We start from the raw sequence: 57,032 nt of genomic DNA, 5'->3' as shown, positions 1-57,032 counted from the left end.
GTCAGAGCGTTAGCGATCGCTGCTGTCCCAGAGCTAGTAAACATCTTAATGTCCTCTAATCCATTCAAGTCAATTTGGCATTTTTTGACTTAGCCTATTCCAAAGCCTCTTTTCTCGAAATCGTGCGAGAGTTGAGACAGGGTTGAAGATTCATACCAATTTAGACGATTTTAGGGCAGATCAATAGATTGGTAGGGGCGGGTTTCGCCGTTAAATTAACATTGACGCAGCAAGATGACTTGCTAAACCCGCTCTACAGGCATCTACAGAATCACAATTTAACTTGGTATTATTTCTTCTTGCGGGAAGTTTTCTTGCCAGTCGTCTTTTTAGCTGAGCTTCTGCTTTGTCCTGCCATCCCTTTCGGTTTAGATTGGGGAGGCAAACTGGATGGTGGCATTGATCGCCCTCCCATCATATTTTCGATCGCCTGTGCCATTAGATCAGGAAGCCCGGATTGGAGATTGGCGTTATATTCTTCCTGAAAAGCCTGAATGTCCTTCGGAGTCGTCATATCAAATCCGGCTTGATGGCTCATCATAGCAAATGTCTCGGCAATCCCACCACGGCTGGAATCACACATCATGGCCAGCATCATGGCTGGGAACTTTGATTCCAGGATTGCCAGGTACTTCAGAATCGCGCTGGCACTGCGAAATTTGTACTCTCGCTGCAGGAAATGCCAGAAGGCCATCAGTTTGGGAATGGCATCCTCTGCTTCAGCCGGATCAAAAATAGTGAGCTTGCGGGACAGGGCGTATTCCATCAGGGTTTGTACATCCCCCCTGGTCATCTTAGGCGAAGTCAAACCGTTGTAGATGTAAACCAGTCCAATATTGTAGTTTCTCTCCCAGGAGGGGCTATCTCTTTAGTTTTGCTAATTTTGGCATTGTTCCAGCGATTAACTGTCTTTATCCCCTAACAAAACAAAAAGGCCGCGATCGCGGCCTTTTACTGGACTGTGAATAAACCCGTCAGAAAACTGAATTAGCAGTCGTAGTAGAGAGCGAATTCGTAGGGGTGAGGACGAATGCTTACGGGGATGACCTCGCGATCGAGCTTGTAGCTGATCCAGTTTTCAATGAAGTCTTCGGAGAATACGCCACCTGCCGTCAGGAAGTCGTGATCTTTCTCCAGGTTCTTCAAGGCATCCATCAAAGAGGCTGGGGTAGAAGGCACTTTGGCTAGTTCTTCAGGACTGAGCTCGTAGATGTCCACATCGAGTGGGCTACCCGGATCAATTTCATTTTTGATGCCATCAATCCCGGCACAAAGCATGGCTGCGAACGCGAGATAAGGATTGCAAGAGGGGTCAGGGCAGCGGAATTCCAGCCGCTTGGCCTTGGGATTGTCGCCCGTGATGGGAATCCGGATGGAGGCGGAGCGGTTGCCCTGGGAGTAAGCCAAGTTCACAGGAGCCTCAAAGCCAGGCACCAATCGTTTGTAAGAATTGGTGGTGGGGTTGGTGAAGGCCAGCAGGGCGGGAGCGTGCTTCAGCAGACCGCCGATGTAGTGAAGAGCGGTTTTGCTTAACTTGGCATAGCCGTCGCCAAAGAAGGTCGGTTGTCCGTCTTTCCAGATAGATTGGTGACAGTGCATCCCTGTACCGTTCTCACCAAACAGCGGCTTAGGCATGAAGGTGACGGTTTTGCCATACTTCTTGGCTACGTTCTTAATACAGTACTTATAGGTCATCAAGAAGTCAGCCGCCTGTACCAGGGGGGCAAATCGGAAGCCCAATTCACACTGCCCTCCGGTAGCTACTTCATGGTGGTGCTTTTCAATCGGCACACCACACTTCATCATGGTGAGCAGCATTTCCGTCCGGATATCCTGCAGGGTGTCTGTTGGCCCTACGGGGAAGTAGCCTTCTTTGTTGCGAGGCTTATAGCCCAGGTTGCCACCCGCCTCTTCGCGGCCAGAGTTCCACACTCCTTCAATGCTATCTACAGAGTAGTATCCAGAGTTTTGGGTTTGGTCGTAGCGGACATCATCAAAGATGAAAAACTCAGCTTCTGGACCAAAGAAGCACAGATCACCAATTCCGGTGGAGGTGAGATAGTCTAATGCCTTTTGAGCGATCGATCGCGGGTCCCGGCTGTAGGGTTGGCCAGTGCGCGGCTCAATAATGCTACAGATCATGCTCAGCGTGGGCTCTTCCATGAAGGGGTCGATCCAGGCTGTGTTTGGATCGGGCACCATCGCCATATCTGAATCGTTGATGGCTTTCCAACCCCGGATACTTGATCCGTCAAAGGCGACACCCTCTGTAAAGCTACTTTCATCGATCATGGTGTGGTACAGCGTCAGGTGCTGCCACGTCCCTGGTGTATCGATGAACTTCAGATCAATCATCTGAATGTTGTCACGCTTAATCCATTCCAGGATTTCCTGCGGGCTTGCCATGAAATACTCCTTATTCGTTCGGGCTGTTTCAAAGGTGGGAAACAGAAATTAAACCTGGCCAAGCTCAGAACCGTAGTTTCTTAATTAAGAGAATTCCAGTTTTCTATCTGAACCTGGTTTAGCAGTAGAGACATCAGTTATGCGAATGATCCACTCAGGACGAATTTGCAACGAAATGCGCCCCATTGCTCAAAGCTTTGAGAAGCATGAAGCAGATAATCACCTGTCTCAGCAAGCATTCCATACTCTTTGAGCATTACTGCATCTGAATCATCCTAAAGACACGCCCGTTCATGTTTTGTATAAAAGACTACATTTTTTTCTAAATTAGAGACTTAAGTTAGAGACTTAGGTATGAATTAAGAAATAGTGGGAAAAAATTAATCGCTTTCAATGCATAAACTGTTGCGATCGTAGCCCATTCTCAATATCTCTTCACACGCTAAAGCTCCTAAAATCAGGGGTTGCAGGTTGCTTGATCGTGGTAAATTGGTCTGGAGCGGTTGACTCTGTAAGCCAGAGTATGGATCTGTTGCAGAGTCGGTCAGGGATAACTAAACCAAGGTTAGCTAGAGAACGGTCGTTTCCCGATCAGGGAGACTACAGCTCTGGCCTTGGACAAGGTTTAAAATCTGTTTACTTCTAAAACTATTGAGGACGTTTGGGAGAAGACTTCAATGCGGGATGCAGTAACAAGCCTGATTAAGACTTACGACAATACAGGCCGATACCTGGATCGGGATGCAATGGATCGGCTGAAGTCCTATTTCGATACAGGCATGGCACGGGTACAGGCCGCTGCCATCATCAACTCTAATGCCGCTGCTATCGTGAAAGAGGCAGGTCTGCGCTTATTTGATGAACAGCCGGAATTGATTCGTCCCGGTGGTTATGCGTATACTACCCGTCGCTATGCAGCCTGCTTGCGAGATATGGACTACTACCTGCGTTATGCCAGCTATGCCCTGGTGGCTGGTGATACAGACGTTCTAGATGAGCGTGTTCTAGAAGGGTTACGGGAAACGTATAACTCACTCGGTGTTCCCATCGGGCCAACGGTGTATGGTATCCAAATTCTCAAAGATATCGTTAAGGCACGGGTGGAAGCGGCCGGAATTTCTGCCGGAGATGTGGTGGATCAACCTTTTGATTACATGACCCGTGAACTGAGCGAGAAAAACGTTTAGTTAGAGGGCTGATGACTGCTGGATGGCATCCCACCCAGCATGAATCCTGGCTTAAAAAGCATCTACTGTATTCTGAGAGTGAGATGGATGGGTGTGAGCGATCGCACCCTATTTATTTTGATCCGAGCTTTAAGAGCAGGATTGAGTTAACAATAGGTGACAATACTTTATATCTCTACATACTGTTTTACCCTATAGAGTCATGGCTCACCCTTACCATCTAATTGTTGAAGGCAATCCTGCCATTATTTATGCCAGTCGTGGCGGCAATCCCGAAAAAGTGCTACCCACCCTCAAGCCCTTTCTGGAAAAATTTTGGAAAGAACGGGAAACCTTTGGAGCCTACGCCGATACGCCAGAGTGCCTGGTGGCACAATTAACCGTACGATTTGGCTTTGAAACGGCTGAGGATGATTTCTCTAATATCCGTGTTGGGGTGAACTATGACCCCAATGCTGAATACCTTTACTGGATCGGTTTAAACAAAGATATTCAGATCTGGGTGCCGAAAGCAGCCTATCGAGAAAATCCTTCTCTGGGACTTCAGAGATGTCAGCGCTTGGATCAGACTTTGTAGCAGTCACATCAAAGCAGTAGTAACATCAAATCCGCTTATACGATTACTCTTTGTGCAGACCAATGACTGTTTGCCCCTACGTGGGATGCAATCATTCATCAAGCGGACTTGATATAACTCTTCACTTTCAATTTTTAGCTTTTTTACTGCAATTTCTGTCGAATAAAGGCCACCAATTGCGTCATTTGTTTCTTCAAACCATCAATTTCAGCCTGCATTTTAGCAATTTTTTCATTTAAGGCTTGAATCTCTGCACTGGAATCTGCCGTTCCTGCAGTGGCGGCTGGACTGGCAGCCGTAACAGCTGCCACTGGCCGACGTTTAGCCTTAGCCATTGCCGACTTAATGGCATCAATTAAGACCCGTTGGTTAAACGGTTTTTGGACAAATTCAAAGTACTCGAAAGGTTCTTGCAGCTTTTCCGTAACTTCTTCCTTACGCCCTGACATCAGCACTAGGGGAATGGCTTGCAGTTCCGGTTTGGTTTGGATGTGCTGGAAGACTTCCCACCCACTCATTTTGGGCAGTAGAAAGTCTAACATAATCAGGTTAGGACGCTCCTGCTGAATCAGGTTTAACCCCTGTACGCCATCTTTTGCTTCCAGAACTTCAAAGTTACCCTTGGGCAACATATCGCGAACCATATTGCGGATGACGTTACTGTCGTCGATAACCAGAATTTTGTGACCTGCCACGACTGAGCTCCTTAGTGGTGTCTGCGAACTGGTAGAAGGATAAATTATGCCATGAACTCAATCCAGTCCATTTAGAAAACTGGGGCTTCCCTGTCAGAGAAACTAAAAGTTCTGAACTTGGATCGAGTTTTAGTGTAGCCTCTGTCTGGTGAAATTCGCGATCGCAGGAGCGCAGCTCCTATGATCGTTATCATGGCGATTAAACCAAGTCCAGCGAGAGAACGGTCGTTTTCCGCTCAGAGAAACTACAGTTCTGGACTTGGACAAGGTTTAACTATCCCTTCTGTCCAGCCAATTGCTAGTATTCCCTCCTTTATGCTCATTGAAACTGACTCGACCGATCTCTCTTCTAATCAACGTCAGCGCTCAGATCTGGTGAATTTACCAGAGTGGTTGCGGCGACCCGTGGGTAAGGCCAGTGAGCTATCTACGGTGCAGCGCATTGTTAAGCAACGGCAGATTCACACGATTTGTGAGGAAGGGCGATGTCCCAATCGAGCCGAGTGCTATGCCCAGGGAACAGCCACGTTTTTGTTAATGGGGCCAACTTGTACCCGTGCCTGTGCCTTTTGCCAGGTGGATAAAGGCCATGCTCCTATGCCCCTGGATGCAGAAGAACCGCGAAAAGTGGCAGAAGCGGTGCAGTTACTGGGCCTGAAATACGTGGTGCTGACCTCGGTGGCGCGGGATGATCTACCAGATCAGGGAGCCTCCTGGTTTGTACAAACCATGACTGCAATTCGGCAGCTAAATTCTGCCATCCAAATTGAAGTGTTAACGCCGGACTTTTGGGGTGGACGGGATGGCAGGGAAGCCGGACTTGCCCCAGATGATTTGCAACAGCAACGGATTGCCACGGTAGTAGACGCAAAACCTGCCTGCTATAACCACAACATTGAAACGGTGTATAGACTGCAAGGAATGGTGCGCCGGGGAGCCAGGTATGAACGATCGCTGCGGGTTCTCAAGTTAGTTAAAGACCTGGATGCGACGATTCCCACCAAATCCGGCTTGATGCTGGGACACGGCGAAACATTAGAGGAAGTGGTGGAAACGCTGCGAGATCTACGAGCAGTGGGCTGCGATCGGGTCACCATCGGCCAATATATGCGTCCCTCCCTGGAGCATCTCCCTGTTCGGAAATATTGGACCCCAGAGGAGTTTGAGCATTTAGGCGCGATCGCTCGTGAAATCGGCTTTTCCCATGTTCGCTCCGGCCCCCTTGTTCGCAGTTCCTACCATGCAGGAGAAGGGACGTAGGTGGCGACGTTTTACCGAACATCTTCACTTAACTTCTCCTCTGTCTTACGGGACACATTAAGATTCCTCCACAGGAGATAACAATTGTGTCGCTTGTCTGCTATTTCTAGAAGAAGTTAACCATTTGAGGAGGTACCCTTCTGATGTCGCAGCCCCAAACTTTTGCCAAGACTAACAAACCCACCTATGTTTTTCGTGCTAGCTGGGCGTTATTGTTACTGGGAATCAACTTCCTGGTAGCTGCCTGGTATCACGGCATTTTGAAATAACCTTAAACATTTCCCTAAAAAGTCCTTACGGAGCCGAGATCAGGAAGAATTTTTCCAGCCTGATTTTGGCTTTTAATGATTTTTAAGAGCATTTTTCTAGCCGCTACCTTTTCCATCCTGTCATTCTGGCTGATTTGAATGGGCACGCCAAGCTTTGCCCATCCTACTGATGATGATTGAGTCTAATAGGCAAGAGTTCCAATATTTGAAGTCCCCTTTTCAGGGATTCAGGGAGATCTATTGATGACAAAGATTTTCCTAAACCGTTCCTTTAAATAAACCCTGGGGTTTCAAAAGCAGCACCAAGATCATAATTACCAGGGCAACCGCGAGTTTATACTCCGTTCGCAGCCAGTAGGTGCTGACTTCCTGGGCAATCCCAATCACAAAGGCTCCTGCGATCGCCCCATAGGGATTGCCAATGCCTCCAAGGATTACCGCTGCAAACATAGGCAAAATCAGGAACCAGCCCATATTCGGTCTAACGGCTTCGACCAAGCCCAACATACTACCTCCCAGGGCGGTCAAGCCAGCCGCAATGATCCACGTCCACAAAATCACCCGGTCTACCCTAATTCCCGTCACCCGTGCCAGATCCAGATCATCGGCAACGGCCCGCATCGCTTTACCAATTTTGGTATTTTGCAACAGGTAGTGCAGACCAAAGATAGTGACGATTGCCAACCCCACCACCACCAGGCTATAAAAGGGCAGGCGTACCGGGCCAAGTTGTAGGGCTTCTTCTACAGGCAATTTGTACCTCTGGTTATTGCCGCCCCAGAACAAGATAATGCCATTGCGGATGAACAGGGCGAGTCCGATGGAAATAATAATCAGGGTTGCGGAGGTGGCCCGTCGAGTACGCATGGGTGCCCAGATGATTTTCTCGCTGAATAAGGCGGCACCGATCGTGGCGATCGCGCCAATCACCATGGCAATCCAGATGTTAATCCCCAAGGTATTAGCCAGCAGGGTAATATATGCTCCCAATGTCATGAAATCACCGTGAGCAAAGTTGGAGAGTCGCAGAATACCGTAGGTGAGAGTCAGACCAACCGCTCCCAGGGCGATAATACTGCTGATGGCAATACCATTGACAAACAGTTGCAGAAGTTGGGGATCCATTCCGACATTCTTAGAAAAATTATTGCTCCTGATTGTCCAGGAATTTGCGCCGATTTGGAAGAGGGGGCGATTGCACTGTACTTTATAGCCTATACCCTGTCTCTGCTAACGTGCCTTCCATGACGGACTTCTTCTCCAACTACGGATTCCTGCTTGTCTCGATGGTGTTGGGAGCTATGTTGGGTTTGTCTTTATACTTGCCCCTGATGGCGGGACAATTATCCCTTGCCAGTCCGGGGTTTTATGCGTTGGGCGGCTACATTGCGGCGATTTTATCCACCAAGGTCTTTCCTCCCACTCAGGGCCTATTTCCGTTGCCGCTGTTAGGGCTGGAGATGTTGCTGGCCGCGATCGCCTGTGGAGTACTGGGCATTGCAGTTGGGATTCCGGCTTTGCGGTTGCGGGGAATTTATCTGGCGATCGCGACGATCGCCTTTGTCGAGATTCTGCGCATCCTCTGTCTGAACCTGGAAATTACGGGTGGAGCGGTGGGCATCTTTGGTATTCCGCAGCCTTTCTCAGAACCGCTTAGCTACCTCTGGGTGGCCCTGCCCCTGTTGCTGCTCAGTATGAGCTTTTTGTTTCGTCTGGAAAAAATTCGGGTGGGACGAGCCTTCATTGCCATTCGGGAAGATGAACTGGCAGCGGATGCGATAGGTATTAACCCCACCTACTTCAAGGTATTGGCCTTTACTCTAGGAGCAATTTTGGCAGGCATGGTAGGAGCTATCAGTGCTCACTTTCTCAACACCTGGAACACGCGCCAAGGCACTTTTGATGCCAGCATTATTTACCTCACCTATGTGTTAATTGGTGGCTCCAGAACGTTCTGGGGACCAGTCCTAGGAGGTATGGTGTTTACGGCGCTGCCAGAAATTCTGCGCGTCATGGCAGACATTCCAGGACTACCCAACTGGTTGGCTCAGTTTCTACGCGATGGTCGTCTGATCATTTTTGGTCTGTTGATTGTGATTGGTACGATCTTTTTCCCCCAGGGGTTAATTACTCCTGATACCTTCAAACGTCAGCGATCGAAACCCTGAGTATTGCGGCAGCTAATCGATGAACCTGCGATCCTTGTACAAAAGCAATTGGCAAGAGAACATCATTGAGCATTAATGGTACCCGCATAAGCCATCGTGACATGGACAACTATGTCCCTGTGTCCATCCTATGTTTTTTCCAATTTGCAAAAAGTCTAATCACTTAATCCAGACGGTCTTAATATTCACAAACTCATGGATGCCTTGAATTCCCAGTTCACGACCGAAGCCTGATCGCTTAATCCCACCAAAGGGCAGGCGGGGATCGGACTTAACCATACCGTTAATAAACACGGCTCCTGCTTCAATGCCGTTAATTAACAGTTCCTGTTCTTCGGGATCATTCGTCCAGGCACTGCCACCCAGTCCAAAGGGAATATTATTGGCAACCTGAATTGCTTCATGCACATCAGCAACCCGGAATAGCAGGGCGACTGGGCCAAAGAACTCTTCCTGCGCCATTTTGCTCGTGGCAGGAATATCGGTGACGATCGTTGGCAGGTAATAGTTTCCCGGCCCATCTAGAGCTTTACCACCGATGAGCACTCTTGCCCCTTCGTTGACAATTGCCTGCACTTGTTCATCTAGCTCTTTGACAATTGATCGAGTGGCTAAGGGGCCGATATCCGTGTCAGGTTGCATGGGATCCCCGACTTTTAATTCCTTGTATTTGGCGACCAGTTTTTCCTCAAACTCATCGGCAATAGAGTTAGCAATAATGAAGCGTTTGGCGGCAATGCAAGATTGGCCGTTATTGATCAAGCGGGCGGTGACAGCCGTATTCACAGCCGCTTCTAAATCCGCACTGGGCATGACCACAAAGGGATCACTGCCTCCCAGTTCCAAGACAACCTTCTTAATTTCTTGGCCAGCCGCCATGGCCAGACTGGCTCCTGCAGGTTCGCTACCCGTCAGTGTTCCGGCTTTGATGCGATCGTCAGCCATCAGTCCAGCCACTTTGTTAGCTCCAATCAGCAGAGTCTGGAATACACCAGAGGGAAAACCTGATTCCTGAAAGATTTGCTCAATCGCCAGGGCAGACTGCGGTACATTTGAGGCGTGTTTTAGCAGGCCCACATTGCCCGCCATCAGAGCCGGAGCCGCAAACCGGAAGACTTGCCAGAAGGGAAAATTCCAGGGCATGACGGCCAAGACAATTCCCAGGGGTTGGTAGCGCACAAAGCTACGACTGGCATCGGTTTCACCCGGCACATCCGCCAGAAAGTTGGCCGCATTTTCGGCATAGTAGCGACACACCCAGGCACATTTCTCAACCTCTGCGATCGCCGACTTCAAAGTTTTCCCCATCTCCAGGGTTATCATCTTGCCGAAGTGCTCTTTCTCAGCTTCCAGTAAATCAGCTGCCGCCATCATCCACTGCGATCGCTGCTCAAAGGTCGTCTGGCGATAGCTTTCAAACGCTTGTTGAGCCAGTGCTACCTTGTTTTCAATCTCCCAATCAGCTAGCGGCTCATAGGTCTTTACAATTTCTCCAGTCGCCGGGTTGATCGTCGCAATACCCATATCGACTCTCCTTGAATTTGTTCCCTTCTGTGCCCCATTCTAGACATGGCTTCCCCTTCCCGGACAAATCCAAGCTTTTTCTTAGGTTTGGGTTGCAAAATCTAGGAACTGGCCGAATTACTGGAAAAGCTTCTCTTATGATGACTGGTGCTGCTGTTGCTTGATATAGCTGGGATCCTCTATCTGTCGTGTTGTGGGTACACAGACTGACAGTGGTTAGCCGAAACGGGTGGCGTTGGAACTGGGGGCAATGGGTAAGACTAAACGGCTCATGTTACGGCCATCATCCAGCTTGTAAAGGTTGAATTGTCCACCGATTGCTTTCATCACCGACTGGCAAACCAGCAAATGCAATCCAGGAGGATGATCCAGGATGGAAGGAACCATCCAATCGGGCCGACCGGATTCCAGTTCTTGCAGCAGGTGCGGTTCAATGTGCCCGGTATCGGTAATGCACAACTCAAACCAGCGGGTATCAATTTGACGACACCAGAGATCGATTCTGCTTCCAGGAGCAGACCGTTGACAGGCAATGGTGAGCAGCTCATACAGCACCAGTTCAATTTTGAGGATATCGCCACTGATTAGCAGATTGGTTTCATCATGCACCTGCGACCACAACTGCCGTTCTTTAATGATGGGATCCACTCGTTCCAGTGCCCGTTTCAATAAGGTGATTAAAGACAGACTGGAGGGATAGAGGCGGATTTGCCACTGTTCTTCCTGAATGACTTGGTTCAGGGAGGCGATCGCGTCGTGCAGCGATCGTACAATCTGCTGATAGCGGGTAGAAAACAAAGGCTCTTTGGGGGATCTCAATTCATCTAACCGCGCTAATCCGGCCAGTACAGTGCGCTGGGTTTCCTCCAGGCAACGATGCTTGTACCAGGCCAGTTGCTCCAGTTTGAGGCGTTGGCTAATCAGTTGTTCGGTAAGAGCCAGGGATCGACGTGCCCAGGCAAACTGATTGACCAGCAAATTCAAGGCTTGCAAGTGCCATTCTGCCCAGTGCCGTCCCGCTTCATCCGCGACAATGACAATTCCAGTGGGTTCATGTTGGGGGGCTGTTCGCAATGCCACTACCAGCAGCTCACCAATACCAGAACCATACAGCCACTGGCGACTATTGCCTGGAATTTCTTTTGTAGTCAGGGAAAAAGTTCCCTCGCTCTCTAAGGCCCAGCGAATTAATAAATCCGTATGTCGGGGAACAGCCACGTTTGAATTAACGGCGAAGCGATCATTGGGGGGAGGTGAACTGAGTACCTGCCCTGTGCTTTGTCCAGGTTGCCAATGTACCAGAACGGCCAGAGGAGCTTGTAAAACTTGGGTAATATGTTGCAGGGTAGCTTGTTCCAGGAGGGGAACCTGATAGGTTCGCTGAGTCGCTTCGATTCCCCACTGCATGGCCTGTTGAATCTTGCGCTGTTGCTCGGTTTGGCGATGCAGTTGCCACTGGTGCAAGATGAATCCCACCTGCTGGCTGACAATTCGCACCAGTTCCAGTTCTGTTCGATGCCAACTGCGGGGGGCTTCATGCCCAATGACCACCAATCCTTCCAGGGGATGCCCAATTGAGGTATGGCATAGAATCATCGATCGCACCCCCATTTCCAGCCAGCGATCGCGCCAGCCTGACAGGTTTTGCTCACTTTCCAGATTTTCGATGCCGATCGCCGTTTTGCTCTCCTGCAACCACTTCAAATCAGGGGCACTGAGTGCTGCTAGAGAAGACGTTAGGGGGCGGCGGTTTCCAGGAAAGTTCTGATAGCAAATCTCAAACTCTCCTCGATTATCGTCATACATCAGTACCAGAAATCGCTCAATCTTCAGTCGCTTACATAGTTGCTCAGCCGTTTGCTTGAAAGTGGCTTTCCAATCCTCCTGATCGTAGATAGAGCGGGCAATTTCAGCCGTTAATTGCCGATCCTGCTGGATGCGTTCGATCGTCGTTTCCATTTCATCCACAGGAATCGTCAGAGCCAGCATTTGTGCCGCTCCTCGTAGGAATTTTTTCTCTACCTCACTCCAAATTCGGGGTTCCGTTCCTTCAACCGCCAGAAATCCCAGTAACTCGCCCTGAAACAAAATCGGTGCGGCCAGCAGCGATCGTGCCCGAATTTGTTGCATCAGGCGAGTGGTAGTGTCGGCCTTCAGGGAACTGTGGGCTTCACCAATGGCTACCAGTTGATCAGCCGCCAGTGCTTGATAGAACCCGCTGACCTCCTGAACGGTAATGCCGGAAGCTGGTTGATTCACTTCTATGAGGCCTGTGTTTTTTGGGCGGTTGCCCACCCGTCGCCAAAAATAGCGCCTCTCTCGTTCATACCAGTAAATGCTGGTGCGGCTCGCCTGAATAAATTCGTGCGTATGGGTGACCACAGCTTCCAGGCGCGGGCCTAACCCTCTAAGCGATCGCAACTTCGCCAGGATCTCTAACAGCGGTTTGTCGGGCTGCTTGGTTTGTTGCCGTTGCCACTCCATTTCAATTTTATACAAGGCAGCGGCAAACTCTCCCAGAATGATCGAAAGGCGAACTTTTTCATCGGCACGCGGAGTCACGCCCCACCCTGTGGATCCCATTAAAGTGACTCCGTAGCAACGATCGCGGTAGCGAATCGGAAAGACAACAGTGCCCTGAATGTCGAACTTCTGGGCAATCTTGCGCCAATCGCTAATCCGCTGTTCTGCCCGCAGGTCTGGCACGGCAACGGGTCGTTGCTGAATCACTACCTGTTCCAGAATGTCTCCCGGCTTCAGAGTAAATCGCTGCTTGAGGACGGATAAATTTCCATTGGGTGTGATTCCGCCTTTTCCAAACAGGCGATGCTCTAGGCGATCGTATAACCCAATCCAGATCAGGGCGTAATCAAACTCAGTATGCAAATAGGTGATGACCGCATTGACCAGTACATCAGAATCTTCCTCTTCCCGCAAGGTTTGCAAGACTCGACCTAAAGCAACTAACTGGTTTTCGTAGGTATTTGGCTCCTTTTGCTGAACCATGTTAATAAAACAAGCTGATAGAAGAATTTGATAGCCACACAAATAATCAATACTGGGAAGAAATCTCTTATCTTCATCCTAATTGAGGCAGCAGGTTAGGTTGCAGCTTTGATCTGGGAAACGGTTTGAATAGTTGCAGCATTGGTTCGAAAATAGGGCTTGATTCCTCCTAGAATGCCCACATGGATATTTATCAAGCGCTATTTCGTCCAATTTTGTTTTCTGGAGTCAAAGTCGATCCAGAGTGGTTACATCAACAAAGCTTTAGAGTACTCGGCTGGTTAGATCAAACTTATCAAAGTCAAGTCAGCCACTGGTTACGGGCGCAACTTCACCGCACCTACTGTCTGGACGATCCCCGCTTACAGCAATGCTTGTGGAGCATTACCTTTACTAATCCTCTCGGTCTGGCTGCCGGATTTGACAAAGATGGGGTAGCCTCTGGCCTCTGGGCTGATTTTGGCTTTGGCTTTGCTGAACTCGGTACCGTTACTTTCCATCCCCAACCTGGAAATCCCCGTCCCCGCTTGTTTCGCCTGCTGACCGATCGGGCTGTCCTGAATCGCATGGGATTTAACAACCAGGGTGCAGCAGTGATGGCAGAGAGGTTGAGGAAAAGATGGGGGCAAAGGGGAGATGGGAGAGGAGATGGAGGAGATAGGCCCCCCTCAACCGCTCATTTCCCACTGGGGATCAACCTGGGCAAATCCAAAATTACGCCTCTGGAGGAAGCCGCCCAGGATTATCTCAATAGTTTTCGCCTGCTGAAGGATTGGGGCGATTATTTTGTGGTTAATGTCAGTTCACCCAATACGCCAGGATTACGATCGCTGCAGGACAAAGTTCAACTCGCCCCCATTCTACAAGCCTTACAGCAGGAGAATACAGAGCAAAAGCCGCTGCTGGTGAAAATTGCCCCTGATTTGGAGTGGGCGGCGATCGCCGATGTTTTAGAACTGGCACAGGAGTATCATCTGGCCGGAATCATTGCCACTAACACCACCATTCAGCGAGATGGCCTGAAAACTCGCATCATTGAGCAGACGGGCAAGCCTGTGACAGAGGAAGCGGGTGGCATCAGTGGCGTTCCAATAAGAGCGCGATCGACAGAAGTAATTCGCTTCATCTACAAAGAAACTCAGGGCCAACTTCCGATTATCGGTGTCGGTGGCATTTTCACGGCAGCGGATGCCTGGGAAAAAATCACCGCTGGAGCCAGCCTGATCCAGGTCTACGCTGGCTGGATTTACGAAGGCCCCTGGATGGTACGGCGAATTCTTCAGGGACTGCTGCAAAAGCTGGATGCCGAAGGGCTGGAGTCAATTCAGCAAGCGGTGGGCAGGGGAAATTAAACCTTGAAACTTATAACTATCTTGCAAATTCTGATGCCACAATCATCGAGCCGATTCCGGCATCGGTGAAGATTTCCAGGAGCAGAGAGTGGGGAAGGCGACCGTCGATGATGTGGGCGGCACGGACTCCCTGGGCCAGCGATCGCACACAGCAATTAACTTTGGGAATCATACCACCGGACACTACTCCTTCCTCGATTAACCTGCGAGCATCGGAAATATCCAGACGGGTAATCAGGGTTGAGCGGTCTTTGTAATCTCGCAAAATGCCTGCGGTATCAGTTAATAGGATTAATTTTTCGGCTCCCAAAGCAGCGGCAATTTCTCCAGCTACAGTATCAGCATTGATGTTGTAAGGTTGTCCCGTTTCGTCAGTGGCCACACTGGAAATCACCGGAATATGACCCGAATTGACCAGCGCTTCTACCAGCCTGGTATTGACAGTCTGTACCTCTCCCACAAACCCCACTCCTTCTGCATCTGAGGGTCGGGCTGTAATCAGATTGCCGTCTTTGCCACAAATTCCGACTGCTGATCCTCCTTCCTGGTTAATCAGAGACACAATTTCTTTATTCACCCGGCCTACCAACACCATTTCCACCACTTCCATCGTCGGTGCATCGGTAACTCGCAGGCCATTTTTGAACTGCGCCTCGATCCCCAGCTTATCCAGCCAGGTATTAATTTCTGGCCCACCTCCATGCACTAAAACCGGACGCAATCCCACGCAGGACATAAAGACCACATCCCGAATCACCTGATCCTTCAGAATGCTATCCTTCATGGCCGCGCCACCATACTTGACGACGATCGTTTTCCCAGCAAACTGCTGAATATAGGGTAACGCTTCACTCAGAATCTGGGCACGGAGGGCGGCATCCTGGTGAGCAGTTTCGATCTCGTAAGTAGTCATGGTCGATTGTCCGGAAAAAGGGTCATTTGCAGTTTAGAAGAGTCTGCCCCTGATCAACAATCGAAAACTCGCAGCAAAACCGCTATGTCAGGAAACCCACGTTTTTAGAATCTCTTTAGATGCTAAGAGTCGAGGAATTTGGGATTTTAGATTTTGGATTTTGGATTTCTCCCCCGATCCCTCATCCCCAACCCCTGATCCCTAAATCCCAAACACCTCCGTTGTGAAATTTCCATGCAGTCCATAGGGAACATGGTGCTTCAGGTGCAAGCGGGCTACGACGGAGAGATCGCGGGCATCCAGGATCACCAGATCGGATCGATCGCGACTGCTATCAAATACCATCGTCAATACCCAACCGTCATCTTCGGCCCCGGTTAGCTGGTAGGGATTGGGAGAACGGGGTACAAACACGGGTTCACCGACATAGCCCCAGGGTGCGGCACTCCAGAGGTGGCGATCGCCCGATTCCACATCCACCTTCAAAATGGCTTGATTGGGAGCATTGCCACTCGGTGCATGGGCCGCTCCCAGGTAAAGATAGCGGTACGATCGCCCCACCTTCGCCGGATGCAGAGAGGGAAATTCGCAGCAACGACTCTCCAGCCTGCGACGAGTGATTTCGCCCGTTTGCAAATTCATCCGGAAGCGCCAGAGTTGTCCCGGATCCAGGGCCTCAAAATCTACCTCCCGAAAATTCCCATCCGGATCAACGGATGGCAGAGACTCATAGCAAATCGAATCCACTACCACTTCGTCTCCATCCTCAAACGCATTCGCGTGATGGAACACAAACCCCGATGGCGCTTCCAAAATCTGAGCTGGCCCTTTTTTCGTTCCCCGATTTCCGATTTCCGATCTCCGATCGCCCTGCCTGGCCAACAACACAATCCGCGTTGGCTTATCGGCTTGAAATTGAATACACTCTCCTGCCGATCGCAGCCCTAGCAAGAAGGGCAGCGGATTGAAGCTGACTGGGTTCTGGAAGAAGATGCCGTAGTGAGGGGTAATGGCAAAGTCGTGGATAAAGGCAAAACCGGGGACGATCGCAGAGTGCTGATGCTGTAACTGTCCCGCTCGATCGAATTCATACAGGGTGAGGTCGGAGGACAACCCTGTCTTCAGGGAAAAATTCACCAGGCAGGGATTGCCATTATCCCCCTCGCAGGCTGGATCAACCCAGGGATGGGCACCAAAAGCATCTCCCGGTTGCAGCAGCCCATCCAGATCATCCAATCCCAGCGTGTCCAGCGTATCAGGGTCAAGGCGATGGGGTTCTGCCGCCTCCCAGAGGGCCAACAGTTTGCCACCCCAGTAGATCACATTGGTGTTGGCAATATTTTTTAAGCGGAAGTCTAACAGGTTGGCCCACCAGCCCCCTGGCTTATCGGTGCCAAACACCCCCCGGTACAGGATACGTCCAGCCTTTTGTTCTGCCAGGTACCCTGCGGTACGAACGTAGCGATTCCGAAAGTGGGCACGACCCTTGGAGAAGGCGATCGCACAGACCATGCCATCTCCATCAAAGGGATGCTGCAATCGCTGACCATTGATTTCAAATAATCCGGGACCATTCCGAAACAGCGTTCCTTGCAGGTCGGCAGGAATCTCTCCATCGACCTCATCAATCCAGTAATCAAACTCTTCTGTCAGCGATCGATAGCCCCGTTGCCAATCTTCCCGGCAGTATGAATGCTCAGAGATTTGAGGCCGCCTTAATTCAACGTTAGTCATAAGTTGTCTTGCAGCAGAGAAAAGGTGAAGGTTTGAGTTTTAGGTTTTGAGTTTCAAGTGGTTAGCGGGGAAGTTGATTCAGTGTGTCAATTGAAAGGCATGATGAATCGCAACTATTCTCTAAATCTTCAGTCAACTGATAACTGAGAACTTAAACCTTCCCCTATTCCCTACTCCCTATTCCCTTCACTCTTCAACCGGTTCCGGCTCCCGCGGTGGGGAGACAAACTCGGTCAAGAGGTCGGGTAAAAAGGGTTGCGCCAGGTGCTTGGAGGCCGAGGAATCCATTTCCAGGGCCGTTATCGGCTGTAAATGAGCTTCAACCGGTTCAGCCACTGGAGTTGCTTCAGCACCGGGAAGCCAGCCCAACAGGGGGAGGGGGAGCAGCGTTGTGAGGTTAGTAATGACAACCAGGAGAGCCAGGTTGCTGAAGTTGTTTTCTGTAATGCCAAACCAGTGCATCAGGACAGCACCAGACTCGTAGGACAGTAAACCTGCCAGATTGACTACTGACATTAGCAAGGCAAATAGAGTGGCTTCCACTCCTGGAGGGCAGAGTCGTGCAGCCAGTACCAGGACGGGCATGAAGGCAATCTGGCCCATCACCGTCAGCACCAGATTATCTCCCAGGCTGAACCACTGATCGCTAATGCCCAAAGCGCGGTTAGTGTGCGTCACCAGCAGCAAGGTGGACAGACCTAGAACGGCAGAAATCACTGTAGACCAACCAAAAATCACCCGGAAGGGGACAGCCTTGAGGAAGCGCTGAAACACCCAGACTCCCAACAGAGAGGCAATGCTGGTCACCAGTCTGACTCGTCCCAAAAATTCTGGGGCAAATCCCAGTTCGTTTGTGGTGAAGAAGAAAAAGGCAGATTCTGCCGTGGGAGTGGCCTGCCAGAGAAACAAAAACGCCGTGGGCAGCCAGATCGACTTTTGGGTGACGGCATGACGCAGATGTTTCAACTGATTGCCAACGACTGACCAGTTGGTGGGTTCCGTCAGGCGAGCTTCACTAATGCTCCAGGCTACCAGAGAGACAAATAAGGGAAAAATGGCCGTAACGGTAAAGACAGTGCGGGTGGAAAAATGTTCCAGTAACCAACCACTCAGGTAAGCGGTAAACAAGCCTCCCGCTGCCGAGGTGCCCCAACAGAGGGATTGGAGAGAACCTGCATTGCCAACCGATTCGACTCTTGCCCGTTCGACAATGATCGAGTCTACAATCACATCACTGAAGGCTACGGACAGGGAACTGAGGGCGATCGCCAGGGTTGCCGCCCACGGGGAATGAACGACGGTTGCCAGCGCCAACCACGCCAGTGCTCCCAAAATCCCCGACAAAACCAGGTAAGGGCGACGGCGATACCCAAAAATCGGCAAGCCATCGGAAATAAATCCAAATAGAGGTTTGACCATCCAGGGCAGGGCGGCAATTCCGACCAGAGCAGAAACCTCAGCCGGACTCAAGCCTAATTCATCCTTTAAGAAGAAACTGATGGCTAACCGGGCCAATCCCACAATGCCCTGAACAAAGTAAACCAGCAGGATGGCCAGCAACTCCGCACTGGGTTCGTGACCAAAGAAGATTTTCTCGGCGAGTGAGGCTTTGAGTTTAGCGAAACCAGAGGAAGAAACAATCATTGATAATTTGTAACATTGTTTATCAATTCCCCTATGATAGCGTCTTGATCCAAAGAGGTCAGCCTCGGCGATGCTTAGGGAGAAAGGTGAATACCTCGTAATTCAATGCAGATTCAAGTTAGAGAGCAGGCAAGAATTCATAGTTTTTAGGAATCAGGTGGCTTGAATCGCCGCGATCGCAGATTCCAGGGCGATCGCCACATGAGTCCAGTGAGTGCCCCCCTGACAGAAGACAATGTAGGGTTCCCGCAGCGGGCCATCGGCTGAAAATTCCGAGGTGCTGCCATCAATGAAGGTGCCTCCCGCCATCACCAGTTCACTTTCATAACCGGGCATTGCCGCAGGCACGGGATCCAGGTAGGAGCCGATCGGGGATTGCTGTTGGATGGCCCGACAAAAGGCTTTGAGTCTGGCAGGAGAGCCGAGTTGAATCGCCTGAATCACATCCCGACGGGGAGCCATTGGTAGCGGATTGACGGGATAACCGAGGCGATCGAACACATACGCCGTCAAATGATTGCCTTTGATCGCTTCACCGACCATTTGAGGTGCCAGAAACAGTCCCTGGAATAGCAACCGATTTTGATCAAAGGTAGCTCCTCCTGAACTGCCAATACCGGGAGCGGTGAGGCGGCAGATCGCTTGTTCCACCAAATCCGATCGTCCAGCCACATATCCGCCCGCCGTGACGATCGTTCCCCCCGGATTTTTAATCAACGACCCGGCCAGCAAATCGGCTCCAACGGCGGTTGGCTCTACGGTTTCAATGAATTCGCCATAGCAGTTATCGACAAAACAAATCGTGTCGGGATTCTGCTGTTTCACCAGGGCCACGATTTTTTCAATATCCGCGATCGCCAGACTAGGACGCCAGGAGTAGCCACAGGAGCGTTGAATCAAAACTAATCGAGTGTGGGGTTTGATGGCCGTGCTTAATGCCTGCCAGTCGATCGTCCCCTGCTCGGTTAACTCTAATTGCCGATACTGGATGCCAAACTCAACCAGGGACCCTTGATGTTGCCCCCGCAAACCAATCACTTCTTCCAAGGTGTCGTAGGGAGCACCGGCCACGGCCAACATTTCATCTCCTGGACGGAGAACTCCATAGAGCGCGCAGGCGATTGCGTGGGTTCCTGAGACAAATTGCACCCGCACGGCTGCCGCTTCTGCCCCCATTACTTCGGCAAACACCTGATCCAATACCTGCCGTCCTAAATCATCATGACCGTAGCCCGTGACCCCAGCAAAGTGGTGGGGGCCAACCCGATACTTGCGAAATGCTGATAGGACTCGCTTCAGGTTTTCCTTGACCTGGGAGTCAATACCGGAAAAAATCAGGGATAGTGCCTTTTCGGCCTCTGCGATCAAATCGGATCCGTTCATCGTTCCTCACTCATTCAACAAACATCCTAAATCTCTATAAAGTTTTCTCTCGCCGGGGGGACAAATCTATTTGAATGTTTTTGTTTACAATGAGTGAGTTTTGGCTAAGCGGGCACTGTAAATTTTTTCGGGACGAATGCATGACTGTTGCAACTTCAAATAAACTCCAACCAGACTGGGCCATTATCGCCTATATGGCGTTCCTGCATCTGGGAGCATTGGCCGCCTTCTTGCCAGGAACCTTTAGCTGGGCAGCCGTGGGACTGGCTGTGTTTCTCCACTGGGTAACAGGTGGACTGGGGATTACTCTGGGGTTTCATCGCCTGGTGACCCATCGCAGTTTTCAGACTCCCAAGTGGTTGGAGTACTTCCTGGTATTCTGCGGTACCTTATCCTGTCAGGGTGGCCCGATCGAGTGGGTGGGAATGCACCGTATCCACCACCTGCACTCCGATCAAAATGCGGATCCCCATGATTCGACTAAAGGCTTCTGGTGGAGTCACATGGGTTGGATGCTTTATCAGTCGCCTGCCAGAGCTGATATCCCACGCTTTACACGGGACATTGCAGAGGATCCATTTTATCGGTTCTGCCAAAACTATTTCATTCCCATTCAGGTAGCTTTCGGCGTTTTGCTATACTTCCTGGGCGGATGGCCCTTTGTCATTTGGGGAATTTTTGTCCGCATCGTGGTGGTCTTTCATTGCACCTGGTTAGTCAATAGTGCCACCCATTTATTTGGCTACCGGACTTATGAATCTGGCGATCGCTCTACCAATTGCTGGTGGGTGGCTCTGATGACCTACGGTGAAGGCTGGCACAATAACCACCATGCCTTCCAACACTCCGCCCGCCACGGTCTGCAATGGTGGGAAATCGACCTCACCTGGATGACTATCCAATTCCTACAAACCCTGGGACTGGCTACAAAGGTCAAGCTAGTTGAGAAGGAGTAAGCTTTAAGTGTTGAGTTTTTTTAAGTGTTGAGTTCTAAGTTTTGAGCCATTAGAGGAGGGTAGTTGGCTGGGATAATCTCAAACCTCCATCCATTAGAGTTTTTAACTTAAAACTTAAAACTTAAAACTACTCAAAACTGTCCTGTTCCTTGAATAATGTGTTTCACCGTCGTCAGGGTTTCCAGGCTAATTGGCCCGCGACGGTGTCCTTTTTGATTTGACATGCCAAGGAATATGGAGTCGCCTCGTTTGGGGTTGCGGGAGAAACGGGGTGAGGCGTTGATGTAGGTGGAGGCGCTGTTGATTCCCAGGGCAAAGGAACGACTCTCCTGATAGGATTCAGTGACCAGACAATCGGCATGACCACTGCTGTGCAAATTAATCCAGGTGATGGCTGCTTCCAGACTGGGAACAGATCTAAATGCGATCACCTTGGCCAGATATGCCTGTCGCCATTCGCTTTCTTCTGCCAGTTTCAGTTCTGGAAATTCAGCCACGAGGTCGGCATCTCCTCGGAGTTCAAAGCCCTTTTCCCGCAGGCTATTCCACAAAATGATCAGGGAGGAAGGATTTTGGCTGGGATGGATTAAGACTTTTTCGATCGCATTCACCGGATCTGGTTCGCTCTGGTGACTATCAATGAGAATCCAGCGCACGGCATCCAAACTACCAGAAGGTGACCAGTACAGGTAACAGTTACCCATCGCCGATCGCAAGACAGGAGCCGTAGCCTGGCGGACAATTTGCTGCACCAGGCTGGGTCGTCCGTAGGGAATGATCAGATTCACGTACTGATCCTGCACAATCAGATCACGGATGGAAGCACCCTGATCGGAGGACAGCACCTGCAGGCAACCATCGGGCAGTCCGTTTTTTTCGATCGCTGACCATAAGGCTTGTGCGATCGCCGCATTGGAATGGCTGGCTTCACTGCTCCCTTTGAGCACCAGGCTATTTCCCGTTTTCACACATAGCCCTGCGGCCAGGGCGGCCAGTTCAGGAAAGGCTTCGTAAATCAGTGAAATTACCCCCAGGGGCATGAGTTGGGAGTAAGTCTGGCAGTGATCAATCTGGTAGGCCGCATCCATCACCCGCCCGATCGGATCAGGCAGTTCGCTTAATCGCCGCAGCAGGTTAGCCGCTGTTTGAATTCGTTCCGGAGTCAGTTTCAGCCATTCCAGGATCAGATCAGGAACTGCCATTTCGCGACTGGCTTCCAGATCCAGCGTATTAGCTTCTAGAATATCATTTTGTTGCTGCTTCAGCGCTTCCGCCATCGCATAAACGGTTTGACTACGCAGTACACCTTTGGTCGTTGCTAATTGGATCGAAGCTCGATGGGCAGCCCGTACAGCAACGAGTGGATCGGCAATTAGTCCGTCAGAAAAATCCGTTGTCATGGGTTATCGTCTATAAGCCAGCAACACCATCAGTGCGGGCAGCACGGCCAAAAGTAACACTCCAACGATCAGAACGATACCCGATGAATTTGATTTGGCATTCAGGGCCAGCGGCAACCAGATGATCAACATGATCAGGGTAATACCCAGGGCGACAGGTAGATAGCTTTCTCCCAAACCCACATGGGCTGGATTCCACTGGTGACCATTCCACCGCCATGCCCGCTTATAAGGATAACTTCCCGAAAGCTGTTCCAGAACCTGCCCCGTTTCATCCACGACAAAGATTTGTTGACAACGGTTGCATCCGAAGGCTTCCGTAAGTGCGATCGGGGATAATCGCCCTCGTCTACGGCAAGGACAGGGATAATCTTGTGTTAAATCAATTTTTTGAGATTTTTGTGGTTGCACAGGCAGCACCAGGATGCAGTTGCAAATATCTTGTCTGAATAAATTAACCCTCTTCCATCCTCCAGAACACTGCGTCTTTTAGGGCAAAGTTTCAGCTTCCTGGCCGGACGTTAATTGATTACCCTTTGATTCAAGCAATTAACAGACAGGTCATCAAGTCCCCCCTCTGACCGTAAGCTAAAGCCTTATTTTCGGGTTGTAATCTAATTCTAAAAAACTCTAGAAGGTATTTTTTATCGGCAATATTATCATGATTAAAAGGGGAAAATAGTGAGAGTATGCGATGAAGCAGGTTAAGGCGTAAAGCCAGAGCTAGCCGGAACTATGCCGATCGGCTTACCATCACTCACCCGATCAATACTGGCACGAGTCTCCTCATTCTCCGCTTGCCTGTTGCGTACCCAGGCATCCCATTGGGCAGTTGTTTGATATCTGGAATCTTGATTATTTGGCCAAACTGAGTACAGCCACAGCTTTACGCTCAGATTTGCCCTTTGAGCATAAGAGTAGAATAAGGAGCCGATGTGAACATCTCCAGGTTCTGGAATATTCTTTTCATCGGGTTTAGGGAGATAGTCGGAACTTACAGGGACAATGTTCTGCTCATTCGGATCGGAATAGGCAGACCTGTAAATCGGCATAATTGTCAGGTGATCGGGCTGCATCTTCTGCATGAGGGCCAGGGGTGACTTATCCCTGCCTGCACTGTTTTGAAAGTGCCAGAGATAGGACAGGGGCGCTTCCTGGAATACTGAATTTTTGATGCTCAACTTGATAGCCAGCACTGGCAAGAAGAGGTTCGGCTCCGTCGCCAAGCTCATCCGTACCACTATTGCCTACGAAAAAAATTTTGATAGTACTCCTGTTTGTCCCAACTCGCGGTATGACCTTTTGCAGAGCACATCCTTGCAAGCCAGGTAGGTAATTCGCCGGAATGCTTGCAGCCCACCCCTCAATTAGGGGATTGAAGATACCAATCAGTAGAACCAAAGCCGCTACACTGAGTGCAAGGGCGCAATTAAGAATTATTCGGAAGCCAGGAGAATATTTGAGAAAGCGGGCAACGCGATTCGAACGCGCGACATTCACCTTGGCAAGGTGACGCTCTACCACTGAGCTATGCCCGCACACTTCAGCCAATTATTAGAATCTCAGAATTAGGTGACACCTGTCAACTATTTTAGGTCGAGTTTAGGGCAAACGCACACGTTTCTTTTGATCCTTTTGCTTACTTTTGACCCAACTTGCTCAAATTTGGCACAATATGTAAGACTCTAGAATAATGTAAGACTCTAGAATACGTCCCCAGAGCCTATATCCCTTAAAGGCGGCACCCGGATTCGAACCGGGGGTGAGGATTTTGCAGACCCTTGCCTTACCACTTGGCGATGCCGCCGCATTAGCATACTACTATATCAAGTTTAGGATGCTTTTGCTATCTATAACGCTCCACTTAGTACTCCATAAACAGCCCAGATCGCCATTGGCCGCAAATAGTGGCTGGCGCGGAAGGTTCCGGTAGGAGTAATGGCTTCTGGAGTGCGGAATTGCAAGCCATTGTTATAAATTTGCTCAATTACTGCTTTTGTGATTTCAAGGCCTGCGTCTTTCATGCCCATTTGCATCAGGAAGGCGGCCAGTCCAAAGTTGATCCCTGTCCAGACTTCTAGGGGGTGGGTGGAGTTAGGATTTTCTGGAGTGCCATCGGATCGGACTCCATTAGCTACCCCTACTGGTAAAGAGGAGCGAAATGGCAATTTGTCGATCGCTTCTGCAATCCGACCATCGCTACGAGTTTCTCCACCTGCTGCCAGGTAGTCGTTGAACTTAATAAAACAAGCGTCGTAAATGGTAGAAAGGGCGGTTTTGGCGCAATCAACGGGAACGATATCCGGCAATTTCAAGAGGCGAGCGTAAAACTGGCCACAGAGTTGATCGGCCATAACGATGTCGGAACCGCTTTTGCTATCCAGGCGGTAGTATTGCCCGTTCCAGAGAGTCTCATGGTAAAGGTTTTGGGATTGCTCTAGCCAGAGTTGAAAATTGCCAATGTTTTTGGAGAGGGTGGACAGAAGACGAATATCGGTGGATTGCTCGGCGAGTATACGTCCGATCGCGATCGCAGCTTCCAGAGCAGCCAGCCATAGGCCACCACAGTAGGCACTGATTCCCTGAAGTTTCCAGTCATCAAAGGTTTGGTCAGGGGCACCGCCGTTTTCGGGGATGCCATCGTAATCGTAATCAAAGCATTTGAGGTAGTGGAGGGTTTGGGCGATCGCAGGCCAGCATTCCTGAAGAAAATCCAGATCGGTGGCACCAGTGAACAGGAAGTCCCGGTATACTTGCAAGACAAAATCACAGGGCAAATCTTTCCACTGGTTGCAGTCCTGATAGCTGGTGTAATTAGTCTTTTCCCAGACGTGCTCATTGGGTGCGCCCAGATCGTGAGGGGTGGCTCCTGCGACTTTGCGCATCGCCATTGGACTGTCGGCCCCAAGGGTGTAATAGTAACCAATCACGCGAGTTTGCTCATCGCTGGTAGGGATGGCCCGTGCAAAGGCTCGCAGAACGGCTTTTTCCAGGTCGGGAAACAACATTAACAGGGCAAACGAGCCATACAATCGGACATCCAGGCTTTCGTACCAGCGGTAGTCCAGGCATTCCAGAATAGCGAATTGGCCGATCGGATCTTGCTCTGTAGCCGCGCTCCACAGGGTTCCTCCATCCGTCAGGTCGTACAGTTCATTAAACAGAGCCATTTTGAACCAGTCCGGCAGGTCATCCCGTTGCAGGATTGGCTCTTGCCAGATCTGGATCTGCTGTTGCCAGGCCTTGTATTGACTGAGAGCAGTCTGTGCGATCGCCCAGGCATTCTGACCATTACGGCCAAAGAAATCGGTATACCGCCGAAAATAGATAATTCCCTGAGCAAATTCCGTCACGGGAAAGTCCCAACTGAGGACAAAGGGAACTTGCAGCGTTTCTCCCGGTTGCAGGGTGAAGCGAACAGCGACCGCAGATCCCACCTGTCTTCCCTCCTGGGCCGGAGCTAAGTTCTCAATATTGGAGAGGGAACCATCCCGTGCAAACGGTGTCCATAATTCTGCTCCGTTCCCAACAGGGTTCCAGCGGGCATGGTAAAAGGCTCCGGCATTGGCTGGTATGTCAACTGCGATCGCCCACTGTCCATCTCCTTCTGCTGGTTCATGGCTTGCGGTTTGTGGCTCCCTGGCCATCACAATCCCCAGTTGTTGGCCCTCCCGCATCAGTCGATTAAAATTGCCCTGACTGTCTCCTAAGCGAGGGTGATAGTCATACACCGGACTGCCATCATCCCGAATTTGCACCTCCGAAGATTTCATGGCATTTGTGAACCAGCCCACCATATTCTGCCAGGACAGCAGGATGCTGAGCGTTAGGGGTTGATCGGTTGGGTTAGAGGCTGTCCACAGAAAGACCGCGATCGGGTAACTGGCTTCCTGATAATTGTGTGCCCAGATCGGCGAAAACTGCTCACACGTCAGCGTGGCCTGAAAAACGTTTTCATAGACAAACCAGCTCCGGGGATAAAGCGCGTGATAGGTGCCAGTAGAAATTCTGGATTTTGGATTTTGGATTTTAGATTCTTCATCTTCCCTACCTTCCCCAATTCTCGATCTCCAATCCCCGACTTCCGACTTCCGATTTCCGATTTCCGACTCCCTGCTACCTGGATACCACTGCCACGCACTCAAGCTGCCATCCTTTGGTGCTTCCGTACACAAAGCATATGCCTGGCTTTTGCCGTTGGCCTGTTCAAAGACACTAAATTGACAGGCGGGTATGGTTTGAAAGACATGCTCTCCACCGTCAATGTGCCAGAGATTGAAGTCGCCTCGATGGGAACGACCAATGCATCCAGCTCCCAACCCACCCAGGGGCATCCCATGCCAGGGGCCATCATCCAGGTTACTGGGATAACGAACCGTATAGGGATGGCTCCAACCCAGGCCAATGGGTCGGTTCCAGGTACAGGAGGGGATTTGCGAAAAGGGAGATTGGTATTGCATTCCCTGATTTTAGGGGACACAGGGTGCTTTACGACGCTTTTATCCCATTGTGCCAATTGAGCGTATGACCTTCTAAGGCGAATTTGGGAAAGGCCAAGCCAGATCCCTGGTTATGAGGAAGGATAAAGTGACTGGTGCTGGTTCAGACAAATCTGTATGAAGGTTGCATAAATTTTTACAGTTATTCTGATTCATCTGTTATGTCTGGTAAGAGGAGTGTCTACATTAAGTTCAGGAGATCCGGTTTTAAGTTAATTGCCTCTTCCGGCCTGCAACTCAGCCTGCAACAAAATCAAATTTGCCGGAAATGAGTCAGATTGAGTCGTATTAATCTCTATCTCTCTATCACCTGTTTTTGCTGCTATGAGGTATCAAATGAAACTGAAAACCAGATGGCTGGCGACCGTCGGTTTAACAACACTGGTATTGGTTGCGGCTAGTTCCCTCTCCAGAGCCTCTCAGCAAATATGGAAACCAGAGGTTGCCCATACAGCCAAGGTGACGGTCAGTTTATTAAAAGGCCATGCTATCCGACCGATATTTTTACACCGTGGCAGTCCTGTTGCATCCAGATCGATCGCCCCGTTGCCATTGCCTTTAAGGCATACAGAGTTAGCCAGCTACACCTTAAATCAACCGTTTGCCTCTGATCGCTCACGTCTTTTGGGAGGCGATCGCAAACCTCAAAATAACCAAAACAGCCAGTTTTCGAAGCGCAAAGCCAATACCAGTTCATGGGAAAGAAACGATCTGAATTTCAGAATTGGCTGGGGGCAGTCAAGGAAACGGCCAAATAACAAACTTGTCAGCTTCAGAAACCAGGGTTTCAACTGGCATCAGGCCCGTAATCAAGCCAGCAAGCTTTTCCAGGCTACCCTGGATGCAAAAGCAAGCAATGATCAGCGGGCTTTGCAAGAATTTAAAGTGTTCCTCAATTCCTATAAAATGGCTAGCTAGTGGTTTTTTGTCCTTTGTTCTTCCCATTCCTCAAGGAGGAATGACCGATGACGAATGACAGGTCTGTCTAGCCATTTATCCTGCCCCTTTGAATCTTAGTAACCTTTTGATGATGAATGTTACTCCCAGCGAGTCCCCAACGGCTCCTCAAGTTTTAGGTATCGATCTGGGAGGAACAGCCATCAAACTGGGGCGCTTTACTCAAGATGGAACCTGTCTTCAGACTCTTAGGATCCCAACTCCCCAACCTGCCACTCCAGAAGCGGTCTTGGTGGCGATGGTCGCTGCGATCGCTGAAATAGACGCGGAGCGGAAGGCTGTGGCAATCGGCGTGGGAACTCCTGGGCCTGCGGATGCTACCGGACGAATTGCGAGAGTGGCAATTAATCTTAGCGGCTGGCAGGATGTTCTCCTGGCAGACTGGTTGGAAGCGAAAACAGGCCGACTCACGGTAATTGCCAATGATGCCAACTGTGCTGGATTAGGTGAAGCCTGGTTAGGAGCCGGACGCTGGTACCGCAACCTGATTCTGTTAACCCTGGGCACTGGTGTTGGTGGAGCGATTATTTTGGATGGCAAACTGTTTGTCGGTCATCATGGAACTGCTGGGGAACTGGGATTAATTACCCTAAGTCCGGACGGGCCACCCTGTAATAGTGGCAATCAGGGATCCCTGGAGCAGTATGTGTCTGTTCAGGCAATTCGTCGTCGTACAGGGATGGAACCTGACGAATTAGGAGCCATGGCTTTAGCAGGTGATCCCAAAGCACTAGAGTTCTGGCAGCAATATGGACAGGACTTAGGGGCCGGACTGGCAAGTCTGATTTATGTCTTAACCCCAGAGGCGATCATCATTGGGGGAGGAGTGAGCGCCAGTGCTGACTTTTTCTTTCCCAGCGTACAGGCTGAAATTGAACGGCGAGTGCTTCCCAGTTCCCGTGCAGGCTTACAGCTACTGCGAGCCGAACTGGGCAATCAGGCTGGCATGGTAGGGGCTGCGAAACTGGCATGGCAGCTTTTGTAGTTTCTTTAGGAAAAAGTTAGCTATTTTCGTGCTTTTGTGCAGAATGAATGGGCGAAATGGACGATTCAGGATGTTTCCTTGACTGGAAAGCTGCAGGTCGTCCCAACCCACTCACACCTGAAACGACTTTGAACGCTGCCACGCCGGTTCTGCAAAAAACATCGAAATTACGGCTGCATACCCTGAGTATTTGGGCTGCAGTCGCGATCGTATCCTCCTTACAGGCAGAAATCGCGGCTGCCAATCCAGCCTCAAGCCCTGCTTTGCCGAACCCAGAATATTATCAGGACTACCAATCCGTTGTTGTCCCTGCCCCATCAGAGGGGGTTACTCAAACTGAAATTGCCCCACCCCCCGCTTCCCAGCCTCCCCTTTCCTCCCAACCTGCTTTAGTTCCAGGTGAGGAAATTCCCCCTCCGCCTGCCAGTGAACCAGAAGTAGTTCAACCTGTCCCACCTGACCCACCGAATCCCCTCCCCCCTCAACCTTCAGTTTCCCCTTCTGCTACTCCATCCTCCTCACTGAACACCCCTATCTGGGTTGCACCCGCTGTTACTCCATCCCCGGCAACCACTTCCCAACCCACGCCGTTGCCCAATCAACTGCCACCCCCCTCAGCACCGAACCGTCCAGCAAATTCCATGCGACCCCCTGGTTCGTCTGGGTTGGCAGTGTTGGTAACAGATATACAAATTGTGGGGGTAGATCCTTCCCTGCAGGATTTGGGTCTGCGGGTGATCCAGACTAAACCGGGCAGTCAGACAACGCCCAATCAATTGCAGGAGGATGTTACCCAGTTACTGAGTACAGGATTTTTCTCAGCCGTAACGGTTAGTACGCAGCAAAATCCGCAAGGGTTAAGCGTCACATTTACTGCAACGCCCACTCTTTTGCGATCGCTCAATCTCACCAATGCCAATGTGCTCAATTATGTAGTGGCGACTGAGTTTTTCCGAGATCAGTTTGGTAAACCTCTGGATCCGGCGGCTCTGAATCAGGCTGTCAAACAAATCAACGACTGGTATGCCAAAAATGGCTATACCTTAGCACGGGTATTGAGCTTGCAGCCCTCAGCCGATGGCATTCTCACCATTGATGTCGCGGAAGGGGTGGTCAATGATGTGAAACTGCGGTATCTGGATCGAGAGGGGAAAGCTACCGATGAAAAAGGCCAGCCGATCGCCCCTCGCTCTCAAGAGGCGTTTGTCCTGCGGCAAATTAAAACCAAACCCGGTCAGGTGTTCCAGGTCGATCGGGCGAAAGAAGACTTGCAACGTCTCAGCAATTTGGGGATCTTTCAATCGGTCAATATCACGTTTGAAGGTGATGCCCGGAGAGCGGATGTTGTGTACAACTTGGTGGAACGTCCCCCTCGTGATCTGCGCTTTGGTGGTGGGTATAATGATGCGTTAGGTCTCTTTGGGTCGGTCAGCATTCAGGATGTCAACTTTGGCGGATTGGGTCAGCAACTGGGCGCAAATGTGCTGGTGGGAGCCCGGGATGTGCAATTTGATGCCCGCTTTGTCAGCCCTTACCGGGACACAGAACCTGGTGTGCCTAGTTACAGTGCCAACCTCTTCCGGAATCGAGGACTCTCGAATGTGTTTACCGACGAGGTGAATCTGCTCAACGGCGATCGGGTGCGAGAACTGCGGTATGGAGTGGGAGTTGGGCTACAACGACCGTTAGGAGCCGGATGGGATGGGCGATGGGGGTTGAATTATACCAATGTCAGCACCCGCGATAGTGCTGGTAAAGTCTTTGCGACCGATGAATTTGGCAATCGCCTGACTGCCAGTGGAACTGGTGTCGATGACTTGGTCAGTTTTTCCTTCAATGCTCTGCGGGATATGCGAGACAATCGCACGAATCCCAGTACAGGGTCGTACACTCGGCTCAATGTGGATCAGTACTTCCCCATTGGTCGGGGTAGCGTTCTGGGCACCCGATTTGACGCGGGCTATGCCCAATTCATTCCCATTAAGTGGATCACGGCGGCTTACAAAACTCTTCCCTCTCCCACAGATAGCCAACCTGAAGTTTTTGCCTTTAATGTCCAGGCTGGTAGTTGGGTAGGTGATTTGCCTCCCTATAACGCTTTTGTATTAGGCGGTTCCAATTCCGTCCGCGCCTGGAATACAGGAGCGATTGGCAGCAGTCGCAGTTACATGCAGGCCAATGCTGAATATCGTTTCCCGATTTACAAATATATTGGGGGGGCAGCCTTCTTTGAATTTGCCTCTGATCTGGGAACGGATAAAGATGTACCGGGACAACCCGCTGTCATCAGAGACAAGCCAGGAACAGGATTTGGGGCCGGTTTTGGCCTGCGCGTCAATTCTCCTCTCGGAATCATCCGAGGAGATTTGGGAATCAGCAATCAGGGTGACGTTCGGTTCCAGTTTGGCTTTGGCCAGTCGTTTTGAGCGCTCTCTTCGCTGCTACACTGAAGCGTAAACAGTGTGTAAAAGGTGGTGAAACCCTTGCTGGATGAACAAGCGAAAAAAACAATGCTGCGTAAAATCCCCCACGGTCTTTACATCTGTGGGGTGAAAGAGGGAGATGAGGTGAACGGCTTCACGGCAAGTTGGGTGATGCAATCCTCATTTACGCCGCCTCTGGTGGTGAACTGTGTCAAGAATGATTCACGATCGCACGCCATGATCAAGGCCAGTGGCGTATTTGCTCTCAGTTTTCTAGAAGCAGGCCAGAAAGAGATGGCCCAGAAGTTTTTCAAACCCCAGCGACGGGTGGGTAACAAATTTGAGGATGTCGAGTTTTATTTGGGGGAAACAGGTTGTCCCATCATTTCCGATTCCCTGGGGTATGTGGAATGTCAGGTGGTTGGCTCAGTTGAAAAAGGCGATCACACGGTTTTTGTTGGTGAAGTGATTGCCTCTGGCGTTCACCGGGAGGGGGATCCCTTGCTGTTGGAAAGTACAGGTTGGCAGTACGGCGGGTAGGAATAGACTCAGAAACCCGGATCTTTGAGATTCCGGGTTTCTGGGAGAGACTTCAGGCTTAAGTGAGTGCCAGTTAGGCGATCAATAACATCTGGGATGCAGCCTCTTTCAGCAGAGCCGCTTTGTCAGTTTGTTCCCAGGGTAGATCCAGATCATTACGTCCGAAATGACCATAAGCAGCCACATCCTGGTAGAATCGACCACCTCGTTCCGCAGGCAGATTGCGCAGATTGAAGGTTTGAATGATTCCAGCGGGACGCAACTCAAAATGCTGATTAATTAATTCCAGCAGGCGATCATCATCGATCTTGCCGGTTCCGAAGGTGTCAATCATGACGCTAACCGGACGGGCCACACCGATCGCATAGCTGAGTTGCACTTCGCACTTATCCGCCAGACCAGCCGCGACGATATTCTTAGCTACATAACGGCAGGCATAAGCCGCACTCCGGTCCACTTTGGTGGGATCCTTACCAGAGAAGGCACCCCCCCCATGACGGGAGTACCCCCCATAGGTATCTACAATAATCTTGCGTCCCGTTAAGCCGGCATCGCCTTGAGGGCCACCCACCACAAATTTACCAGTCGGGTTAACCAGGAAGCGAGTATTGCGATCGGGTTGTACTTCCAGATCGCTGAATACTGGCAACACCACCATAGACCAGAGATCTTCCTTGATCTTGGCTTGCACAGCGGCTTCATCGGTAATATCCCCAATAGTCGGAGCATGCTGGGTGGAAACCAGGATTGTGTCAATAGCAACCGGACGGTTATCTTCGTAGGCTACCGTTACCTGAGTTTTGCCATCGGGACGAAGGTAGGGCAGTTGACCAGTCTTACGTACGGCAGCCAGCTTGCGAGAAATTCGGTGGGCCAGAGAAATAGGCAACGGCATTAGTTCAGGAGTTTCGTTACAAGCAAAGCCAAACATGATGCCCTGATCCCCGGCTCCGATCTTATCCAGTTCATCGCTGGAGAGTTCACGGGCTTCCTGTGCCTTATTCACTCCCTGAGCAATGTCAGGAGATTGAGCATCCAGGGCAATCAAAACGGAGCAACTATTGGCAGAAAAGCCACTATCAACGCCTGTATAGCCAATCTCAGCAATTTTTTGCCTAGCAACGTCAATGTAGTTAATTTTGGCTTTAGAAGTAATTTCCCCTGTAATCAACACCAAACCAGTATTAACGACTACTTCTGCAGCCACCCGGCTCATGGGATCCTGGGCTAGTAGCGCATCCAGAATGGTGTCTGAGATCTGGTCACAAATTTTATCCGGGTGACCTTCTGTAACGGATTCCGAGGTAAACAGGTAATGGCGAGACAAGGACAAACTCCTCTTACTACTAAGGGGTTCAGGGAAGAACATTACTGTAGCAATGTCCAATCCATGATGAGCGAATTTGATACACGATCGCTAGACTTCAGCGAATCATATCACTTGTATGCACCTTGATGAAGGCTGCATTAAATCTTGTTAAAGACTACGGAGGAGTTCATAGCGGTTGTGTAAAAACAATTCCTCTATCGCGGGGAATTTGACGGATGAGCAAGCTTAGACAATCACTTGTAGATCTGAGAACTGCTGAATAAAAGTGCTGCACCCTTTGAGCATAATCGGTGTAACTCCGCCCCAGCCAACCCCTACACAACCAACCGTGGCGGCTGCACCAGCCATTTCTACATCGACTGAAGAGTCTCCTACCACCAGAGTCACGGATGGACTGACTTCTAAAATCTGACAGGCTTGATAGACTAACCGGGGGTCAGGTTTGCTGAGATCTGGATACGATCCCAAAGCAACCTGTACCAGGGGTTCCAATTGGTAATACTCGACGAACTGCTGAACGTGGAGAGGAGAATCAGAGGAAACAATCCCAATCTTGATCCCGGCATTCGCTAAATCCTGCAATACAGCCAGGGCACCTGTGAATAGAGGTGTGTGATGGGCCTTCGGTGATACGAACTGATCTGCTTTGAGAAAGGCCGATCGCACTTGATGTAAGGACTCCATCCAGTCCCATCCGGTTTGGGCCACATAAGCGGCAGCCGCAACTTCATTTTCCAGGCGCGTTCCAACAGCAAGCAGTCCTGCGGGGTTCAGGCGATCGCCCTCTACCCCAAACGCCTGTAGTAATGATGGGCTAACCCCAGGTACTAAAGCCTCCAGCAAATTGGCTCGCTGCTGTCCCAATTTGCAGAGAAAGGCTTGAACATTGGCGAGGGTACCATCTTTATCAAAAAGAACCGCCTGGATGTTCTGAAATTGCACATCTCCGCATTGAATAATTGGCAATACTTCCCCCAATTGCAGATCAAAAAAAAGCAGATTAGAAACTGTTTGTAAATGAATATTTGTAAATGAATTTGTAAATGAATATTAAGATACAGGAAATATGCTCTGGGATTGGATCCTCCCTACCCCTCCTTAAAAAGGAGGGAAGCGAACTAGAATGCCTGAACTCCCCCTTTTTAAGGGGGATTTAGGGGGATCAAAACACTGGTTTACAAACAGTCTCTTAAAAAAGAGAGAGGTTAGCCTCTCTCCGTGATCAAAACAGAGGCGCCTTGTAGAGAAGTTCTTCTGGAACATCTCTACAAACAAAAACACAGCCTTGAAACACCACCCTGCTTTCCTTATTCTTCGTCTTCAGTGGCAGGTGGTAAATCCTCAATTTCCTCAACGGCAAGGGCAGGTTCTGGCGCAGAACCATTTGGGTCTTGCTGTTTCGCCATCATCTGTTCCCGATAACGAGCAGCCATTTCCTCAGCCTTCTCGTAAACCAGCTGAGGGTTCTTCACCATATCGCCCGGTTCGGGTTCTAGCTGCTTGGTGGATAGGGAAATCCGCCCCCGCTCTGCATCCAGGTCAATAATCATGACTTTCAGTTCATCATTCACATTAAACACGCTATGAGGCGTATCAATGTGATCGTGGGAAATTTCAGAAATGTGCAGCAGACCGCTGACACCCCCAATGTCAATAAAGGCACCATAGGGTTTGATACCTCTGACCGTACCAATGACAACTTCGCCCACTTCCAGACGATTCATCTTACGTTCCACCAGTGCCCGACGATGGCTGAGCACCAGACGATTGCGTTCCTCGTCTACTTCCAGAAACTTGAGGGGCAGTTCTTCACCCACTAATTCTTCTTTGGGCTTGCGGGTACTGATGTGAGAGCCAGGAATAAAGCCACGCAAGCCTTCGATACGTACCAGTGCACCACCCCGATTGGTAGCAAACACAACAGAACGAACCGTGGCATCCTCGGCCTGCAGTTGTCGCACCCGTTCCCAGGCCCGCATATATTCAATACGGCGAATGGAGAGGGTTAACTGACCATCTTCATTTTCGTCTGCCAGGATAAAAAATTCACGGGTTTCATCAGCTTGCAGCACCTCTTCAGGGGTATCAATGCGATTAATCGACATTTCCTGAATGGGAATGTAAGCTGCGGTTTTCGCGCCAATGTCAATCAGAGCACCTCTTGGCTCTAGACTAAACACTGTTCCGGCTACCACATCACCGGGACTGAAGTGATAGTCGTATTTATCAAGTCGGGCAGCAAATTCTTCGTAAGTAAAGCCAATATCTAATGTTGTGTCCTGATTGACCATGCGAATCGTTTCCTGGTAGTTATCTCCGTAAAAGGTTGCCTCCTTCGATGTATAACAAGCAAAAAGCGCTGCTACACCGGGAAATCTCCTAGCTTTATTCTAGGAGATTCAGACAAGAACTCATTTAAGCTCAGAAGTGATATCTTAACTCAACACTGGCATTGATGCACAAGTTATTTCGCGCAGCACTCAGGAGACTTTCTCAAACATGCCCTGGTTTAGCTTTGTCCCGTGGCAGAAACGGCGTGATAAGAGTGGTTGTCTGGTTCTCCTGAATGGTTAGGGGAGCGATCGCCGGTTTCCGTATTGCTAGCATCAGGGTCGGCAGTCGCATGATTCTGCAAATCGTTTAAGGTATCAACGAAGTCCCGAATTCCTTGAAATTTTCTGTATACTGATGCAAATCGGATATAAGCAACCTCGTTCAAGCTCTGCAGGTTCTGTAGCACCATTTCCCCGATTTCACTGCTGGCGACTTCCCTGATCAGACGTTGTTGTAGTTCGGATTCAATCTCATCCACCAAATTCTCCAGTTGAGTGGTGGAGATACCCGTCTTCTCGCAGGCGCGGGTTACCCCTCTGAGTAATTTGTAGCGATCGAAGGATTCGCGATCGCCATCTCGTTTAATTACCGTAATGGGAACAAATTCAATGCGTTCGTAAGTCGTAAAGCGACGGCCACATCTCAGGCATTCCCGTCTGCGCCTCACACTTTGCCCCGCTTCTGCTGAGCGCGATTCGAGAACGCGATTGTCACTGTGCTGGCAGAAAGGGCATCGCATGGTAAAGAATACTCCAAGCGAGATGAATCTGGGTCATCACGAACCACTAATCACGATTATGACCGATTTAATTAAATCGCTTGGAATTTTTTTTTTAAGTCAGTATAGTTCTCTATACCGGACTAACTCCAGCCTGAAGAGTTACAAACCGCTTTGGTAGGGGAAATCTTAGGGGAGAGGACGGGCAGGGAGCATTGTGAGTAACCACGTGACTATAAGTCCAACTGCGGTAGCAGCAGGAGAGCGGTTCATGAAAGCCCAACCGAGTAAAAAAACCAAAATTCTGGTCGTAGATGACGAGCCAGACAATTTGGATTTGCTATACCGGACATTTCACCGGGAGTTCAAAGTACTCAGGGCTGAAAATGGCCCAGCGGCTCTGGACATCCTGGCTCATGAAGGCGATATTGCCGTGATCATTTCAGATCAGCGGATGCCCTTCATGAGTGGAACTGAATTTTTGAGCTTGACAGCCACTCAATATCCTGACATTATCCGCATTATTTTGACGGGCTACACCGATGTCGAAGACTTGGTGGAGGCCATTAACTCTGGGAAGGTGTTCAAATATGTCACCAAACCCTGGAATGACGATGAGTTAAAAACAGTCGTGCGGCAGGCGGTAGACACTCATAATGTGTTGAAGGCTAGAACGCGAGAATTGCGGCGAGCGCTGCGGCAGGAGTCCCTGCTTAACGCTGTCACCAGCACCATTCGTAGTGCCCTCAGCTACCGACAAATTTTGCAAACCATTGGGCAAACTGTGGGACAGATCTTTGAAGCCAGTTACTGTCTTGTGGGCGCCATTCAGGAGGGCGAAATTGATCGAGACTGTTTTGTTTACAGCAAGGGGGAACCGGTTCAGAAGGATAGTCTGATCCAAACTGTTTGGCCAACCCAAGACATTCTGGTGATTGAGGATGTAAGCAGTTACGATCGCTTTCCAGAGAGTTCAGCCAAGACTTCATTTCATCCGTTAGCCTACGAGAAGTTAAATATTCGTTCCAGCTTGATTGTGCCGCTCTGTTATCGGCAGGAGGCGATCGCAATTCTTGCCCTGCATCAATGTGAACAGCATCGAATCTGGCAGGATGATGAGGTGAAACTACTGGCCATGGTGGCGGATCAGGCGGCTTTAGCTCTATCTAAAGCCAGAGCTTATGAACAGTTGCAAGCCCTGGCCAAGCGAGAAGCCCTGATTAATACCATTACTGCGGCGATTCGTTCCAGCCTTGATCCCCAGGATATCTTCGCAGCTATTACTCAACAGTTGGGTCAGGCGCTGCATGCAGATGGCTGTGCCTTATCCCTGTGGACGGAAGAGGACGAATTTGTCCAGTGTGTCGGTCTTCATGATGAAACAGAGGGAGACTCGGTACTGGCCGAACTCACTGAATTAAATCACCAGTCAGGGAAGGAGAATCATCACGCTCCGGTGACATCAGAATTCCTGAATCGACCGCTGCCTAAATCCAGGGTGCCGATCGCAAACAATCCAGTTTTGCAGCAACTGATGCTGACCAAGCAGCCTGTGGTTTTGAATGATCTGGATCTTTATCCAGATATGCAAAATGTCGAGGAGGCATTTCGCAATCCCACTCGTGCTTTGCTTGTGGTGCCACTGCTCTGTGACGGCAAGATTATTGGCAGCATCTCTTTGCGGCAGAATCATCGATCGCGGCACTGGCTTACATCTGATATTGAGCTGGCGCAGGCTGTCGCGGCACAGGCGGCAATTGCTGTGCAGCAGGCTCACCTATACCAGAAAACCCGGCAGCAAGCTGAACAATTGCTGGAACTCGATCGCCAAAAGACCCAATTTTTCCAAAATATTTCCCACGAGTTTAGAACTCCGCTGACGTTAACTATTGGTCCTCTGGAAGGGGCTGTGGCGAAACAACAAGGATTATCCTACGAACAATCTGTGATTGCCCTGCGTAACTCTCGCCGCTTATTACGCCTGGTGAACCAGTTACTGGATCTGCAACGCCTGGATGCCGGACGGATGCAGCCGAATTTCCGCCCCTGCGATCTGGTCGAATTTGTGAGTCAAACGGTGGAAGCTTTCCGGCCCTATTGCGATCGTAAAGGGATTCATTTAATCACCCACCTGGAACCCTGTCCATCTGTCTACCTGGATCTCGAAAAGTTCGACAAAGTTCTGTACAACTTGCTGTCGAATGCGATGAAATTCACAGCAGCAGGTGGCAGTATTACTGTCAACGTCCAGCCCGCTGGAGATCACTGTTTGTTGCAAGTGACTGATACCGGAATTGGGATTCGCCCGGATCAGATTCCGCACCTATTTGAACGCTTCCGACAGGCAGAAGGATCGGCCAACCGGAGATATGAGGGCAGTGGCCTGGGGTTAGCGCTGGTGAAAGAGTTGGTGGATCTGCACAGTGGAAAAATTTCCGTAGATTCCACTTATGGAGAAGGCTCTACCTTTACCGTCTGGATTCAAACCGGAGTAGCTCATCTGCCTCCGCAACAAGTGATTGATGTGCAGGCAGAACTCCAAACCAGCCGAGCAGTGATTGAGCTATCGGATGTGGAAGCAGATCTGGCCATCCCTACATCCCCCAGTCCTGAGCGATCGCAGCCCCCTGAGCGATCGCAGCCTGAAGAGTTCAGTTTATCCATGACGGGCAAAGAACCTCGGATTTTGGTTGTGGATGACAACCCCGATGTCCGGACTTATGTGTCTAGTATTCTGAGTGAAAAGGGTTACCAGATCTACACAGCTCGTAATGGAGCCGAAGGATTTACGGCTGCCCAGACCTATCGCCCCCACCTGATTGTGAGTGATTTGATGATGCCTCAGGTATCAGGACTGGATATGATCCGAATGATTCGGGAAACCGAGGATTTGAAGGGGATTCCAATTATTCTGCTGACTGCCAAAGTTGATGAGGATACCCGGATTGAAGGGGCAGAGCGGGGAGCCGATGCTTATCTCTCTAAACCTTTTAACGATCGCGAACTATTGGCTGAAGTCCGCAACCTGCTGGCCCTGAAAGAAACAGAGCAGCGCGTAGCCGAACTGAATACCTACCTGACTGAATCGGTACTCAAGCGATTTTTGCCTCCTTCCCTGGTCGTTCGGGCCGCCAAGGGCGAGTTAATGCTGGACTTGCGGCCCGAACCCCGGATGGTAACGGTGTTATTCAGTGACATTGTGGGATTTACTCAGCTTTCCAATACGCTGCGATCGCGGCGGGTGGCGGAGTTGCTGAATGAATACCTGGCGGAAATGACCCGCGTGATTTTTGACAATGGTGGCACGATCGACAAATTTATGGGGGATGCGATTCTGGCGCTGTACGGCGCGCCTGAAGAACTGACTCCCAATGAGCAGGTGCGTCGTGCCATTGCCTCGGCTCGCCAGATGCGGCGATCGCTGAAGCTATTAAATCATCGCTGGCAGGAACAGGGAATTGCGAAGGTGCAGTTCCGCTGTGGGATCCATCAAGGGACGGCTGTGGTGGGGATGTTTGGCTCCTCCGAACGATCGGACTATACCGCGATCGGTCCCAGTGTGAATATTGCCTCTCGCATTCAGGAGGTAGCAGATCCCGATAGCATTCTGGTGTCGGCTGCCGTCGCCGATTACCTGGAAGAAGATGAAATCATCAAATTCAGCCCTCTGAAGTTAAAAGGCGTGGATGAGACGGTGTTGACTTTTGCTGTGAAGCCAGAGCCAGGGATGGACTAATACCAGGGTCGCACCCCCCGACTCATGGTTTCTCTACCCTAATGCGGTGTTAGCCTAGAAGAGCACGCTAATTTTTACGGTCTGTTCATGAGCAAAGTTGTTGTCGGGCTTTCTGGAGGAGTTGATAGTTCAACTGCAGCAGCAATCCTGCATCAGCAAGGGTACGACGTGATTGGGTTAACCCTGTGGCTGATGAAAGGAAAGGGACAGTGCTGCTCGGAAGGGATGGTGGATGCGGCCAGGTTATGCGAGGAGTTAGGTATTCCCCATCACATTGTGGATAGCCGGGATGTATTTGAACGGCAGATCGTGAATTATCTGATATCCGGCTACAGCGATGGCCTTACGCCCCTGCCTTGCTCTCAATGTAATAGGGCCGTCAAGTTTGGGCCGATGATCGAGTATGCCCGGACTGAATTGGGGTGCGATCGCATTGCCACAGGTCACTATGCTCGCATCCACTACGACGAAGCAACTGGACGCTACCAACTGTTACGGGCCGTCGATCGCGCAAAAGATCAGTCCTACTTTCTTTACGACTTGCCGCAAGAGGTACTGGCTCATGTCCTATTTCCGCTGGGCGAATATCCTAAAACGGAAACTCGGCGAATTGCGGCTGAGTTTGGGTTGCATACAGCAGATAAGCCAGAAAGCCAGGATTTATGCCTGGTGGAGGCTAATGGATCAATGCGAGCCTTTTTGGACAAATATATTACGCCCCAGAAAGGAGAAATTGTCGATCAGTCCGGCAAGGTGCTGGGCTACCACGAGGGCGTGCATCACTATACGATCGGTCAGCGGAAGGGGCTGGGGGTGGCTTACAGTGAACCCTTGTATGTTGTCGCCCTAGATGCTGCCCAGAATCGGGTAGTGGTTGGCGATCGGGCTGCCACTTTAGCCTCAGAATGTACTGTCCAACGGGTGAATTGGGTGGCGATCGCCGCTCCTACTGCACCCATTCGAGCAGAAGTGCAAATCCGCTATCGTTCTGCTGCTGTACCTGCCACGATCATTCCTCTGGCAGATACCCGAGTCCGGATCGTGTTCGACACACCGCAATCCAGCATTACTCCCGGACAGGCCGCCGTCTGGTATGAAGGCGAAATTCTGTTCGGTGGTGGGGTAATTGAGCCACTCTAACAATCAGGAGGACTAAATGGCTCCAATGTTCAGATTCTGGAGCCAGGGTGGTTGGCCCAGCAGGTTGTTCAGGAGTTGGAGTGGGCAAGGGCAATGTACGCAGGCAACAGCCTGTAAAGTGGCAAAGACAGGGGCTGGGGTGGCTTTGAGAGGAGCATCTGGTTGACTTGGAGTGAGTCAGACTAAACTCGAAAAAATTTCGTGTTCAGGATCTTTGGCGTTGAGTCTGAGAGAGCTAGATATTCGGGATGAGTACCGTAGCGATCGCTGTGATCTCATTCAAGAATTTTATATTCCTTGTTTGGAAAAGACTAAAGTCTACAGCCGCGCTGTGGGCTTCTTTTCCAGCACATCGCTGGCAGCAGCAGCAAGGGGAATTCTCGCTTTAATCCGATCCGGCGGAACCATGCAACTGGTTGCTTCTCCATACCTATCCCAGGAGGATGCTGCTGCGATCGCCCGTGGCTTGAAAAGACGGGAAGACGTGACCACGGCTACCCTGCAACAGGAACTAGAACAGGAATTTAACCAGATGGTTCACGATCGTCTGAGCTGTCTTGCCTGATTACTGGAACACCATTTCCTGGAGATTAAATTAGCCGTTCCGAAATTACGCTACTCTCAAGGGCTGTACCACGACAAGTTGGGCATCTTTACCGATGAGCCAGGGAATGTGGTGACGTTCATGGGATCTGCCAATGAAAGTTCCACAGCCCTGGTCGATAATTTTGAATGTATTGATGTCTACTGGTCCTAGGATTCCACCCTCCAGTGCAGAGTTTTGGCGAAGGTTAACCATTTTCAACGGCTCTGGAATAACCAGACGAGCAAGCTGGAAATTATCGAGTTTCCAGAGGCCGCCAAGCGATCGCTCCTGCGCCTGCGTCCGAGTGAGACGGTGATGCAGCGATGGGTGGGTGAGTGTGTAGGTGGGTGGGTGAGTGGACGAGTGGGTGAGCAAAGTGGTGAACGGAAGCAATATGGTCATCCCACCAACCCATCCACCCACCGACCCACCCACGCACCGACCCTGCCCCCCACCCTCCAACTCCGCCCTTATCAACAGCAAGCGATCGCCAACTGGTTTGCCAACAAGGGGCAGGGAACCCTGAAGATGGCCACCAGGAGTGGGAAAACGATTACGGCTCTGGCGATCGCAGCTGAACTGTATCGTAAGAGTTTACAGCAGCATAAACCGCTGCAGGGGTTGCTGATCGTCTGCCCGTATCGACATTTAGTGACACAATGGGCAGAAGCAGCACGCCAGTTTGGGTTGCAGCCGATTTTGGCCTTTGAGGCGGTGCAAAGTTGGCAGGGAGAACTGCAATCACAATTGTTAGCGGTGCTGTCAGCCAAACAATCTTTCATCACAGTAATCACCACCAATGCCACACTCATCCGCGATAGCTTGCAATCACAACTGCAATTTTTCCGCCGCGATCGCTGATCATTGGCGATGAGGCCCACAATCTAGGATCAACCTGTTTGGAATCCAAATTGCCTCAGGAAATCAAATTACGGTTGGCGCTCTCCGCAACTCCTGAACGTTACTTTGATGAGCAAGGAACGGAGCGATTGTTGAAATACTTTGGGCCGGTCTTAGAGCCGGAGTTTACGCTCAAAGATGCGATCGCGGCAAAAGCCCTGGTTCCTTACCTGTACTATCCAGTGTTAGTCGAGTTAACGGAGTCTGAGATCGAACGCTATGAGAAGCTAACAAACCGTATTAATCGGGCGATCGGGATGGGCGGTGATCTGAAGGACAACAGAGTACTAGCGGCTTTGCTGATGCAACGGGCACGCCTGGTAGGAGCCGCAACCAATAAGCTGCAGGCACTGCGCCAAATTATGTCCAATCGTCTGCACACCAGTCATACGTTGTTTTACTGTGGGGATGGCTCATTGGCAGATGAGGTGTCTCAGGAGAGCGATCGCCAACTCGCAGCAGTAACAGCGTTGCTGCAAGACGAGTTAGGGTATCGAGTAAAATCCTATACTGCCGAAACCAGCCTGGAGTCACGAGAGGAACTGCGCTACCAATTTATGCATGGTCTTGTCCAGGGTCTGGTTGCTATCCGTTGCTTAGACGAAGGAGTGGATATTCCAGCCATTCAAACGGCTGTGATCTTAGCCAGCAGCAATAATCCCCGACAGTTTATCCAGCGACGGGGACGGATCCTGCGTCCCAGCCCAGGTAAAGAGCGGGCCGAGTTGTTTGACATGATTGTGGTACCTCCAGATCTGGGACGAGAATCCTGGCGTATAGAACGGAACCTGTTGCGAAAGGAGTTGCAGCGGTTTGTGGAGTTTGCCGATTTAGCCGTCAATAGCGGACAAGCGAGAAAGGTGCTGTTGCCCTTGCAGGAGCGGTATGGGTTGTTGGAGTTGTAGGGTAGGTGAAGGGGTGGGTGGGTGGAGGGGAATGATGAGGGGGTAGAGTTGCAAGGATATCGGCTGTTTATGGGGAAGATGGTGAGGCGGCATGAGGATTTGGAGGTTTATCAGGTTGCGTTTGCGGCGGCGATGCAGATTTTTGAGTTGTCGAAGCGGTTTCCGGTAGAGGAGCGATATTCACTGACGGATCAGGTGCGGCGATCGTCTCGCTCCGTTTGTGCAAATTTGGCGGAGGCATGGCGAAAGCGCATTTATGAAGCATCCTTTGTTGCTAAATTGTCTGACTGTACCGCTGAGGCCGCAGAAACTCAAACATGGATTGCGTTTGCTACTCAGTGCCAATATCTTGATACCAGGACTGGTCACGAACTTCACCAGACCTACGATCGCATCTTGCGGATGCTAATCACCCTCATTCAAAACTCCAAAAGCTGGACACTCACCCACCCCACCCACCGTTAACCCACCCACCCCCTCGCCCCTCACCCCTCTCCCTGAACATCCCGAGGACCTTGCCCTGCAAATCAACGGCAAACTTGTGCAACCTCCAGAACTGCCGGAGGACAAAATTGGGCAGGTTTTACCGGAAAGCCTGCATTGCTATTTCTTCTTTGATGGGCAACGCATCGATCGCATTGTCAAATCGGAGAATAAATCGGAGATTTCCAGAGCGATCCGGACGCTCTTAAGTGTGGAGGTCTTGGATCGAGCGATTAACCATTTAAAGGAAGCCCAGCGATCGCTGAACCGGGAACTGGCGGACATTGGGGATCCGGAGACAAAGCGACCGGTCAAGGAAAAAGAAAGTCTGATGGACGAGAAAGCTGGCCTGGAAGCGAGACGGGAGGAGATCATTGGTGAAATCAAGGCGTATGAGGAGCAGAAACAGAAAGTAACGACGCAGTTACGAGAACTCGATCAGGTGGGTCAGATTCAGACGCGACGAGATGATCTAAAGCAACAGGCGGAGGAGATCCAGGCCCAGCTAGAGCGCAGTGAAGATAAGCTACGACGGACGATTTCAGCACGGGGGTACATGGTGTTTCTTGCCGATGCGATCGCCCAATTTCGCAATCTGGCCAATGACCTGCGGCAACGGGGAGAATTACCTGCCGGGATTAAGCAGCAATTTGTCGAAGATTTGCTGACAGAGGGGTCGTGCATCTGCGGGACGGAGTTGAAGCAGGGGACAAAAGCGCGACGGCAGGTGGAATCGTGGCTCGATCGCTCTGGGATTGAGCAGGTGGAGGAAGCCGTGATCCAGATGGGTGGTAAGGTCAACAGCATTGAACGGCAGATTCCAGAGTTTTGGGCCGAGGTAGAGCAAGAGCAGGCCAGTATTGAGAATTTACGGCGGCATCTTTTGACCTTAGAGAACCAGCTTGACGATATCCGGGAGCAGTTGAAGGGCAATGAGGATATCAACGTCAGTGGATTGGAAAAGCGACTGGAAGAGATCGAGGATAAGATTATTGACCTGCATCGAGAAGATGAAAATGTGGCACGGGATATTGAGGAGTGCGAGGGGGAAATTGTGGATCTGAATCAGCAGATTAAGGAGTTTAAGGCGAAGGGCAAACAGCAGCCATTGATTCAACGGCAGATCAAGGCGGATGATGCGATCGAGCGGATTACCGAGGTGCGATCGCGGGTGGATCAAAAATTCCGGGTGGTGCTGGAACAGAAAGTGCGCGAGATTTTCCGGCAGGTATCCTTTAAGACAAAGGTGCCCAAGCTGACCGAGAACTATGAACTGGTGCTGATCGAAAATTTAACCGATGGGGAGAGCATTGTTGCGCCTTCAACTGGAGAAAACCAGATTCTTAGTCTGTCGTTTATTGGCAGCATTATTGAGCGGGTGCGGTATTGGAGTCAGAAGCATTCGCTGATTTGGTTGGATAGCAGCAGTTTCCCGATCGTCATGGATTCCCCATTTGGGACACTGGATGAAAACTATCGGCGGCAGATTGCCAAACTCATTCCCACCCTGGCGGATCAACTCGTGGTGCTGGCGACCAAGACCCAGTGGCGGGGTGAGGTGGAGACAGAGATGGAACCCTACATTGGCAAGAAATATGTGCTGGTGTTTAATTCCGCCAAGCCAGACTGCCAGCCAGAGTCGATCGTCTTAAATGGGGAAACCTATCCTCTGGTGCGGCAAAGTCCGAATGAGTTTGAGTGGACGGAGGTGGTGGAGGTGGAGAGGTGATGGGGTGATGGGGTGGAGAGGTGGGTGAGTAGGTGAGTAGATGAGTGGGTGAGTAGGTGAGTAGGTGGGTAGGTTCCCGTAGGGTGCTGTTAGCGTTAGCGTAACGCACCGCTGCATTGGAGATGAACTTTTCTGTCATCACGGTGAAGGGTAAAGGGAGGAAGATTTGGCTATGGTAGCGACTCAAGAGATGATCACGGATAGCTGGGTGAGGGCCAGTTGGGAGGAGTTTTTAGTCCAGGCGGAACGACCTGAATATGAGCAGGCGAGATGCTACTACGACAACGGGTGCATGAGGATTGAGACGATGCCAGTTGGGTCTGGACATAGCCAGGACAATACAGTACTTGCTCAAACTGTCAGCCTTTATGGCACTGTCAAAAATATCAGGATTAAAGGATTTACGAATGGCAGTTTTCGTAAACGGGGTGTGCGTGAGTGTCAGCCGGATCTGGCGTTTTACGTTGGGGCTGATTTCCAGATTCCACCGAAGACCTCTCAACCTGTGGATGTGGATCAGTTTGGTGCGCCGCATCTGGCGATCGAAATTGCCTCTACCACACTGAATGATGACCTGGGGCGGAAGCGGTTGCTGTATGAGCGGTTGGGAGTTCAGGAGTATTGGGTGGTTGATGTGGATGCAGGAGAGGTCATTGCCTTTGAGGTGTTTGATGGGGGCAGTCGCCAGATTCAGGAGTCTAAAGTATTACCGGGATTGGCGATCGCTACCATTGAGGAAGCCCTGAAACGCAGCCAGACCGAAGACGACGGCACCCTGAACCGCTGGTTACTAGAAACCTTTAGTGGCAAAAAGGAGGAAAAATGACCTATACCCCTCCCAAACTACTCTCCTTTGAAGAGTTTTTGAACCAGTATGCAGACGACCCACGGTATGAGTTAATTGATGGGGAATTGCGTGATACGGAACCAACTGGCCCTCATGAGTCAACGGCGGGAAAGGTAGCTGGAAGGCTATTTGCTGAAATTTTGCGTCTGAATCTGCGATGGACAATTCCTAAGAATTGCTTAATTCGACCACCAGATACAGAGGCCACAGCTTTGCGTCCTGATGTCATTGTGCTGGATGAGGCTGATCTGGCTGAGGAACCCCTCTGGGAAAAGCAACCTATTTTGACCAGTGGTAAGGCCATTCGGCTGGTGGCAGAGGTGGTCAGCACCAATTGGCAGGATGACTATGCTCGCAAGGTCGAAGATTACGCCCTGCTGGGTATTCCTGAATACTGGATTGCCGATTTTCGAGGGTTGGGTGGAATTGCCTTCATTGGTAAACCGAAGCAGCCCACATTTACAGTGTGTCAACTGATCAATGGCGAATACCGTCAGCAACAATACCGCCTGGGAGAATCCATCACCTCCCCATTATTCCCTGAGTTGGCTCTACGATTAAATGATATCCTGCCCTGACACCACCCTTGAGCGATCGCCCTTTCCACCTACCCACCCACCCACTCACCCACTCACCCACCCACTCACCCACCCACCTACCCACTCACTCCCCATGAACATCCCCCAAACCGTCCTCGAAAAGCTAGAAACCCTCCCCCTGGATAAACAACAGGCAGTGCTGGACTTTGTTGAGTTTCTCCAAAGTAAGACGAATGGTTCCTATCCTCCTCACTCCAGTTCCCCTACAAAATCCGCTTTAGAAGCAGCCGGAGATCTGGTCGGTTGCGTCAAGGACGAAGCAGAACGAGAACAGGAAGAGCCTTTGGACAAACCAGAAATATCCTTCCTGCAAGCAGCCCGTGAGTTTATTGGGTGCGTGGAGGGACCAGGAGATCTCTCAACCAATTCAAAATATATGGACGGGTATGGGCAGGCATGAAAAGACAAGTTTTACTGGATACAGGCCCATTAGTGGCCTTGATTGATCGTCGCGATCACTATCATGCCTGGGCAACCAAGACCGTTGCTAAATTCCCAGCCCCGTTTTTAAGCTGTGAAGCAGTGCTTTCTGAGGCTTGTTTCCTGTTAGGGCAAGTTGTCAATGGCAAAGCGGCTGTCATGGGAATGGTGGAGGCTGGACATATCAAAATCCCGTTTCACCTAGAAGCAGAAAGCGATCGCGTCAATGAATTACTCACCCGTTATCAATCCGTACCCATGTCCCTGGCGGATGCTTGCCTGGTGAGGATGGCCGAAATGTATACCACCAGTGAACTCTTAACGTTAGACAGCGATTTCACGATCTATCGTAAAACCACCAACCAACCCATCCCAGCCCTCATGCCTGAAACCTGAACGCGATCGCCCCCTCCACCCCATCACCTCCCCCATCTCTACCCCTCCACTCCTCCACCCCTCCTACCTACTACCCACCCACCCACTCACCCCCCAATGGCCGACATCCGCATCAAAGTTGCAAAAGATAAAGCAAAACTGGTCAAAGCCCTGAGAACTGGCGAAGGTTCATAGGGCTATTGCAGCCTTACGTTGGTCTGATGGTATTCATAGAATAGATTAGAGGGCTATAATTCTAGGATTAATCAATTAGATTTCTATGAAAGGTCGAATCAGAGTTGCAAGGGATAAAGCAGAATTTATTAGAGCCTTGAAAAACTCAGAAACTCCTAGTGCACCTTTTCAGACGTATGCCGATATTGTTACATTTGCTGCTGTTATCGGTATCAAAAGAAGAAAGCGTGAACCCTTAGAAAAAATTTCTATGAAAGATCCTGATCCAATTCCACAGGAGCAGTTTTTTACAAGAGGTTACGAATCAATTATCAATTTGTTAGCCATCTTAAATATTAGAGATCTAAAAGTTCTTTCCTCTACAGACGAATACGAAAATCTGCGTCTTAGAATTTTTGAGGAGTATGCCAATGCAGGGTTTAGGATTTTACGAGATGAGTTGTCTGGATCTGACGATTATACAAAACAACTTCTACTAATTCTGAAAAAGGCTAAGCTGGATGATAAGAATGAGGATGAGAATATAGACCTGAATCTATTTTTCTAGTAATTAGAGTTACTTTAAACCAACTAGAAAAACTACAATATTATTCACTTAAATTTTCAAGATTAAGAGTCGATCGCGCTCATGGTATAGCACCACACAAACCTGTTCTAGTCCTATCAGTACTGCATTTGATCGAAACTAAATCTATTATAAAAATCAAATTCACTTACGCACAGAACTGATCGACACATTTACGCAAGTCTGGAGTTATCTAGGTTCTGAAATTCATACTCCAGATATTTCCAGACCTTTTTTCATCTGTGGGGTGATAAATTTTGGCATCATATACCAAACCCAGGCCTTAGAAAAATTGTGACATCAAATATTAAACTGAAAACCTTTGAAGAAGTGAAGCAGGCTATTAAATACGCTTACGTTGACGATATTCTGTTTAAAATGTTACAAGATCCGCTTGCCAGGGGAAGTCTAGAAACAGTATTGGTACAGAAATGGTTCTATAACAAACTGCCTCAGTATCAGCAATTGAGGGCGGAGTGGAAGCAATGCAAAAGGACTTAAATTATTACATCAATTGCTTTCAAAACGGATTGAATGTTAATACCGTTGGTGGTAAAGCTCCTTATCAACCACTACTACTGTTATCTATTATTGAACTAATAGAGCAAGATTTGATTCAAGAGAATAAAAATTATCTGTCGCTTGAACTCATTTCTACCTTTGCTAAATTTCGCAGCCAACTAAGTACACCAAATTATCAAGCTGATCTGGCACAAGCTTTTTTCTTCCTCAGTCGATCGAAACGCCCATTCTGGTACTTACAGCCAAAATCGGGATCTGAAAATATTTTAGAGTCTGGAGTCAGGCTCAATCGCCTCAATCTTTTAAGAAAAAACATAAAATATGCAAGGCTGGATATAGAACTTTTTGATTTACTAAAATCTCCGATTAATCGATCTACTTTAGTTACAGCAGTTGTTTCTAAATGGTTTCCTAGCAAAGTCAGGAAAATTCAAAATTTATTTCAAGTTCATTCCTTTCAAGAGATATGTTTTTCATTACGAGAGAGTGGAGCAATTTACTCAACTGAGATGAGTGATAAAGAAGTTAAAAAATTTGAAGATATTATTAGAGACACAATATTTAGAAAAAATATTGTTTCTTTATATAATCAGAGATGTGCCTTCTGTAAGCTGCGAATCATTAGTAGAGATAGCGGCGATATTGTTGACGGAGCACATATTAAGCCATTTTCTAGATTTAAAGACGATCATTATACAAACGGCCTAGCCCTTTGTAAAAATTATCATTAGGCATTTGATCATGGTTGGTTTAGCATTGATGATGATTACAGAATTATCGTTCCAGTCGATCGCATCATTGAAGAACCACCAACAGACTCAAAGCGAATGCAAGAGTTTCATGGTGAGTTGATTCACCTGCCGTCTGATAGTGATTTTTATCCCAATACCGGATCTCTACGATGGCATCGCGAACATTGGCAAATCGCTTAATTTTCTGAACCACCCATGTAAAGTTTTCTAAACTCTGCGGCGGCATCCGGGTTAATTTCCTCGATCGCTTCAATGATGCGGATAACAGTCTCAGATCCTGGATCGCGAATCTCATTTGCCCATCGGTAGACATTAGATGAGCCGATTCCCATCACTGCGGCCAGTTTTCCCTGACTAATGCCGTAGTTTTGCATCACTGTTTTCAGGACTCGTCCAGCCTTCCCCATACCTTACTTAGCGAATGGAGTGTCCAGCTTGGCAGGGGCAGCGTGGCCTTTTTTTGCCCCGTTTATTGCGATGACGGGATCTTTTGTAGCAGGAAGTACCACCGTCAGCAACATGATGTTCGGATTATTTCAGTTTGGAGTCGCCCAGCAAATTGGGGTATCTTCCTCTCTGATACTCGCCCTACAAGTAGCTGGAGCCGCGGCTGGAAACATGGTTGCGGTTTCCAATATTGTAGCAGCCGTTTCCACCGTTGGTCTGACCGGACATGAGGGACTCGTTCTCCGTAGAGTTTTGCCTGTCAATTTAATTTACTTAACTGCTGCAGGATTAATCGGCATTCTGGTGGCATTGGTGCTTCCTGATCAGTCGTAACAAGGCAAAAGTCAACACGCAGAAGGAACAGCGACTGTGCTGTCAACTCCACTAACGAACTTGTTTTTCCTTAAAGTGCCCTGTACACTGAGAAGCAAATTTAACCCCTGAAAAATCAAGAAGATCTGGAGGCCAAACTCGATGAACGTGACGGCTTTCTTCAACAATTCCCAGGCTCAATTTAAAGAGTTCAGTGAATCCCAGCAAAAGCTGACCGAGTTGTGGAGTGAGTCTCAAAAACAATTTACCGAGTCCCAGAAGCAACTCTTTCAAATCTGGATGGATAGCTTTTCGGGGAAAGTGAGTCCGGCTGATTTCTCTACTAGCTTTGACACGCTACTGACCATCCAGCAAGAGATGATTAACTCAACCCTGAATGCTCAGAAAACAGCCCTTGAACTTGCAATAGAAACTCAAAAGCAATTGTGGGATAGCTATTTTCAAATCACTCGTAAAATGGCTCAGGTAACACCAAAATGAAAACTAAAGTGAAAACCAAAATCGCGATCGCGTGTCAGGGTGGTGGTGCCCATGCAGCCTTTACAGCAGGAGCCTTACAGGCCCTGTTTGAAGAAGGTGTCCATGAAAAGTTTAATATTGTCAGCTTAAGTGGGACTTCCGGTGGGGCACTGGCGGCAATCCTGGCCTGGTATGCCTTAAAGAAAGGGGAGCAGCCCGTTTGGAAGCGATTGAGCGATTTTTGGCAAGACAATACGGCTCAATCTCCCCAGGAGAAGTTTTTTAACGACTTTGCGATCAAAACACTGGAGTATACCAGCAAGGGAATCCTACCTCAGTTCAACATTCCTCCTACCTCTCCTTTGTTAAAAAGCTGGATGTCGTTTGCCACACTTGAGTTGCGCAGCCGTTTCACTAACTTTCAGGAACTGTTAGAAACGCATATTGACTTTAAGGAAATTGCCTCTTGGGGGCCGCTTACTGAACCTCCGATTTTGTTGCTGGGAGCCAGCAACATTCGGACTGGCAAGCTGTGGATGTTTAACTCATCCCATGAAGTGATTAAGGTCGAGCATGTGCTGGCCTCCTGTGCCATTCCTAACCTGTTTCCATCCGTGCAGATTGGCCCGAATGCTTACTGGGATGGCATTTTTTCAGATAATCCCCCGATTACTGAATTGCTGGATCCGAGTGATGTGGGAACTAATCTGCCTCAAGAAATTTGGGTGATTAAGCTGAATCCTACCTGCAGAGAAAGCATTCCAGTGGCAGCAGATGACATCCTGGATCGACGGAATGAATTGGAGGGTAATATTTCTTTATTTCAGAGTCTGCGCAGCATTGAAAGGCTAAATGACTTGTTGATGAAAGGAGCCTATAAGGAAGAGTTTCTGGATGAACTAGGGCTGCGGGAACCCGTCAAAATTCCGCGATCGTTCATTGATTTGGAAGACAAACCTTACTACATTCCGTTTATCGAAATGTCTCCAAAGCTACAAATTAGTTTGAACTAGGAAAGCAAACTCGATCGCAACCCAGAGAGGATTCACCAATTGATTGAAGATGGCAAACAACAGGCGCGAAAATTTTTAGCCGCACGTTCCTAGTTTCACGTGGATGGCTGTCATAACGCTGAATTGGCGAATCTAGCGTTATCTACGGAGGCAATCAGGAGGTGAAAAAATATTGAGTGGTTCTGCTTTAGCAACAGAAATGGAAACATCATCTGTAATGATAATGTCCTTATCCAGGACACGCTATTAAGGGTATGAACCGGGGTCTTTCAACTACCCTCTAAGGTAATTTCAAAGGCACCACTTCGAACCGTCCGGGAATGCCTAAATCGTATTGCAGTAGGGGTGGCAGTTTTGCAGAGGCAACAGGAGTAAAGCCCAGTCGGTTGTAAAACTTAACTAAATTGGGCATACAGCTAAGGTATAAGGGCCGAGTGGCCTGTTGTCCTAAATGCTTCACCAGATAAGACCCTAACCCCCGACTGCGCCAATGGGGAACAACGTACACGTCATGTAAAGCGGAATACCGACTGTGGCGGCGAAGTTTAGCACAGGCAATAATGGTTTGCTCGTGTTCGATCACCCAAAAATTTTGCCAGTCGTCATTCCAGGTAAAAAGCAGGGCGATGAAGCCCCCGATCGCTAGTACGATCGCAGGGCCTGCCAGGAGATGCAGTAAGACTCCCGGCCCAATCAGCAGCACCAGACAGAGTCCTCCCAAGACAAGAAATATCCATACCACCCACTTCATCAACACATCCCTAGTAGATGGCGGGGGTAATACTTCTTGTCTAAAGTCATCTAGCAAACGTCGGATTAAGTATCGATCCGGGGAGCGAGCGGGACGAAGGATGCAGTGTGGAGGCAGAACACGGGTTTTGGTCATGGGCAGGAGAGAAGGGACAAAAACATAGTCAACCGGATGAAACACCTGGATCGAGCATTAGCCCCATACGATGCTAATCGATCCAACGGAATTTGGGAGAACGAAGATCAACTAAGTTCAGCTAGAGAACGGTCGTTTTCCGATCAGAGAAACTACAGTTCTTGACTTGGACAAGGTTTAAAGGGGATTTCTAGAATAAACGAACACGAACAGTTTGTATTGGCAGGGTAAGTCGTTACTCTAGAGAAAGGTTTCTGTTGCTCACAATACTGGCTCAAAAGAGTTACTTCCACTACCCACCATTCAACCCTTTTAACGCAGTTAGATCTATGGTTTCTACCCCATTAACGCCACTTCCAGTCGATACATCCCGAATTCGTCTAGCTATTCAGGCTTTTCAGCCACAGATTGTAGCCTGGCGGCGGCGGCTCCACCAAAAGCCGGAACTGGGATTTCGGGAATTTCTCACCTCGGAATTCGTCGCTCAAAAACTACAGGAATGGGGGATAGAACACCAGACCGGGATTGCCAAAACTGGAATTCTGGCTACGATTTATGGCGATCGCCCTGGCCCTGTGTTTGCCCTCCGCTGTGATATGGATGCTCTGCCGATTCAGGAGGAGAATGAAGTTCCTTACAAATCTCAACATGATGGGGTGATGCATGCCTGCGGTCATGATGGCCACACGGCGATCGCGCTGGGTACTGCTTATTATCTATCCCGCCATACTCATAATTTTGCTGGTACCGTCAAAATCATTTTTCAGCCTGCCGAAGAAGGGTTGGGGGGGGCAGAACCCATGATTGCTGCAGGGGTACTGAAAAATCCCGATGTGGAGGCAATCGTGGGATTACACCTCTGGAACGTCTTACCCCTTGGTACCATTGGAGTTCGCACTGGGCCACTCATGGCTGCCGTGGAATGTTTTGATCTGGTAATTCATGGTTGGGGGGGACACGGCGCGATCCCGCAACAAACGATCGACTCAGTAGTGGTCGGTGCTCAAGTTGTCAATGCGTTGCAAACGATCGTGGCTCGCAATGTTAATCCCATTGATTCCGCTGTTGTGACCGTTGGTGAATTTCACGCTGGAACAGCCCATAACATCATTGCTGATTCTGCTCGCATGACCGGGACAGTGCGCTACTTTAATCCCACCTACAAAGGGTATTTTGAACAACGGATGGAACAGATCATCAAAGGCGTGTGTGACAGCCATGGTGCCCGGTATGAACTGAATTACTGGGAACTCTATCCTCCGGTGATTAATGATTCCACTATTGCTAAATTGGTGCGTTCCATCGCTGAAGACGTGGTGGAATCCCCGTTAGGGGTTGTACCTGAGTGCCAGACGATGGGCGGTGAAGATATGTCTTTCTTCCTGCAAAAAGTTCCTGGCTGTTATTTCTTCTTAGGGTCAGCCAACGCCGAAAAAGGACTGGCCTATCCCCACCACCATCCCCGCTTTGATTTTGATGAAACGGCTCTGGGCATGGGAGTAGAAATGTTTGTGCGATGTGTGGAAAAGTTTTGTCGGTAACTCCCATGTTATGGACTACATGGGATTACCCTCCGGGTTTGTCATTCTTGACGTACTCTGTCTTGGTCGTTAAGCATTCGCCCATTGGACCAGACTCATCCACGTCTGTTTCTAATCGCTGCCAGAGCAGTTTGCCATCGGATAGTTCGCTATAAATGCTGCCCAGGCTGAGTTTTTGGCCTGTGGCATCGATATAGTATCCATCTGTTCGCCGCGATACGCTGCTAACCACAATTTTAGAGGGTCCTTTAGCCGAGTTGGGAGGGCCATTTACCAATTTAATGCAGAGCCGATCGCCACTTTTGCCAATCTCTCTACGGGATGCCGTGAACTGGGGATTGGTAGTGTAGTACACCCCCGGCTGGGACTGCGTTCAGAAGGAACTTCTCCCAACCCTGCTTCCCGATCTGGTTGATTGGGCACCATCCGGGTAGGAGCCACCTGCTTAGGCGGAGGTAGCGTTTTAGTTGAATTACGGGCAGTGGCCAGATTCGTTTTCGTTTGAGCAGTGGATGAGGCGGATGGAGAAGAGCGATTTGGTTTTTGTAACCCTAAATAACCAATTACTCCTGCACAGATTACAGCGCCTGTTAGACCTGCGATCGCCAGGATTTTAGCAGGTTGCTGACTCTCCGCGGCAACCAGGGGCTGGTGCCCCTGTCATTCCTGGGGATTTCAGTTTGTAAGACAGGAACAGTTCTTGTAACTAATTCTTGCTTTTGAGTTTGGTTGGAGGAATTTGAATCATCGCCGTAGAGAGTGAGGGATCCACTCGCAAACGGGGATTTTGAGGAGGTTTAAGGAACGGCGATTCAGTTTGGGAAGGGTATCTTTTAGCAGCAGATAGAGATGCTCGACGTGGCATTTTGATACTTGCTGAGTGTTTGCAGGCCATCTAGCAAGGTACAGGTAAAGGAGCCATGTTTGAGGCCATCGAGTTTACGGGAGATTTGACCATAATCAGAGGAGAAGAGGGTGATCACGCCGCTGGGATCCGTGCCAAAGCCTTGCCCAAACTGTTGAGTTTCAGTATGGCAGGCATCCAGCACAAGTACGATCTTTTCTGTTCCACTGTTCTGCAGGTACTGGGTAATAGAGTCGATGGACAGGGCTGTACTGTCTGCAAAGTCGGGGTGCCCATCGGCAGGCATTAAGTAGTCCTAGTTGCCGTAATGCCAACCGTGCCCGATGAAGAAAAACCACAATGTATCTTGACATTCTCCCCGTACCTAAAGGTAGGGGATTCTTTCCACTGCACATCGCTACCGCTCGTGGATAGCCAGCACAAGGCTACACTGGAGATGCGCTGAATACCGCACTCCAATGGGGGATGCCATCGCCCCGACTACTGGAACATCGAAACATTCCAGATACTTTCGACGAATGTTGATTGATCCAACAGCGTCTCGGTGAAACTGAAAGCCGCAACTACACTTGTAGAGGCGGTTTTTCGGTTTATACCGTTTGCCACAAGCAGGGCAAGTCTGAGACGTATATCGCTCATCCTGCAACTCAACTTTCATACCCAATCGTTCAGCTTTGTACGTAAGCATCTGTCGAGTTTGACCATGCAGCATTTGATGGATCTTTTGATTCGCTTTCTTGCCGTAATCAACCGACTTCCGAATATCTCGAATGTCGCCAATCTCACAGGATATTGGCTATTTGAATTTACTGATCAACGGGATGCTTATCCGATCGAGCCGTGGTATCTCGGTTTATCTCAGGGGCGGGTCGTTTTTTCGGGAAATCAACAGATTTCCTGGAGGGAGTTTCTGAAGACACTGCAACGCTATGTTGCTCGTCTAAATAGTACGGATGTAAAGCAGATTATCCTGACTTTGGAGCAACAATTTGCTCAAGCAGAACAGGATGCACAATCCAATCTATTTCTTGCTCTGCTACAGAAACTATACCACTTCAACTTAATTAATTCAGAGGAATTAGAACAGGCATTACAGCTAAAAATCCTGGCGGATTTTGATAGTTATTTACTTCAATATTCAGGGCAGGCAAAATTTCTACCCTTTTCTCAGTTAGAAATTCAAGCTCCAATTCTGGGATTTGCAATCCAGGATTTACTGGTTAAAGTCCTGAGTGGTGCAGAAAACTTTTTTGAGTCTCATGATGGATAACCTGAACGACCAAAACAGCGCCTGAAACCCCTTGCCCTCGTTCGTTCGCCCGATAAAACTCAAGATCGCTGTCTCGGTGAGAATCCTTGATTTATAGGGGTTTCAGGAGTTTTCTGCACCACCAAGGGTTAAAGCCAAAGAACGGCAACCTTAGTGGTGCAGAAAAGTGCTGAAAGTATTGGTATAGGGGAAGTCTCATCCGAG

At 49.7% G+C, this 57,032-nt stretch carries 52 protein-coding genes and 2 tRNA genes; 29 read left to right on the top strand and 25 right to left on the bottom strand.

What is annotated here, in order from left to right; translation table 11 throughout:
* Window positions 1-289: 289 nt before the first annotated feature.
* Both ACUVQO_RS05045 and glnA read right to left on the bottom strand, forming a co-directional pair.
* Window positions 290-793 carry a hypothetical protein gene (locus tag ACUVQO_RS05045; protein ID WP_445924796.1) on the bottom strand — a complete coding sequence of 168 codons (504 nt, stop codon included), beginning with the start codon at window positions 791-793 and terminating at the stop codon, window positions 290-292.
* Between the two features lie 194 nt (window positions 794-987).
* Window positions 988-2,406 (bottom strand): type I glutamate--ammonia ligase, encoded by a 1,419-nt coding sequence (glnA, locus tag ACUVQO_RS05040; RefSeq protein WP_445924795.1) that lies wholly within the window; start codon window positions 2,404-2,406, stop codon window positions 988-990.
* A 677-nt stretch (window positions 2,407-3,083) separates the two neighbouring features.
* Here glnA and apcB point away from each other — a divergent pair.
* Together apcB and ACUVQO_RS05030 are read left to right on the top strand one after the other, a co-directional pair.
* Complete coding sequence (gene apcB / locus ACUVQO_RS05035; protein WP_233746730.1) at window positions 3,084-3,593, top strand: allophycocyanin subunit beta; 510 nt, start codon at window positions 3,084-3,086, stop codon at window positions 3,591-3,593.
* Window positions 3,594-3,795: 202 nt separating this feature from the next.
* Entirely contained in the window at window positions 3,796-4,170 is a 375-nt protein-coding gene (locus tag ACUVQO_RS05030) for a histidine kinase (RefSeq protein WP_445924794.1), read from the top strand.
* A gap of 143 nt (window positions 4,171-4,313) precedes the next feature.
* Here the strand turns inward: ACUVQO_RS05030 and ACUVQO_RS05025 are convergent, their stop codons facing one another.
* Window positions 4,314-4,865: a response regulator gene (locus ACUVQO_RS05025; protein ID WP_445924793.1), complete on the bottom strand. Its 552-nt coding sequence runs from the start codon at window positions 4,863-4,865 to the stop codon at window positions 4,314-4,316.
* A 315-nt stretch (window positions 4,866-5,180) separates the two neighbouring features.
* On the opposite strand from ACUVQO_RS05025, the gene lipA reads away from it, so the two are divergent.
* Window positions 5,181-6,125, top strand: coding sequence for a lipoyl synthase (gene lipA, locus ACUVQO_RS05020; protein WP_445924792.1), 945 nt, complete (start codon window positions 5,181-5,183; stop codon window positions 6,123-6,125).
* 143 nt (window positions 6,126-6,268) lie between these two features.
* Window positions 6,269-6,394, top strand: a complete 126-nt coding sequence (gene psaX, locus ACUVQO_RS05015; protein ID WP_233746738.1) for a photosystem I protein PsaX — start codon at window positions 6,269-6,271, stop codon at window positions 6,392-6,394.
* Window positions 6,395-6,652: 258 nt separating this feature from the next.
* Here the strand turns inward: psaX and ACUVQO_RS05010 are convergent, their stop codons facing one another.
* Window positions 6,653-7,519 carry a branched-chain amino acid ABC transporter permease gene (locus ACUVQO_RS05010; protein ID WP_445924791.1) on the bottom strand — a complete coding sequence of 289 codons (867 nt, stop codon included), beginning with the start codon at window positions 7,517-7,519 and terminating at the stop codon, window positions 6,653-6,655.
* Between the two features lie 119 nt (window positions 7,520-7,638).
* Between ACUVQO_RS05010 and ACUVQO_RS05005 the strand changes: the two genes are divergently transcribed.
* Window positions 7,639-8,562 carry a branched-chain amino acid ABC transporter permease gene (locus ACUVQO_RS05005; RefSeq protein WP_445924790.1) on the top strand — a complete coding sequence of 308 codons (924 nt, stop codon included), beginning with the start codon at window positions 7,639-7,641 and terminating at the stop codon, window positions 8,560-8,562.
* A 159-nt stretch (window positions 8,563-8,721) separates the two neighbouring features.
* Here ACUVQO_RS05005 and ACUVQO_RS05000 read toward each other — a convergent pair whose 3' ends face one another.
* Window positions 8,722-10,086, bottom strand: coding sequence for an NAD-dependent succinate-semialdehyde dehydrogenase (locus tag ACUVQO_RS05000; protein WP_445924789.1), 1,365 nt, complete (start codon window positions 10,084-10,086; stop codon window positions 8,722-8,724).
* A 216-nt stretch (window positions 10,087-10,302) separates the two neighbouring features.
* A complete protein-coding gene (locus tag ACUVQO_RS04995; protein ID WP_445924788.1) occupies window positions 10,303-13,092 on the bottom strand; it encodes a GAF domain-containing sensor histidine kinase in 2,790 nt (929 codons plus the stop codon).
* Between the two features lie 182 nt (window positions 13,093-13,274).
* On the opposite strand from ACUVQO_RS04995, the gene ACUVQO_RS04990 reads away from it, so the two are divergent.
* Window positions 13,275-14,444: a quinone-dependent dihydroorotate dehydrogenase gene (locus ACUVQO_RS04990; protein ID WP_445924787.1), complete on the top strand. Its 1,170-nt coding sequence runs from the start codon at window positions 13,275-13,277 to the stop codon at window positions 14,442-14,444.
* Between the two features lie 16 nt (window positions 14,445-14,460).
* On the opposite strand, the gene argB is transcribed toward ACUVQO_RS04990, so the two are convergent.
* From argB to ACUVQO_RS04970, 4 genes are all read right to left on the bottom strand, one after another.
* The gene (gene argB, locus ACUVQO_RS04985) at window positions 14,461-15,357 is read right to left on the bottom strand and encodes an acetylglutamate kinase (protein WP_445924786.1); all 897 of its coding nucleotides are present in this window, start codon (window positions 15,355-15,357) and stop codon (window positions 14,461-14,463) included.
* Window positions 15,358-15,558: 201 nt separating this feature from the next.
* Window positions 15,559-17,091 (bottom strand): carotenoid oxygenase family protein, encoded by a 1,533-nt coding sequence (locus ACUVQO_RS04980; protein WP_445924785.1) that lies wholly within the window; start codon window positions 17,089-17,091, stop codon window positions 15,559-15,561.
* Between the two features lie 186 nt (window positions 17,092-17,277).
* Window positions 17,278-18,735 (bottom strand): folate/biopterin family MFS transporter, encoded by a 1,458-nt coding sequence (locus ACUVQO_RS04975; RefSeq protein ID WP_445924784.1) that lies wholly within the window; start codon window positions 18,733-18,735, stop codon window positions 17,278-17,280.
* A gap of 153 nt (window positions 18,736-18,888) precedes the next feature.
* Complete coding sequence (locus tag ACUVQO_RS04970; RefSeq protein WP_445924783.1) at window positions 18,889-20,118, bottom strand: methionine gamma-lyase family protein; 1,230 nt, start codon at window positions 20,116-20,118, stop codon at window positions 18,889-18,891.
* 140 nt (window positions 20,119-20,258) lie between these two features.
* Here ACUVQO_RS04970 and ACUVQO_RS04965 point away from each other — a divergent pair, with 140 nt between their 5' ends.
* Window positions 20,259-21,074 carry an acyl-CoA desaturase gene (locus tag ACUVQO_RS04965; RefSeq protein WP_445924782.1) on the top strand — a complete coding sequence of 272 codons (816 nt, stop codon included), beginning with the start codon at window positions 20,259-20,261 and terminating at the stop codon, window positions 21,072-21,074.
* Window positions 21,075-21,205: 131 nt separating this feature from the next.
* Here the strand turns inward: ACUVQO_RS04965 and ACUVQO_RS04960 are convergent, their stop codons facing one another.
* From ACUVQO_RS04960 to ACUVQO_RS04935, 6 genes are all read right to left on the bottom strand, one after another.
* The gene (locus ACUVQO_RS04960) at window positions 21,206-22,474 is read right to left on the bottom strand and encodes a glutamate-5-semialdehyde dehydrogenase (RefSeq protein ID WP_445924781.1); all 1,269 of its coding nucleotides are present in this window, start codon (window positions 22,472-22,474) and stop codon (window positions 21,206-21,208) included.
* A 3-nt stretch (window positions 22,475-22,477) separates the two neighbouring features.
* Window positions 22,478-22,885: a hypothetical protein gene (locus ACUVQO_RS04955; protein ID WP_445924780.1), complete on the bottom strand. Its 408-nt coding sequence runs from the start codon at window positions 22,883-22,885 to the stop codon at window positions 22,478-22,480.
* A 293-nt stretch (window positions 22,886-23,178) separates the two neighbouring features.
* The gene (locus ACUVQO_RS04950) at window positions 23,179-23,706 is read right to left on the bottom strand and encodes a hypothetical protein (RefSeq protein WP_445924779.1); all 528 of its coding nucleotides are present in this window, start codon (window positions 23,704-23,706) and stop codon (window positions 23,179-23,181) included.
* A gap of 234 nt (window positions 23,707-23,940) precedes the next feature.
* Window positions 23,941-24,012: transfer RNA gene (locus tag ACUVQO_RS04945), tRNA-Gly, on the bottom strand.
* Between the two features lie 198 nt (window positions 24,013-24,210).
* Window positions 24,211-24,281 (bottom strand) — tRNA-Cys (locus tag ACUVQO_RS04940).
* 43 nt (window positions 24,282-24,324) lie between these two features.
* Entirely contained in the window at window positions 24,325-26,934 is a 2,610-nt protein-coding gene (locus tag ACUVQO_RS04935) for a GH116 family glycosyl hydrolase (protein ID WP_445924778.1), read from the bottom strand.
* A 375-nt stretch (window positions 26,935-27,309) separates the two neighbouring features.
* Between ACUVQO_RS04935 and ACUVQO_RS04930 the strand changes: the two genes are divergently transcribed.
* The 4 genes from ACUVQO_RS04930 (at window position 27,310) to ACUVQO_RS04915 (ending at window position 31,878) form a co-directional block, all read left to right on the top strand.
* Window positions 27,310-27,891: a hypothetical protein gene (locus ACUVQO_RS04930; RefSeq protein WP_445924777.1), complete on the top strand. Its 582-nt coding sequence runs from the start codon at window positions 27,310-27,312 to the stop codon at window positions 27,889-27,891.
* Between the two features lie 88 nt (window positions 27,892-27,979).
* Complete coding sequence (locus tag ACUVQO_RS04925) at window positions 27,980-28,915, top strand: ROK family protein (RefSeq protein ID WP_445924776.1); 936 nt, start codon at window positions 27,980-27,982, stop codon at window positions 28,913-28,915.
* A gap of 47 nt (window positions 28,916-28,962) precedes the next feature.
* Complete coding sequence (locus ACUVQO_RS04920; protein WP_445924775.1) at window positions 28,963-31,341, top strand: BamA/TamA family outer membrane protein; 2,379 nt, start codon at window positions 28,963-28,965, stop codon at window positions 31,339-31,341.
* Between the two features lie 45 nt (window positions 31,342-31,386).
* Window positions 31,387-31,878, top strand: a complete 492-nt coding sequence (locus ACUVQO_RS04915) for a flavin reductase family protein (protein WP_445924774.1) — start codon at window positions 31,387-31,389, stop codon at window positions 31,876-31,878.
* Between the two features lie 73 nt (window positions 31,879-31,951).
* Here the strand turns inward: ACUVQO_RS04915 and metK are convergent, their stop codons facing one another.
* From metK to nrdR, 4 genes are all read right to left on the bottom strand, one after another.
* Window positions 31,952-33,205: a methionine adenosyltransferase gene (metK, locus tag ACUVQO_RS04910; protein ID WP_445924773.1), complete on the bottom strand. Its 1,254-nt coding sequence runs from the start codon at window positions 33,203-33,205 to the stop codon at window positions 31,952-31,954.
* Window positions 33,206-33,433: 228 nt separating this feature from the next.
* Window positions 33,434-34,174: an HAD family hydrolase gene (locus ACUVQO_RS04905; RefSeq protein WP_445924772.1), complete on the bottom strand. Its 741-nt coding sequence runs from the start codon at window positions 34,172-34,174 to the stop codon at window positions 33,434-33,436.
* 341 nt (window positions 34,175-34,515) lie between these two features.
* Complete coding sequence (locus ACUVQO_RS04900; RefSeq protein WP_445924771.1) at window positions 34,516-35,499, bottom strand: 30S ribosomal protein S1; 984 nt, start codon at window positions 35,497-35,499, stop codon at window positions 34,516-34,518.
* A 218-nt stretch (window positions 35,500-35,717) separates the two neighbouring features.
* Window positions 35,718-36,281: a transcriptional regulator NrdR gene (gene nrdR / locus ACUVQO_RS04895; protein ID WP_445924770.1), complete on the bottom strand. Its 564-nt coding sequence runs from the start codon at window positions 36,279-36,281 to the stop codon at window positions 35,718-35,720.
* A gap of 250 nt (window positions 36,282-36,531) precedes the next feature.
* On the opposite strand from nrdR, the gene ACUVQO_RS04890 reads away from it, so the two are divergent.
* From ACUVQO_RS04890 to ACUVQO_RS04830, 13 genes are all read left to right on the top strand, one after another.
* A complete protein-coding gene (locus tag ACUVQO_RS04890) occupies window positions 36,532-39,996 on the top strand; it encodes a response regulator (protein ID WP_445924769.1) in 3,465 nt (1,154 codons plus the stop codon).
* Between the two features lie 87 nt (window positions 39,997-40,083).
* Window positions 40,084-41,136 carry a tRNA 2-thiouridine(34) synthase MnmA gene (gene mnmA, locus ACUVQO_RS04885; protein WP_445924768.1) on the top strand — a complete coding sequence of 351 codons (1,053 nt, stop codon included), beginning with the start codon at window positions 40,084-40,086 and terminating at the stop codon, window positions 41,134-41,136.
* Window positions 41,137-41,350: 214 nt separating this feature from the next.
* Window positions 41,351-41,701, top strand: a complete 351-nt coding sequence (locus tag ACUVQO_RS04880; protein ID WP_445924767.1) for a hypothetical protein — start codon at window positions 41,351-41,353, stop codon at window positions 41,699-41,701.
* A gap of 216 nt (window positions 41,702-41,917) precedes the next feature.
* Complete coding sequence (locus ACUVQO_RS04875; RefSeq protein WP_445924766.1) at window positions 41,918-42,583, top strand: DEAD/DEAH box helicase family protein; 666 nt, start codon at window positions 41,918-41,920, stop codon at window positions 42,581-42,583.
* Between the two features lie 38 nt (window positions 42,584-42,621).
* Window positions 42,622-43,527: a helicase-related protein gene (locus ACUVQO_RS04870; protein WP_445924765.1), complete on the top strand. Its 906-nt coding sequence runs from the start codon at window positions 42,622-42,624 to the stop codon at window positions 43,525-43,527.
* A gap of 21 nt (window positions 43,528-43,548) precedes the next feature.
* Entirely contained in the window at window positions 43,549-43,992 is a 444-nt protein-coding gene (locus tag ACUVQO_RS04865) for a four helix bundle protein (protein ID WP_445924764.1), read from the top strand.
* A gap of 76 nt (window positions 43,993-44,068) precedes the next feature.
* Entirely contained in the window at window positions 44,069-45,739 is a 1,671-nt protein-coding gene (locus ACUVQO_RS04860; RefSeq protein ID WP_445924763.1) for a hypothetical protein, read from the top strand.
* Window positions 45,740-45,911: 172 nt separating this feature from the next.
* Window positions 45,912-46,565, top strand: a complete 654-nt coding sequence (locus tag ACUVQO_RS04855; protein ID WP_445924762.1) for a Uma2 family endonuclease — start codon at window positions 45,912-45,914, stop codon at window positions 46,563-46,565.
* Window positions 46,562-47,164: a Uma2 family endonuclease gene (locus ACUVQO_RS04850; protein WP_445924761.1), complete on the top strand. Its 603-nt coding sequence runs from the start codon at window positions 46,562-46,564 to the stop codon at window positions 47,162-47,164. The genes ACUVQO_RS04855 and ACUVQO_RS04850 overlap by 4 nt, the downstream gene beginning before the upstream one ends.
* Window positions 47,148-47,585, top strand: a complete 438-nt coding sequence (locus tag ACUVQO_RS04845) for a DUF2281 domain-containing protein (protein WP_445924760.1) — start codon at window positions 47,148-47,150, stop codon at window positions 47,583-47,585. The genes ACUVQO_RS04850 and ACUVQO_RS04845 overlap by 17 nt, the downstream gene beginning before the upstream one ends.
* Entirely contained in the window at window positions 47,582-48,001 is a 420-nt protein-coding gene (locus tag ACUVQO_RS04840) for a type II toxin-antitoxin system VapC family toxin (RefSeq protein WP_445924759.1), read from the top strand. Before ACUVQO_RS04845 ends, ACUVQO_RS04840 begins: the two co-directional genes overlap by 4 nt.
* Before the next feature lie 259 nt (window positions 48,002-48,260).
* On the top strand, window positions 48,261-48,722 hold the full coding sequence (locus tag ACUVQO_RS04835; RefSeq protein WP_445924758.1) for a DNA phosphorothioation-associated protein 4: 462 nt from the start codon (window positions 48,261-48,263) through the stop codon (window positions 48,720-48,722).
* Between the two features lie 503 nt (window positions 48,723-49,225).
* Window positions 49,226-49,993 carry an HNH endonuclease gene (locus ACUVQO_RS04830; protein WP_445924799.1) on the top strand — a complete coding sequence of 256 codons (768 nt, stop codon included), beginning with the start codon at window positions 49,226-49,228 and terminating at the stop codon, window positions 49,991-49,993.
* A gap of 197 nt (window positions 49,994-50,190) precedes the next feature.
* Here ACUVQO_RS04830 and ACUVQO_RS04825 read toward each other — a convergent pair whose 3' ends face one another.
* Window positions 50,191-50,421 carry a helix-turn-helix domain-containing protein gene (locus ACUVQO_RS04825; protein WP_445924757.1) on the bottom strand — a complete coding sequence of 77 codons (231 nt, stop codon included), beginning with the start codon at window positions 50,419-50,421 and terminating at the stop codon, window positions 50,191-50,193.
* Here ACUVQO_RS04825 and ACUVQO_RS04820 point away from each other — a divergent pair.
* From ACUVQO_RS04820 to ACUVQO_RS04810, 3 genes are all read left to right on the top strand, one after another.
* On the top strand, window positions 50,387-50,794 hold the full coding sequence (locus ACUVQO_RS04820; RefSeq protein ID WP_445924798.1) for an L-lactate permease: 408 nt from the start codon (window positions 50,387-50,389) through the stop codon (window positions 50,792-50,794). The two genes, ACUVQO_RS04825 and ACUVQO_RS04820, sit on opposite strands and share 35 nt — an antisense overlap.
* A 141-nt stretch (window positions 50,795-50,935) precedes the next feature.
* Entirely contained in the window at window positions 50,936-51,274 is a 339-nt protein-coding gene (locus ACUVQO_RS04815) for a hypothetical protein (RefSeq protein WP_445924756.1), read from the top strand.
* Entirely contained in the window at window positions 51,271-52,266 is a 996-nt protein-coding gene (locus tag ACUVQO_RS04810) for a patatin-like phospholipase family protein (RefSeq protein WP_445924755.1), read from the top strand. The genes ACUVQO_RS04815 and ACUVQO_RS04810 overlap by 4 nt, the downstream gene beginning before the upstream one ends.
* Window positions 52,267-52,546: 280 nt before the next feature.
* Here the strand turns inward: ACUVQO_RS04810 and ACUVQO_RS04805 are convergent, their stop codons facing one another.
* Window positions 52,547-53,017: a GNAT family N-acetyltransferase gene (locus tag ACUVQO_RS04805; protein WP_445924754.1), complete on the bottom strand. Its 471-nt coding sequence runs from the start codon at window positions 53,015-53,017 to the stop codon at window positions 52,547-52,549.
* Between the two features lie 464 nt (window positions 53,018-53,481).
* Here ACUVQO_RS04805 and ACUVQO_RS04800 point away from each other — a divergent pair, with 464 nt between their 5' ends.
* Window positions 53,482-54,693, top strand: a complete 1,212-nt coding sequence (locus tag ACUVQO_RS04800) for a M20 family metallopeptidase (protein WP_445924753.1) — start codon at window positions 53,482-53,484, stop codon at window positions 54,691-54,693.
* A 25-nt stretch (window positions 54,694-54,718) separates the two neighbouring features.
* On the opposite strand, the gene ACUVQO_RS04795 is transcribed toward ACUVQO_RS04800, so the two are convergent.
* From ACUVQO_RS04795 to ACUVQO_RS04785, 3 genes are all read right to left on the bottom strand, one after another.
* Window positions 54,719-55,048, bottom strand: coding sequence for a hypothetical protein (locus ACUVQO_RS04795; protein ID WP_445924752.1), 330 nt, complete (start codon window positions 55,046-55,048; stop codon window positions 54,719-54,721).
* Window positions 55,049-55,526: 478 nt separating this feature from the next.
* A complete protein-coding gene (locus ACUVQO_RS04790; protein ID WP_445924751.1) occupies window positions 55,527-55,844 on the bottom strand; it encodes a hypothetical protein in 318 nt (105 codons plus the stop codon).
* Between the two features lie 111 nt (window positions 55,845-55,955).
* A complete protein-coding gene (locus tag ACUVQO_RS04785) occupies window positions 55,956-56,279 on the bottom strand; it encodes a zinc ribbon domain-containing protein (RefSeq protein WP_445924797.1) in 324 nt (107 codons plus the stop codon).
* Here ACUVQO_RS04785 and ACUVQO_RS04780 point away from each other — a divergent pair.
* Window positions 56,274-56,828 (top strand): hypothetical protein, encoded by a 555-nt coding sequence (locus ACUVQO_RS04780; protein ID WP_445924750.1) that lies wholly within the window; start codon window positions 56,274-56,276, stop codon window positions 56,826-56,828. The genes ACUVQO_RS04785 and ACUVQO_RS04780 overlap by 6 nt on opposite strands.
* The last annotated feature ends 204 nt before the right edge of the window (window positions 56,829-57,032 follow it).

The organism is Leptodesmis sp. (assembly GCF_052746595.1).
This window is presented reverse-complemented; position numbering and strand designations above follow the sequence as displayed.

What these genes read in the sequence shown, in the direction of transcription:
- ACUVQO_RS05045 (WP_445924796.1), bottom strand. Translation starts at nt 793, where the DNA reads ATGACCAGGGGGGATGTACAAACCCTGATGGAATACGCCCTGTCCCGC.
- glnA (WP_445924795.1), bottom strand. Translation starts at nt 2,406, where the DNA reads ATGGCAAGCCCGCAGGAAATCCTGGAATGGATTAAGCGTGACAACATT.
- apcB (WP_233746730.1), top strand. Translation starts at nt 3,084, where the DNA reads ATGCGGGATGCAGTAACAAGCCTGATTAAGACTTACGACAATACAGGC.
- ACUVQO_RS05030 (WP_445924794.1), top strand. Translation starts at nt 3,796, where the DNA reads ATGGCTCACCCTTACCATCTAATTGTTGAAGGCAATCCTGCCATTATT.
- lipA (WP_445924792.1), top strand. Translation starts at nt 5,181, where the DNA reads ATGCTCATTGAAACTGACTCGACCGATCTCTCTTCTAATCAACGTCAG.
- psaX (WP_233746738.1), top strand. Translation starts at nt 6,269, where the DNA reads ATGTCGCAGCCCCAAACTTTTGCCAAGACTAACAAACCCACCTATGTT.
- ACUVQO_RS05010 (WP_445924791.1), bottom strand. Translation starts at nt 7,519, where the DNA reads ATGGATCCCCAACTTCTGCAACTGTTTGTCAATGGTATTGCCATCAGC.
- ACUVQO_RS05005 (WP_445924790.1), top strand. Translation starts at nt 7,639, where the DNA reads ATGACGGACTTCTTCTCCAACTACGGATTCCTGCTTGTCTCGATGGTG.
- ACUVQO_RS05000 (WP_445924789.1), bottom strand. Translation starts at nt 10,086, where the DNA reads ATGGGTATTGCGACGATCAACCCGGCGACTGGAGAAATTGTAAAGACC.
- ACUVQO_RS04995 (WP_445924788.1), bottom strand. Translation starts at nt 13,092, where the DNA reads ATGGTTCAGCAAAAGGAGCCAAATACCTACGAAAACCAGTTAGTTGCT.
- ACUVQO_RS04990 (WP_445924787.1), top strand. Translation starts at nt 13,275, where the DNA reads ATGGATATTTATCAAGCGCTATTTCGTCCAATTTTGTTTTCTGGAGTC.
- argB (WP_445924786.1), bottom strand. Translation starts at nt 15,357, where the DNA reads ATGACTACTTACGAGATCGAAACTGCTCACCAGGATGCCGCCCTCCGT.
- ACUVQO_RS04980 (WP_445924785.1), bottom strand. Translation starts at nt 17,091, where the DNA reads ATGACTAACGTTGAATTAAGGCGGCCTCAAATCTCTGAGCATTCATAC.
- ACUVQO_RS04975 (WP_445924784.1), bottom strand. Translation starts at nt 18,735, where the DNA reads ATGATTGTTTCTTCCTCTGGTTTCGCTAAACTCAAAGCCTCACTCGCC.
- ACUVQO_RS04970 (WP_445924783.1), bottom strand. Translation starts at nt 20,118, where the DNA reads ATGAACGGATCCGATTTGATCGCAGAGGCCGAAAAGGCACTATCCCTG.
- ACUVQO_RS04965 (WP_445924782.1), top strand. Translation starts at nt 20,259, where the DNA reads ATGACTGTTGCAACTTCAAATAAACTCCAACCAGACTGGGCCATTATC.
- ACUVQO_RS04960 (WP_445924781.1), bottom strand. Translation starts at nt 22,474, where the DNA reads ATGACAACGGATTTTTCTGACGGACTAATTGCCGATCCACTCGTTGCT.
- ACUVQO_RS04950 (WP_445924779.1), bottom strand. Translation starts at nt 23,706, where the DNA reads ATGAGCTTGGCGACGGAGCCGAACCTCTTCTTGCCAGTGCTGGCTATC.
- ACUVQO_RS04935 (WP_445924778.1), bottom strand. Translation starts at nt 26,934, where the DNA reads ATGCAATACCAATCTCCCTTTTCGCAAATCCCCTCCTGTACCTGGAAC.
- ACUVQO_RS04930 (WP_445924777.1), top strand. Translation starts at nt 27,310, where the DNA reads ATGAAACTGAAAACCAGATGGCTGGCGACCGTCGGTTTAACAACACTG.
- ACUVQO_RS04920 (WP_445924775.1), top strand. Translation starts at nt 28,963, where the DNA reads ATGGGCGAAATGGACGATTCAGGATGTTTCCTTGACTGGAAAGCTGCA.
- ACUVQO_RS04900 (WP_445924771.1), bottom strand. Translation starts at nt 35,499, where the DNA reads ATGGTCAATCAGGACACAACATTAGATATTGGCTTTACTTACGAAGAA.
- nrdR (WP_445924770.1), bottom strand. Translation starts at nt 36,281, where the DNA reads ATGCGATGCCCTTTCTGCCAGCACAGTGACAATCGCGTTCTCGAATCG.
- ACUVQO_RS04890 (WP_445924769.1), top strand. Translation starts at nt 36,532, where the DNA reads ATGAAAGCCCAACCGAGTAAAAAAACCAAAATTCTGGTCGTAGATGAC.
- mnmA (WP_445924768.1), top strand. Translation starts at nt 40,084, where the DNA reads ATGAGCAAAGTTGTTGTCGGGCTTTCTGGAGGAGTTGATAGTTCAACT.
- ACUVQO_RS04855 (WP_445924762.1), top strand. Translation starts at nt 45,912, where the DNA reads ATGGTAGCGACTCAAGAGATGATCACGGATAGCTGGGTGAGGGCCAGT.
- ACUVQO_RS04850 (WP_445924761.1), top strand. Translation starts at nt 46,562, where the DNA reads ATGACCTATACCCCTCCCAAACTACTCTCCTTTGAAGAGTTTTTGAAC.
- ACUVQO_RS04845 (WP_445924760.1), top strand. Translation starts at nt 47,148, where the DNA reads ATGATATCCTGCCCTGACACCACCCTTGAGCGATCGCCCTTTCCACCT.
- ACUVQO_RS04840 (WP_445924759.1), top strand. Translation starts at nt 47,582, where the DNA reads ATGAAAAGACAAGTTTTACTGGATACAGGCCCATTAGTGGCCTTGATT.
- ACUVQO_RS04835 (WP_445924758.1), top strand. Translation starts at nt 48,261, where the DNA reads ATGAAAGGTCGAATCAGAGTTGCAAGGGATAAAGCAGAATTTATTAGA.
- ACUVQO_RS04830 (WP_445924799.1), top strand. Translation starts at nt 49,226, where the DNA reads ATGCAAAAGGACTTAAATTATTACATCAATTGCTTTCAAAACGGATTG.
- ACUVQO_RS04825 (WP_445924757.1), bottom strand. Translation starts at nt 50,421, where the DNA reads ATGGGGAAGGCTGGACGAGTCCTGAAAACAGTGATGCAAAACTACGGC.
- ACUVQO_RS04815 (WP_445924756.1), top strand. Translation starts at nt 50,936, where the DNA reads ATGAACGTGACGGCTTTCTTCAACAATTCCCAGGCTCAATTTAAAGAG.
- ACUVQO_RS04810 (WP_445924755.1), top strand. Translation starts at nt 51,271, where the DNA reads ATGAAAACTAAAGTGAAAACCAAAATCGCGATCGCGTGTCAGGGTGGT.
- ACUVQO_RS04805 (WP_445924754.1), bottom strand. Translation starts at nt 53,017, where the DNA reads ATGAAGTGGGTGGTATGGATATTTCTTGTCTTGGGAGGACTCTGTCTG.
- ACUVQO_RS04800 (WP_445924753.1), top strand. Translation starts at nt 53,482, where the DNA reads ATGGTTTCTACCCCATTAACGCCACTTCCAGTCGATACATCCCGAATT.
- ACUVQO_RS04790 (WP_445924751.1), bottom strand. Translation starts at nt 55,844, where the DNA reads ATGCCTGCCGATGGGCACCCCGACTTTGCAGACAGTACAGCCCTGTCC.
- ACUVQO_RS04780 (WP_445924750.1), top strand. Translation starts at nt 56,274, where the DNA reads ATGGATCTTTTGATTCGCTTTCTTGCCGTAATCAACCGACTTCCGAAT.